The following is a 57,441-nucleotide window of genomic DNA, read 5'->3' on the forward strand; positions in this document are numbered from 1 at the left end:
CATGGGTTTCTCGCTTGAAACGAGCGTTCCGGCGCTCACCGTGTTCATCCAGGGCCTGTTGAGCTTCTTCTCGCCCTGCGTGCTACCGCTCATCCCGCTGTACGTGGGCTACCTCGCCGGCGGCGCGGCAAAGGAGGGCGACGACGGCACCATCGAGTACCCGCGCAAGAAGGTGCTGGTGAACACGCTGTTCTTCGTCGTCGGCGTCAGCTTCGCCTTCTTCCTGCTGGGCTTCGGGTTCACGGCGCTCGGCCAGTTCTTCACGGGCAACCAGCGCGTGTTCTCGGTGGTTGCGGGCATCGTCATGGCGGCGTTCGGCTTGTACATGCTGGGCGCCTTCGGCAAGACGCGCGTCATCGAGACGGAGCACCGCCTGCCGTTCAACTTGGGGCGCTTCGCCATGAACCCGCTGGTGGCGCTCGTGCTGGGCTTCACGTTCAGCTTCGCGTGGACGCCGTGCGTGGGCCCGGTGCTGGCCAGCGTGCTGCTCATGGCGTCGTCCAGCGCGTCGGCTGCGACGGGCTTCGCGCTCGTGGGCGTGTACACGGTCGGGTTCGTGCTGCCGTTCTTGGCGGTGGGCCTGTTCACGGGCGAGGTGCTGCGGTTCTTCCGCACGCACGGCAACGTGGTGAAGTACACGGTGAAAGTGGGCGGCGCGCTGCTCATCGTCATGGGCGTGATGACCGTGACCGGGTGGATGAACGGCGTGACCAGCTACCTGTCGAGCTTCGGCGCCGCGCCGGCGGCCCAGGAGCAGCCGGCCGACCAGGGCGCGGCCGACGCCGAGAACGGCGGCGGCCCCGATGGGGGCGGCCCCTCCGATGGCGCTTCCGGGTCGGACAGGCCGTCCGGGGGCGGTTCGGCCGACGCGGGCGCGGCCTCCAAGGACGGCATGAGGATGGCCCCGAACGCCGACCTCGTGCTGGTCGACCAGGACGGGACGGAGCACCGGCTGTCCGACTACCGCGGCAAGACAGTGTTCCTGAATTTCTTCGCCACCTGGTGCGGGCCGTGCCAGCGCGAGATACCCGACATCGAGGCGCTGTACCGCGACCGCGGCGAGAACGCGAGTGAGGTGGTGGTGCTGGGCGTGGCGAACCCCAAGACGTCCGAGCATCCGCAGAACAGCGACGTGGGCGTGGACGAGGTCGAGGCGTTCATCGACGAGTACGGCATCACGTATCCCGTGCTCATGGACACCACGGGGCAGCTGTTCTCGTCGTTCGGCGTGAGCTCGTTCCCCACCACGTTCATGATCGACAAGGACGGCTACGTGTTCGGCTACGCGGCAGGAATGCTCACCGCCGACGTCATGGACAATATCGTCGACCAGACCATTTCCGGCGTGCGGAAGTAGCGTTCGCGCGCCGCCCGCCGGGTTGGCGCGACGCATTCCCGCGCATTCCCATTCTCGGGCTCTTCCCCTTCCCGGGAGCTGTGCTATACTGCCTGCAACGCTTTAGCGCAGTAAAGTAGAAAAGCGGTCGAGGGGCGCGCAGCCAGGGGAGGCGTGCGTCGGGCCGCAGGGACATGGGAGGAACGACCTATGAAGAAGAAACTCAAGGGCATCGTCGTTGCCGCGGCGACGCTTGCACTGGCTGCCGTCATGCTGGCCGGCTGTTCGGGCGGCGGCGACGCGCAGAAGAGCGACGAGGGCAACGCGGGCGACGCCCCGTTCACGCTCACGGTGGGCTTCGACCAGAGCTACCCGCCCTACGGCTACGTGGGCGATGACGGCCAGTTCACCGGTTTCGATCTGGACCTGGCGAAGGCCGTGTGCGAGAAGATGGGCTGGGAGCTGAAGCTGGAGCCTATCGATTGGGATGCGAAGGACGCGCTGCTGGGCAGCGGCTCCATCAACTGCATCTGGAACGGCTTCACCATGGAGGGTCGCGAGGACGGCTACACGTTCTCCGAGCCGTACATGCTGAACGAGCAGGTGGTGGTTGCGAAGGCCGACAGCGGCATCAAGACGCTCGAAGACCTGAACGGCAAGGTGGTCATGACGCAGGTTGACTCCGCGGCGCTCGACGTGCTGGAGAACGAGGAAGAGGGCGGCCAGGCCGCGCTCGCCGCTACGTTCAAGGAGCTGCAGACCATCGGCGACTACAACAACGCGTTCATGCAGCTCGAATCCGGCATGGTGGACGCCGTGGCGTGCGACCTGTCCATCGCGGCGTTCCAGATGGCTGCCAAGTCCGGCGCCTACGTGCAGATGGACGAGCCGCTGTCCACCGAGCACTACGCCGTGGGCTTCAAGAAGGGCGACTCCGACCTGGCCAAGCAGGTTACCGATGCTCTCAAGGCTCTCGACGAGGATGGCACCGTCAAGCAGCTGTGCGAGAAGTACGCCGACCAGGGCATCACCTACGACAACTGGGTTCTGTAGCGTTTCGGCGGCCCGCCGGCCGCCGAAACTGCTCGACGCTGCGAAGCGCTGACGCACCCCGCCTTGCCCCTTTTTCGCTTGCCCTCACGTGCACAAGCACGCTCGGCCGCGAAACGGGGCAATCCGGGGCACGTCAGCGCTTCTCGCTGACTTTGATGGACCTGTGATGATTGAGAAAGGCCGGACATGGAATTCGCAACCATGTTGGAACTGCTGGGATCGGGGCTGGTGTTCACGATCCAGATATTCCTGACCACGCTCGTGGGAGCGCTGCCCCTCGGCATCGTGGTGGCGTTCTGCCGTATGAGCAGGTTCAAGCCGCTTGCGCTCGTCACCCGCTTCTACATCTCGGTCATGCGCGGCACGCCGCTCATGCTGCAGCTCATGGCGCTCATGTTCGGGCCGTACTACCTTTTCGGCATGCAGATGGGCAACGACTGGAAGTACATCGCTTGCAGCGTGGGCTTCATCGTGAACTATGCGGCCTATTTCGGCGAGATCTACCGCGGCGGCATCCAGTCCATCCCGCGCGGGCAGTACGAGGCGGCCGAGGTGCTGGGCTACTCGAAGTTCCAGACGTTCATGAAGATCGTGCTTCCCCAGGTGGTCAAGCGTATCCTGCCTGCCATGAGCAACGAGATCATCACGCTGGTGAAGGATACGTCGCTCGCGTTCGTGCTCGGCATCATGGAGATGTTCAGCCAGGCGAAGGCCATCGCCGCCTCGCAGGTGAGCATGCTTCCCTACGTGATTGCCGGCGTGATCTACTGGGTGTTCAACTTCGTTGTGGAGATCGTGCTCACGCGCATCGAGAAGAAGCTGAACTACTACCATGACTGATGGTCCCGCCGCTCTGACGAACAGCGGAACGGCCGACGCTGCGGAAGCCCTCGCTGACTTTGGCGGACCTGGAAGGAGCTGGAAGTTGTGACAAGCGAACAGCCGCTCGTGCTCTTGGAGCACGCGAGGAAGAGCTTCGGCGGCACGCCGGTGCTGAAGGATATCTCGCTCTCGGTGCGCCGGGGCGAGGTCGTGGCCGTGATCGGGCCGTCGGGCGGCGGCAAGTCCACGCTTCTGCGCTGCTGCACGCTGCTGGAGACGCTGGACGGCGGGCGCCTGGCCTACGGCGACCTGGTGGTGGCCGAGGAGGACGCGGACGGCCGCGCCGTCTACGCGGGCAAGGCCGCGCTCAAGGAGGCCAAGACGCGCTTCGGCCTGGTGTTCCAGAACTTCAACCTGTTCCCGCACTACACGGTGCTGAAGAACGTGACCGACGCGCCGCTGCACGTGCAGCGGCGCCCGAAAGACGAGGTCATGGAGCATGCGCGCGCCCTGCTGGCGAAGATGGGGCTGGCGGGCACGGAGAACAAGGTGCCCTGCGAGCTGTCGGGCGGCATGCAGCAGCGCGTGGCCATCGCCCGCGCGCTCGCGCTCGACCCCGACGTCCTGTTCTTCGACGAGCCCACGAGCGCGCTCGACCCGGAGCTCACCAAGGACGTGCTGAAGGTCATCCGCGATTTGGCCGCCGAGCGCATGACCATGGTGATCGTGACGCACGAGATGAGCTTCGCGCGCGACGTAGCCGACCACATCGTGTTCATGGACGGCGGCGTGATAGTGGAGGAGGGTCCCGCCGAGCAGGTCATCAACAGCCCTCGGCACCAGCGCACCCGTGCGTTCCTGGCGAAGTACGAAGGGGAGTAGGGGCTCTCTCGCCCCGTGGCGCGACGGCGGCTTCGAGGTTCGAGCGTCGGGAGATGAGGCTCCCCGCTTATTGCCTATGATTGAAAGGGTCATGGGCAGAAACGGGGAGTATTCTCAAGATTTCGGACGGGAATCGGGGAAGCGCGCGTTCAGCGTCTGCATAACACCTGATGATAAACTTGGCGGATCGATCATCTACGCATCAGGATAAAGAAAACTCGGGCTTTTTGTCCACAGCGCGAAACGAGGGCAGAGTAGAGGCGATTGGGCACCGGCGGAGCGGCGCGCTGCCGATTCACGGGCGCGCCCTTCGCCGCATTGCGGGATGCCGCGCTATACTGGTGGCGTAACCTATCCGGAAAGCGGGGAGAGACGATGGCTATCGACAGGGTGAAGGCGTATTTGCGCGAGCGGGGCATGGAGGCACGCGTGCTCGAGTTCGAGACGTCGAGCGCCACCGTCGAGCTGGCCGCGCAGGCCGTGGGGTGCGAGCCGGCGCGCATCGCGAAGACGCTGTCGTTCCATGTGGGCGACCGCGTCGCGCTCGTGGTGGCCGCGGGCGACGCGCGCATCGACAACCCCAAGTACAAGGCGCAGTTCGGGTGCAAGGCGAAGATGCTCGCCGCCGACGAGGCCGAGCCGCTCATCGGCCACGGCGTGGGCGGGGTGTGCCCGTTCGCGGTGAACGAGGGCGTGGACGTGTTCTTGGATGAGTCGCTGCGCCGCTTCGACACGGTGTACCCGGCGGCCGGCAGCGCGGCGAGCGCCGTGCGCCTCTCGCCCGACGAGCTCGAGCGCTGCGCCGAGCCCTGCACGTGGGTCGACGTGTGCAAGCTGCCATGACGGGACAGGACGGTGCCGCGCGTGCCGACGAGCGGCATGCGGAAGGCGCCGCCGGGAGATCTGCGCCCCGTGCGGCCGGCCTGCTTCCTGCGGCCCGCTTCGGCGCGGACGGGGCGCCCGTGACGTTCTACGTGGTGCGCCACGGCCAGACGTTGTTCAATGTCATGGGCAAGGTGCAGGGTTGGTGCGACACGCCGCTCACGGACGAGGGCGTGCGCGCCGCCGAGGCACTCGGCCGCGGTCTGGCCGGCGTCGACTTCACCGCCGCGTTCTCCAGCGACAGCGGGCGGGCCGTGCAGACGCTCGATGCGCTGCTGGGCGCGCGGGCCGCGCAGCGCGGCGAGTCGTACGCACCGCCCGAGACCTTCCCGCCCACCTGCGTCCCGAACGGCCCCTCGTCGGCCATCGAGTACGGCGCGCTGCATCCCCTGCTCTGCGTCGAGACGCCGTTTCCCCTGGCACACGATCCGCGCCTGCGCGAGTGGTGCTACGGCGACCTGGAGGGAGAGCCGGGCGAGCAGCTGCGGGCGGCGCTTGCCGGCGGGTTCGGCGCGGAATTGAGCTTCGAGGAGCATAACCGCCGCCTGCCCGAGGTGGCCGACGTACTCGCGCGCGCCGACACGTCGGGGCGCGCCGAGCGCTTCGACGCCATCGAGCGCCGCCTGTCCGGCTTCTTCGCCGAGGCCGGCGAGGCCGTGCGCTTGGCCGGCGGCGGCAACGCGCTCGTGGTCACGCACTCGTTCGTGGTGCGCACGCTGGTGTACCTGCTGGATCCTGCCCGCGTGAACGACCCGGCGAAGATCCCCAACGCCAGCGTCACGCGCATCGGCTACGACGGCCATGCGTTCTCCCTGGCCGAGATAGGCTCCACGGACTGGCAGCGGTGAGGCAGGGGGACGGGGATGACGTCTCATTCGCTCGCGAATGAGACGTCATCCCCGTCCCCCTGCCTCACCCCGTGCCCCTTACAGCTTGGCCTCCACCATGTCGATCAATTCCTGCTGCGAATGCACGTCCAGCTTCTTGTAGATATGGTAGGTGTGGGTCTTTATGGTGTGCGGCGATATGACCAGCTCTTCCGCAATATAGTGCTGGTTTCGCCCGCGCGCCAGCATCGTGTGGATCCGCGTCTCCTGGTTGGTCAGCTCGTACGCCTCCGCAATCTCGGCGCACGCTGCCTTCCACTTGTCCAAAAACGCGTCCGCCTGCGGCTCGCCGGACTCCTCCTTGCGGCTTTTCACGAGGTCCCACACCAGCAGCATGACCAGGGCGATCACGATGATGATAGAGAAGATGGCGTACCCGGTGTCGAACCCCGCCTTTCCCAGCCCGGCGTACAGCAGCGCCCCGACCGACCACCCGATGAAGATACCCGCGAAATTGCCGATGGTGGGAGGCGCGTACGACGCGTACACGGGCAGCTGGCGGTCGCTTATCTCGTCGGCCAAATCGCCCCAGGTAATGGCATCGTAGCAGGTGAACCCGAAGATGATCAGCGCCAGGAAGAAGACCTTCAGCATCTCCGGCACGTAGGGAAACGGCAGCACCGCCAGGGCGATGAGCGGAAGCAGGAGCATGCGGTACAGGTCGGAGTCGGCCTCCACCTTCTTCGACAGCACGTACACCGCGAACGCCAAAGACGATACGGCGATCGAGGCGGCAATCACCACCACCAGCCCGTTCCCCACGGCAAGGCTGAGCACGGTATAGGAGGTCACGCCGAATACGAGCGTGTACAGGAGGGTGCGCGGCAACGTGGGGACGAACTCCCGGAACCGATCGAGTACCGCCTCGAGGTAGGCTCGGTAGGACGCGGCATCTTCGAGCCGTTTAGGGCCGATGCCCTTGCCCGCCAAGTGCGAGCACGCGACGGAGACGGCAGGGAAGGAGGCTATCATGACGATGCCCACGACGGGGTCCATGAACAGCGGCAGAACATACAAAAGCGAGGCCAGCAGGAATGCGAGCGCAATGCTGCGCATGAGCTTGGCGCGCCGCAGCCATACGAAGAAGGGACCGGTCTTCAGATAGACGAACGAGGACGCAAGCCCCCCGAGGGCGAAGAGCACGCCTGCCTGCAGGAAACCGAGCTCGCTTCCCATCTGCCCCAGAAATGCCGGAACCTCCGCCAAAATCGACAGCAGGGCGACGCCGATTCCGAACCAAAGGCGGTCGACCACGTGCTGCAGGTACCAGCCGGCCAAAGCGAAGACGACCATGCTGAGCGCAGAGGCACCCGCAACGATCACGCAGAGCAGAAGGTAGGCGCTGAAATCCGCCGTGGCGAACGGGTTCAGCACGTTCGCGTGGAATATCGAGAAGATCCAGGCCCAGTAGGCGGCCAGCGCGACGATGCCCAAGATCACGCGTCTCGAGCTGTTGCCGATGAGCAGGTCGCGGGCGTCGCCCTCGGCCGGCGCGGCGCTCTTGGTAGCGGGGAGCAGTTGCCTCTCTTGAGCAGTCAACGGTCTTCTCCTGTGGTCTCGGCTAAACCTCGTCATGCTGCGCAGTGCGGCGAAGGCTGCCCAAGCCTCCTTTCACCCCCGGCGGTTCGGGGAATACGAAGCCGCAGATTTCGCAGGTCTTCGCACCGCTCCTGCTCATGCCCAGGCAAACAGGGCACAACCCCTGGCGGTAAGGGGGATGGCATTTCCCGCAGTTACGGCACGGAAAGCAATGTTCCCTCACAACGGTACCCCATCTCGAATCCTCGAGGTGGGCGCCGGCCGAAACCGACGCCCACCGTTTTAACGTGCGTATGCGGCCTGTCGCTATTCGCGCGTGCTGCGGATGCTCTTATTGTAGATGCGGCGGAACACGAGAAGGCAGATCGCGCATGCCGCAAGGGACAGCGCGCCCATGGTCATAGCCGCCGCTCCGTAGCCGGCGCTGTCGAGGATCATGCCGACGATCGCGGGTACCGCCAGCGTGCCGCCGTTCTGTCCAAGCACCACGACGGCGGTTGCGGCGCCCACCGTCTTCGGCGAGCGCGCGACTTCGGGGGCCATTGCGAAGAAGACGGTCGGGGCCGCCCCGAGGAAGCACCCGAGGACGAAGGCGATGACGTACGTTCCCACCACGCCGATGTCCAGGTTGAACCACAGGAAGAGGCCGATTGCGCACACCAGCATGTCAACGAACAGCAGCAGGCCCTTGTCCTTCGTCCGTGCGAGGACCAGGCCCATGGCCGTGCCGCCGACCAGCATGCCGGCGGCCGCGATGGTCGCGCACAGGTTCGCCGCGCCCTCGGTCCAGCCGTTCTCGACGCTCAGGAACGGGATGGTGAAGGAGTTGAACGCGTCGGTCGAACCGCCGACGAGGAAGAACATGACGGCGCTTAGGAGGGACAGCGGTGCAAGGTAGCCCCACAGGACCCCGTGCTTCTCGGGATCTTCCTTGACGCCGGCAGACTCCTCCAGATCCTTGCGCTCGGATTCGGCGGGGGCCTTCACGCATACGACCACCAGCAGGAATGCCAGCACGGCGCCGATGAGGCCGAACACCCACATGCCGGTCCAGTTGCCGTTCTCCATGATGGGGGTGGCGGAAAGCGTTACGATCATCATGGCGAAGCCGACGTTCGCGCCCCACACGCCGTTGGCGAGGCCGCGCTTCTTCGGCTCGTACCACATGGCGATGATGCCCGGCCCGGCGGTCATGGCCGCTCCGTACCCGCAGCCCTCGAGCGCACGGGTTACGAGAATTCCCAAGTCGCTGGTCCAGAACAGGCCTGCGACGTTGCCCACGATGGAGACGAGCAGGGCGATGCTCACCACCTTGCGCGCGCCGAAGCGGTCCATGAGCGCGCCGCCGAACAGCGCCATGACCACGGCCGCGATGGAGAACATCGTCATCATGAGGCCCTGGGTGGTGTAGGAGATGCCGAGCACCTCCATCATGTTGGGTGCGGCGGGCGGCACCTTGCCGTACTCGAACGCGATGAGCACGCTGGCTATGATGATGGCCCATACGGGAATCCATGCCCGGTTTTTCTTACTCATTGTGTCCCCTTTCTTGATGGTGCCGGCGCCTCGCGGTCGTTTCCCCTCGTGTCGGGCGCCGGCACGAGCATCGTTGGTTTAGTTCTCCGCCTCGCAGGAGAACAGGGTCTGCTTCGGCTTGCGGGCAAGCTCCTTTGCCAAGTCCTCGAGGTCCCCGTACTTCAGAACCTGCGCCTGGCAATGCTTCACGCAGGTGGGCTCATGCCCCTTCGCAACGCGGCCGGCGCACAGGTCGCACTGGTCGGTGGGCGCGGGCAGATAGCTGTACTGCCACGTCTTCGGGGCGTATTCCCACGGGCCCACCTCGTGCACCTTGATGCCCCACTGGTCGCTCGGGTAGCCATGCTCAAGCTGGCAGGCCACCTCGCAGGTGTGGCAGCCCGAGCACCACTCGTAATCGACGAGCAATCCTTTTGCTCCCATTGCCTATTCTCCTTCCCCTGCCGGATACATCTTGCAGATGGTGTTCTTGTAGTTCGCGCCGAAGCCGGAGGTGCCGCAGTCGTAGGGCAGGAGGTTCTCCACGGTGAGGTCCCACAGGTCGTAGAGCCCCTCGTCCAGCTCGCAGGGCGCCTCCGGGCGCCACCAGGCGTGGTCGGTGCTCACGGTGCGCTCGTTCACGATGGGGGTCTCGCAGACCTGGCGCTTGCAGCGTCCGTGCTGGTTCTCCAGCCACACCCAGTCCCCGTCTTTCACGCCGTGCCGCGCAGCCGTGTTCGGGTTGACGTACACGAGCGGCTCGGGATGAAGGGCGCGCAGGCGCGGTATCTGGCGGTGCTCCGAGTGGAACATGCTCCAAACGCGGGCGCCCGTGGTGAGCACGAGCGGGTATTCCTCGGCGAGCTCCGGTGTCGACCGGGGGCTGGGAACGGGCTCCTCGTACGAGGGGAGCGGGTCGAGGCCCAGGGAGTTGTACAGGGTGCTCCACAGCTCGATGCGCCCGGTTGCGGTCTGGAAACCGGGGTTGCCGTCGGTGCGCAGCAGGCCCTTCTCGTGCATGCGGTAGTCGAACGGCGGGTAGCCGGGTGCCAGCTCCTGCATCTCCTCGAAGGAATGCCCCGTCTCCTCCAGGATATCGGAGTACATATCCTCCACGGTTTCCCATGGCCAGGCTTCAGGCGAGATGCGCTTGCCGATGTCCAGGGTGATCTGCATGTCGGACCTCGACTCGCCCAGGGGCTCTATGGCCTTGTTGATGGTCTCGGCGCGCTGCGCCCCATCGCCGATGCGCAGGCCGTTGCGCTCCGCGTACGTGCAGGCGGGCAGAAAGTAGTCGGCCAGCGCCATGGCCGTCGGCGTCATGAACAGGTCGACGCACACGATGGTGTCGATGTTCATATGCGCGGCGAGGGTGCGCTTCGCATCGACGCCGGTGCAGGCCAGCGGGTTGGTGGTCTGCATCCAGGCGACCTTGATGGGATAGGGTTCGCCCGTTTCCAGGCACCTGATGTAGTCGTCGGTCACGCATTCCTGGAAGCCCATCTTGATGAGCGGGTGGGCCTCCTGTCCGATGCGCTTCGCCTCCTGCTCCGGCGTGAGGAACTCGGAGCCCCAGCCGGCGGCGTAGTTGAGGATGCTCGCAGGCTGCTGCATCGTGCCGGGCTTGCCGATGTTGCCGGTAATCTCGAACAGGGAGAGCACGGCCTGCGCCGTGGGGATGGTTTCCTTGATCTGGTCGATGGCCACGCCCCACTGGAGGATGGCCCGCTCGGCCGCTCCGATGCGACGGGCTGCGGCGGCTATCTCCTCTGCCGGGATCTCCGTGATCTCGGCGACCTCGTCAAGCGGGTAGTCCCGCGCGCGTTCCGCCAGCTCCTCGAAGCCGTAGCACCACAGGTCCACGAACTCGCGGTCGTACAGGTTGTTCTCCACAAGGTAGTTCACCATGCCGAGGGCCAGCGCGCCGTCGGTGCCGGGACGGATCTGCAGGAAGAGCTCGGCCCGCGCGGCGAGCCAGGTGAGGCGAGGATCGACGACGATGGCCTTCGTGCCCCGCTTCATGCAGTCCACGACCCAGTGCCCGTACAGGCCGTCGGAATTCGAGACGACGGGATTGTTGCCCCATATGACGATGAGGTCGGGACGCTCCCACTGCGGGTTGTCGTAGCGGTCGGGGAACTGCTGCGCGTAGTCGCCGACCCAAAACGACCCCGAGGTGGAGAAGCAGCCGGCGACGCGGGGCGAATAGCACGACTGCCCCGACATCATGAACACGAAGTTGGGGCTGTTGAACCCCCAGCACAAACGCGTGATGTACTGCCCGATGTCACGGCCGGTGCCGGAGTAGAACGCCACGGATTCCGGGCCGTATTCCTCCTTGGCGGCAAGGATCTTCCCGGCGATCTCGTCGAGCGCCTCGTCCCAGCCTATTTGCTCCCACTGGTTCTTGCCGCGATTCTCGGGGTCGCGCTTCAGGGGATGCAGGATGCGGTCCGGGGAATAGACGACCTCGGGCAGGTCGAGACAGCGGACGCACAGGCGTCCCTGGTTGAAGGGGTTCTCCGGATCTCCCTCCACTTTGACGAGCTTGCCGTCGTCATCGGTGTACAGCAGGACCCCGCACCCCAGGTGGCATCCCGGTGCCGACCAGCCGCACCCCCTGGTCACGTGGAGCCCGTCTTCTTCGTAGCGATAAGGCTTCTTGTGCTCGACGGTGGTGTAGTCTTTTTTCTCTGCCATCACACTCCCTCTCCTTCCGTCTCCCCATGCCTGCGGCTTCGGGCTCGGCGCCCGCCCGAGGCGGGATGCGCCAGGCCGAAGCCTTCGGGCACACCATCCCACAGCGGCGCGTGGCGGAAAATCGGGTGCGGGGCGTAAAGAGGGGTTTCGAGAGGTGATTTATGTATGTCTGCCCTCCTCATACCATCGGTATGAGGAGGGCAGATGTTCTTGAACGTGCAGGTCAGATGCGTCTACTTGGCGAAGGGGCCGTGCCAGGCGAAGCGGCCGAGGTTCGCGGGCAACCCGTCGCGGGTGGGGCCGTGGTGGCGTCCGGGGGCGGGATGGAAACCCTTGCCGCGCGCCTGCCCGCGCTGCGGGTCCTGCGCCTGCCGAGCCTCTTGGCGGCCTTGGCGCGCTTGCGCTCCCTGCCCGTTTTGCTCGCGCCGCCCATCCGATGCTCCGTGGGCTGCGGACGAGCCGTGCTGGCGGAACATCGCGCACCCGAGCGTGGCCGCGCGCCAGCCGCGGCCTCCTCCGCAGGGATCCTGCGGGCGCGCCGTCTCGGGCCATGGCTCGGGCTCGTGGTCGGTTCCGGAATCGCCGCCGCGGTAGAAGCCGCGCTTGCCGTCGCGTCCGAGCGGGTGCTTGCGCTCGTAGCGCTTGCCGCCCTTTCCGGATGCGCCGCCTTCCCGCTGCTTCGCCTTCTTCTTGCCGTCGCTTCCATCGCGGCCGTCCTTGCCTTCGCCCTGCTCCTTGCACTTGCCGTTGCGTGTGCCGGAAGCCTCGGTTCCCTCGTGGTCAAGCGGGTGCTTCCGCTTGCCCATGAGCCATTCGCCGGCGGAGAGCTGCACGCCCATGGGCATGAAGCGCACGGAGACGGCCCCCACCTTGTTGTACCAGCCGGTCACGGCGCACAGCTCGCCGCGCATGAGCGCACGGTACACGCGGATGGCCGTCTCGTCGGCGTCCATGGAGAAGTACTTCCAAGCGGGCGCGTTCTGGATCCCGGCGTTCTTCGCGAAGTTCGTGCGCGTGGCGCCGGGGCAGGCGGTGGTCACGCTCACGCCCGTGCCGCGCAGCTCGCGGGCGAGCGCGGTGGAGAACGACAGCACGAACACCTTGGCGGCGCCGTAGAGCGCGTTGTAGGGGCAGGGGGTCTTCGCCATCATGGAGCTCATGTTGAGGATGCGGCCGTGGCCGCGTTCGAGCATGGGCTGCAGGAACACGCGCGTGAGCTCGGCCAGGCTCGTGACGCTCACCTGGATCATGGCGCGGATGTCCGCGACCGGCAGGTCCGAGAACTGGCCGGCGGGGCTGTACCCCGCGTCGTTCACGAGGATGTCGATATCCTTGCCCGCCTTGCATACGCGCTTGAAGATGGTGCGCGCGGAATCCGGGTCGGACAGGTCGCAGGCTACGGGCAGCACGTCGACGCCGAGGATGCGCAGCTCCTCGGCCTGCTTCTCGAGAGCCTCCTCGTCGCGGGCTACGGTTACGAGATCGTATCCGTCGCTGGCGAACAGCAGGCACAGGGATTCGCCGATGCCGCTCGTCGCGCCGGTTACCAAAGCGGTTTGGGACATAGTGGTGCTCCTTTCGATCGGGGCGGCGGGAGCCGCATGCCGCGGCCTGCCCGGCGTCCGGACGTTTGCCCTCGCATCATAAAAGCGCCCAGCCGGTCCGTTCCGGACGTCGGCTGGGCGTTGCGAAGGCGCGACGCGCGCGCCACCGCCGCGAAATGCTCGGTGCGCGGGTCAGGCTTGCGCGCCGGGCGCCTCTGCCTCGGCTGCGGAAGGGGACGCCTCGTCGAGGTGCCGCATGCCCTTCGCGCCCACGGCGAGCACGGTGATGGCAATCCAGCACGCCACCAGGCCGTAAGCGGCCGGCGCCTCGCCGAAGGCCGTCACAGCTGCCGAGGTGGCGAACACGGCCATGGGCGCCGCCACCACCACGAGCGAGTTCTGCGTGCCGAGCGCGCTGCCGCGGTCCTGCTCGGGGATGCGGTCGAGCATGAAGAACCCGAGGAGCGCCGAGGCGGGCCCGGCGCTCACGCCCAGGAGCACCGCGCCGAGCAGCATGACGGGGAAGTCGGGCAGCGTGCCGAGCACCGCCACGCCGGCCGCCATGCCGGCGAGCGAGAGCAGGTACCACGTGCGGCGCGCGAGGCGCGGGGCGAGGGCGGCGTAGCCGAGCGAGCTGGCCAAGAGGCCCAGCGACATGGCCGACAGCACGTAGCCCAGAAGCTCCGGCCGGCCGAGCTCGGTGAAGTGCACCGGCAGCACGAGCCCCTGGAACGATCCCATCACCATGATGATGCCGAAGGAGAGCAGCGTGGAGGCCGTGAGCACGCCGTCGGTGCGGAAGAGCACGCGCGCGCCGGTGCGCAGGGCGTCGAGCGCGGACGCCACGGCGCTGCGGCCCTCCGACGCACCTCCGTCCCGGCGCAGGCCCTCCACGCCCACCGAGCGCGGCACCGTGCAGGTGACGACGGCGGCTGCGAACGACAGCGCGGCCGTGAACCACAGCGACGTCACGCCGCCCACCGTGCCGATGAGGAACGCCGCGACGGCCGGCCCCACGATGGTGGTGAGCGAGTCGAGCGACTGGGTGAGTCCCATGAAACGCTGCAGGTCGGCCTTGTCGCGGGCCACCACGGCGGGCAGCAGGGCGTCGCGCGCCGTCATGCCGGGGATGTCGCCGATGGCTCCCAGCAGGCCGAGCGCCACGAACCAGCCGAAGTTGAGGCCCCACAGCATATCGACCACGGGGATGAGCGCGACGCTCGCCGCAGAGACGAGGTCGGACAGGATGGAGATGTCGCGACGGTTGAAGCGATCGAGGGCCGCGCCGCCCACGATACCGATGACCATCTGCGGCACGGCGCAGATGAGCGCGAGCGTGCCGGCGGCCAGCGCGTCGCCGGTGGTGGCCAGCAGGATGAGCGGCAGCGCCACCGCGGCGATGGAGTTGCCGAGGAGCGAGAGCGCGTTCGATGCCAAAAAGCGCGGCGCGATGCGGGTCGGGTGCGGGTTCGTGTGCATGGGAGGTTCCTTTCCGTTTCCGTCAGAAAGGAAGTAAAAACTACGACGTTGCGTCGGGGTCAAGCGAGCTGTGGTGGAATTATGAGGGAGGTCCGCGCTTGCGAGCGAACGAAGACTCGCCTACGGGGAACACCTTGAGGCTGTCGTTAGCGAATCGAAAGATCCCGTGCGGCTTCGCCATCTTCGCCCGTGGGATGACGCCCGCTCCCCCGATGACGATCGCCGAGGACGGCCCTTCGTCGAAAGCCCCTCTCCGAGTCACAGTAATCACCGCTGTGAAGCGTTTTGGCGGGTTTCAGTGCTCCCGCGCGTGCACTCGCGGCTTTCGCAAGAGCGTTTCCCCTGGTCGGGAAAGGCAAGGATGGGCAAACGCTCCTTGCGAGCTTCACCGCGGTGATTTCTGTGCATCCGAGACCCCGAAAACGCGAAGAACCGCGTCCGGCCGGAGTCCAATTGTGGGTAGGCGCCCTTTGCCGTTAAAGCGACCCTTTACAGTAAAGGGTCGCTTTTCAGCACGTGGGACCGTTGGCCTTCTTTGCGGGCGAGGATGCGGGATTTCATCTCCTCTTCCAGGCGATCTTCCGCATAGAGTTGAGCGGGGTTCAGACCCTTGCGCATAAGCTCGTCGACGAAGCGTTCCAGCTCGATGTCTTCCGGATTGGTCACGTCTTCCCAGTTGGCGGAATCGAGGCAGTCGATGAACGGGCCGATCATATCCAGCGCTTCCTCGACGAGCTGGTCGAGCTCCTCGCGTGGCGTATCGGCGGGCAGCTTGTCGAACCGATCGCTCATCGCCTTCATCTCCCCGAACAAGCCGAGTTGGTGGATTTTCTCCATCACGCGCTCGAGCTCGGCGGTGTCGGACTCGGTGTAGAGATGCCCCGTGATGAGCAGGGCTTCGCGCTCGCCGCTGGTGATGGCTCCCTCTTTGTAGTCGATGAGCGTCCGCACCGCTTGCGCGAACCGCACCGGTAGGTCGGGGTCGAGCCGCTCGGCCTTCAGCAGCGCGATCGTGCGGCGCTGCTCCTCTAGGCGCTCGATCTGGGCGGCCAGCTCGCGGTCGAGCTCGTCGAGGGCGTCGTCGGCACCCGCGCCGGCCGCGTGGGCGGGGCTCGCGTCCATCTGCTCGAGCACCTCGCCGATGCGGTCGAGCGAGAACCCGAGCGACGCGAGCCGTTTCACGCGCAGCACGCGCGCGAGGTCCTCCGCGCCGTAGTCGCGGTAGCCGTTCTGACCGCGCGGCGGCTCGGGCAGAAGGCCGATGGCGTGGTAGTGGCGCAGCGTGCGCACCGTGCAACCGGCCAGCTTCGCAATCTCGCTCGACTTCACAGGACGCCCCCCCCGGCTATGGGCGCGGCGCGCGCACCATGCAGCGCTCCACCAGGTCGAATCCCGGCGCGCCTCGGCGCTCGACCGTCTCGAAGCCGAAGTGGCCGTAGATCTGCTCGAGGCGGTCGGTGTAGCAATCGAGGTAGCAGCGCAAGCCGCGCCGATCGGCCTCGTCCAGAAACGGCGTGAACAGGCGGCGGAACGCGCCCGTGCCGCGGCGGGCAGGATCGACGCCGGCCGAGATGAAGTAGATGAAATCCTCGTCGGCCCGTGCGCGCTCGAGCGGCCAGCTGGTGGAGGAGGCGAGGTCCATCGCTTCGGCGCGCGGCCCGAGGACCGCACCTTCCTCAGGCGTGAGCGTGGCGGCCATGAGCAGCGCCGACTTCCCCTCCAGCCGCTCCCAGCCGCCTTCGGGAAGCTCGCTGCGCAGGTAGACGTTCGCGGCCCCTGCATGGTCGGGCAGCGCATAGACGCACTGGTACGGCGCGGTGACGGCATAGTCCGACCGGATGGCGGCTTGCGTGACGGCCAGCTTGCGCTCATCGCTCATGCCGGGCACGTCGAGCCAGGTGACGTACCACATCTCCTCGAGGAAGCACGTGCCCACCATCTGGGCGAGGGCGTCAAGCTCGTCGGTTTGCTCGGGGCGCAGGGTGTCGAGTCCGGGCAGGTTCATGATCGATCCTTTGTCGCGATTCGGTTTCGGTTCGCCCTCGATTCTCGCATGACTTCCCGTCCCTGTCGAGCCGCGCTGCACAGCGCCTCCATACCGACACCCATGGCGCGGCCGTGCTGCAATCCGGCAGCACCGCTTCTTTTGTCGGACCGACCGCCCATCCGACGTCGCGCTTTGCGCGCGTTCCCGCCTGCGCAACGGTTGGTTGATTGCGCGGCAACGGCGGTGTTGCAAACGGGGCTGGCTCCCCGGGAGGCGGTGCGCCGTCCGGCAGAATCGTTCCCGTTCTCTCTAGACCATTCGGCTTGAAGGAGGCCCGTCGCTATGACTGCCAAAGATTTTCTCGACACCAACGATTTCACCAAGGACCAGCTGCTCGACATGATAGAGCTTTCCCGCGTGCTCAAGCGCTGCGTGAAGGCCGGCTACTTTCCCGAACTGTTGAGGCACAAGGCGCTCGGCATGATCTTCCAGCAGGTGTCAACCCGCACGCGCCTGTCGTTCGAGGGCGCCATGGCCGACCTCGGCGGCGATGCGCAGTTCTACGCGCCCGGCACCATCCAGCTGGGCGGCCACGAGACCATCGAGGACTCCGCGCGCGTGATGGGGCGCCTCCTCGACGTCATCATGGCGCGTGTCGACCGTCACGAGGACCTCGTCGAGCTGGCGAAGTACTCGCAGGTGCCTGTGATCAACGGCATGTCCGACTACAACCACCCCACACAGGAGATGGGCGACCTCCTCACCATGATCGAGCACTTGCCCGAGGGCAAGCGCATCGAGAACTGCAAGATGGTGTTCGTGGGCGACGCCACCCAGGTGTGCGTGTCCGAGATGTTCATCTGCTCGAAGATGGGCATGGACTTCGTGCAGTACGGCCCCGAGGGGCACCAGATCCGCGAGGACCTGCTTGAGATCGGCCGCAAGAACTGCGAGGAGTCCGGCGGCAGCGTCACCGTCACCGACAACCGCGAGGAGGCCATGAAGGACGCCGACTTCGTGTACACCGACGTGTGGTACGGCCTGTACGACAAGGAGCTGTCGAAGGACGAGCGCATGGCCATCTTCTACCCGACGTACCAGGTGACCGAAGAGCTCATGGCGATGGCCGCCCCGGACGCCAAGTTCATGCACTGCCTGCCCGCCTCGCGCGGCGAGGAGGTCACCGACGAGGTCATCGACGGTGCGCAGTCCATCTGCTGGGACGAGGCCGAGAACCGCAAGCACTCCATCCGCGGCCTGCTGGCGTGGTTCTGCCCGCAGGCGAAGGTCGACGAACCCGAGGCCGATGACGCTCGCGAGCAGCTGAACTACCTGCTGGAGGGCCTTGGGAAGCAAGGGGTTCCGACGGCCTGACGGCCCTCGGAACGAGTCGATGCTGCGGGCAGCCGCGGCGCCCGATCCTCGCGCGATGACGCGGGCTCGCGTACCGAAGCACGCGCCGCCCGCGCCATTCCACGAATCTGAAGCATCGCGGCTGCCCTCGCTGACTGACTACGCAAACCTGTGCGTGAAAGAAGGAAACCTATGGCAAAGAACAAGAAATTCCGCCTTATCGACGCGATCCTGTCGGTCATCACGGTCGTGTTCGTGGCGGAGGCGGCGGCGCCGGCCGCCGCTATCGGCAACTCGCAGTTCTTCTGGTGGATATTCCTCATTGTCGCATTCCTGCTGCCGTACGGCCTGGTGGTGAGCGAGCTCGGCACCACCTACGACGACGAGGGCGGTCTGTACGACTGGGTGCGCCGTGCGTTCGGCGACAAATGGGGCAGCCGCGTGAGCTGGTACTACTGGATCAACTTCCCGCTGTGGATGGCCTCGCTCGCGTTCCTCTTCCCCGAGACCATCGCCATGATCACGGGCATGGAGATAGGGCTGGTGCCGTCGCTCGTCATAGAGCTGGCGTTCATCTGGATCGTCGTGTTCCTCAGCTTCTCGAAGGTGTCGGACTCGGCGTGGATCCTCAACCTGGCGGCCGTGCTCAAGGTGGGCATCGCCGTGGTGGTGGGCGGCTTGGGCATCTGGTACGCCGTGAACTACGGCTTCGCGAACGACATGGCGCCGGCCACGTTCCTGCCGTCGCTCGACTCGAACAGCCTCACGTACCTGTCCATCATCCTGTTCAACTTCATGGGCTTCGAGGTCATAACCACCTACGTGGGCTCCATGGAGAACCCCAGCAAGCAGATTCCGAAGGCCATCATCGCCGGCGGCATTGCCATCGCGGCGCTGTACCTGTTCAGCTCGTTCGGCATCGCGGCGGCCATCCCGGCGCTCGACATCTCGCTCGACTCCGGCATCATGGACGCGGTGGGCATCATGGCCGGCGTGGGCAGCGTGCTGTTCGTCGTGGTGGGCATCGTGTTCCTCATCACGCTGTTCGGCAACATGGTCAGCTGGTCGTTCGGCGTGAACTTCGTGGCCGAGCACGCCGCACGCAAGCAGAACATGCCGCATGTGTTCGCGCACGAGAGCAAGAAGAACCAGATGCCCACCGGCGCGGCCATCGTCAACGGCATCGTGGCCAGCGTGCTCGTGCTGCTGTCGCCCGTGATGGAGCTGGCCGGCTTCGACGGCTTCTTCTGGATCTTCTTCTCCATGAACATCGTGTTCCTGCTGATCAGCTACATTCCCATGTTCCCGGCGTTTTTGAAGCTGCGCTCGGTCGATCCGGCCGCGAACCGCGTGTTCAAGGTGCCGGGCGGGCGCGGCGTGCTGCTGGTGGTAACGTGGCTGCCCGTGGTGCTGCTCGTGCTGTCCATCATCGCCACCATCGTGCCGCTGAACGGCTCCGAGGCCGAGATGTCGAAGATACCCATGCTCATCGGCGTGATAGCGTTCGTCATCCTCGGCGAGATCGTGCGCGTGTGGTCGGCCCGCGGGCGCGACGACCACTACGGCGGCATGGGCACGCACGGCGATCCGTTCGCCTACGACGTGGCGCACGGCTTCGAGGAGGAGCCCCCCTCCGAGGAGGTCGCCATGGAGGAGGACATGCTCATCGGCCGCGAGCCGCGCGATCTGGTGTAGCGCGCCGGCCTTGCGGGGCGCTCCGCCGCGCAGGCGCACGCCACTCGCGCGGGCGCCCTGCCTCGGCGAGGGACGCGGCTCCCAAGGCGCGGCTCTCGCCTGGGTGTGGCGCCCCGCCCCGCACCTGCTATGTTGTAACGACGTTCGAAAGGACCTGACCTATGGAAACCATTTACGAAGAGCAGTCCACCCCGAGGCAGGACGGCTACCGCATGCCCGGCGAGTTCGAGCCGCAGGAGCGCATCTGGATGCTCTGGCCGCACCGTCCCGACAACTGGCGCGACGGCGCAAAGCCCGCGCAGAAGGCGTTCGCCGAGGTGGCGCGCGCCATCGCCCGCTTCGAGCCCGTGATCATCGGTGCGAAGCCCGAGGACTACGAGGCCGCCCGCTTCGAGATGTCCGAGGATGACAACGTCATGGTCATCGAGATGACCTCGGACGACTCGTGGATCCGCGACTGCGGCCCCACGTTCGTGAAAAACGACGACGGCGACGTGCGCGCGGTGCACTGGCACTTCAATGCCTGGGGCGGCCTGTACGACGGCCTTTACTTCCCCTGGGACCAGGACGCGCTGGTGGGCGTGAAGGTGGCCGACCTCGCGCGCGCCGTGCGCTACCGCCCCGACACGTTCGTGCTGGAGGGCGGCTCCATCCACGTGGACGGCGAGGGCACCGTCATCACCACCGAGATGTGCCTGCTGTCGCCGGGCCGCAACCCGGAGCTCTCGAAGGAGGACATCGAGGGCTATCTGCGCGAGTACCTGAACGTGGAGAAGATCATCTGGATCAAGGACGGCATCGACCCCGACGAGACGAACGGCCACATCGACGACGTGGCGTGCTTCGTCCGCCCCGGCGAGGTGGCCTGCATCTGGACCGACGACGAGGACAACCCGTTCTACGAGGCCGCCCATGCCGCCTACGACACGCTGTCGCAGGCCACCGACGCGAAGGGCCGCCAGCTGAAGGTGCACAAGCTCACCATGCCGAAGGTTCCCACCTATATGTCGCAGGAGGAGGTGGACGCCATCGACGTGGTGGAGGGCACGCTGCCGCGCACGACCGACGATTACGCCATCGCCTCGTACATGAACTTCCTCATCGTGAACGGCGCCATCATCTTCCCGCAGTACGGCGACGAGTACGATGAGTTGGCCCGCGAGCAGGTGCAGGCCATGTTCCCCGACCGCGAGATCGTGGGGGTGCCCACCCGCGAGATAGCCTACGGCGGCGGCAACATCCACTGCATCACCCAGCAGGAGCCCGCCCGCAGGTAGGTTCCGCAGCTAGAAGCGCCCGGCCGACCCCGTCTGACTCGTACAGGCGGGGTCGGCGCCTTTACCGCAGCACCACGGCCTGCGCGCCCAGGGCGTAGTAGCGGGCGGCGAACGTGGCCAGGGGATAGGAAACCTGGCCGGCCAGGGAGTCGCTGACCAGCACGGTGCCGGCGTCCAGGTCGTAGCCGCGCACCACCACGCAATGGCTGTTCGTGACAAGGCGGTACGTGCGGCCTTCTTCCTGCGCGGTGCGGTAGCACGCGCCGGGCTCGTCCAGGCCAATGGTGCACCATACGACGACGGGGTTGCCGGCGGCCGCCTGGGCGAGCACGTCGCGGAAGGCCGCACCTGTCAGGTCGGTTGCCTCGAGGCTGGACCCGTGGGCGGCCAGGTAGGCCGACGCCGCGTCCGCGATGGCGGGGGCCATGCAGGAGTGCCCGTTGGGGGAGGAGGGATCGCCCATGAAGGCGTGCACGAAGTCGTCGGCGCTCGTGGGCAGCCACTCCTGGGCCATCTCGGTCTTCTGAAGGACGAAGCCGCAGGCCAGAAGCGCGTTCGTGAGCGCTACCGACTCGCAGCCGGTGGGGAGCTCGGGGTACTGCTGCAGGGCCGGCACGTCAAGGGACGCGCTGCGCGGGAGCTCGGCGGCGGCCTGCAGCTGGGCGGCTTCGGCGGCGGCCCGCGCCTCGAGGTCCACGTCGGCCGCCGCCGAAGGCGAGGTCGTGAGCGGCAGGGCGAGCGCAAGGGCCAGCACGAGAGCCGCAGCGCCGAAGCAGGCGAGGGCCGCCTTGCAACGTGCCAGGACGCTTCCCGCCCGCGCCACGCGGCTCTGCGCGAACAGCGGCCGGGAACGGCGGGCGCCTTCGACGCAGGGGCGGCGCCGGTACGGCGTGGTGCCGGGGAAGGTATTCTGGCGACGGGTCGGTCGGTACGGCATAGGTGCCCCTTCGAGCGGTTTCCTTTGGTGCCGAGGTTAGCGCCCGAACTTGAAAGCAAGCTGAAAGAACGGGCGAACCTGCATGCGCACCATCACGGCTCCTCGGTTACCGAGCCGTTACCAAGAACACGCGCGAGGAAGCCGAACTGTTTCGCCGGCCGCGGAATCTCCTCAATTTCGTGGATCAGGCGCGGGCGCGCCCCGAGGAGCGGCCCGAGCCGCCCTGCATGTGCGCCCTAGGTGCAGCCCGCCCTGCGCACGCGCTTTGGGCAGCCCGCGCTATCTTGCACTCCCCCCGGCGTCGTTTCTCTGCTTGCCGCATAACCTCCAGATTTTCGATAGGCCCGCGCAAGAAGGGAGGTGCGTTTGCTACCCTTGCGTTGTCGCATCGGGACTGCTGCTTCGCATCCTGTGCGAGATTTTTTGAAAACACCCCTTGACCCTCCCCGTGCAGGAGGCTGTTGAATGCGATGAGAAGGAGGTGAGAACCATGTTCTACATCGGAGAGTTCTCGAAGATGGGAAAGACCACCATCAAGACGCTGCACCACTACGACCGCATCGGGCTTCTGCGCCCGGCCGCCGTGGACGGCGCGACGGGCTACCGCCTGTACACCACGTCCCAGCTCGTCGACCTGCACCGCATCCAGGCGCTGCGGCAGGCGGGCCTGTCGGTGGACGAGGTAGCCGCCATCGAGGGCGGTGCCGACCCGCGTCCCATCCTCGCACGACGCCGTGAGCTCGTCGAGCGGGAACTCGCCGCGCGCCAGGAACGCCTCGCGCGTATCGCATTCATGCTCTCAGACGAAGGAAAGGGGTTTTCCATGAACTATCAAGCCACCATCAAGGACCTGCCCAGCTGCATCGTGTTCTCCAAGACCATGACCGTGCCCGACTTCTCCGCGTACTTCGAGGTGATCCCCGCTCTCGGCCGCGCCGTGAAGGAGGCCAACCCGAACCTCAAGTGCGCCACGCCCGAGTACTGCTTCATCACGTACCTCGACGGCGAGTACAAGGAGCGCGACATCACCATCAAGTACAGCGAGGCCGTGGAGGAGTACGGCGTGGAGTCGGACGGCATCGTGTTCGAGGAGGCGCCGGCGGTCACCGTTGCGTCCGTGATGCACCGCGGTTCCTACGCCGACCTGCCGCGCGCCTACGCGTTCGCCATGGACTGGATCGAGCAGAACGGCTACCGCGCGTCCGGCCTCGCCCGCGAGAGCTACATCGACGGCATATGGAACTGCGCCGACGAGTCCCAGTGGCTCACCGAGATCCAGGTTCCCATCGAGAAGAGGTAGCGTGTGGCCGGGGCGCGGAACGGCCGCCGCGCCCCGGCTTGCGCTCTAGTCGTCGAGCAGCTCGAACCCGTAGCAGTCGGTGTCCTGCGTCGTGTGGAAGATGCGGCGCACAGTGAGCGTGTCGTCCGTGCACGTGTAGTACACCCAGTAGCGCTTCACGAGCTTGCGCCGGTAGGCCGGATGCTCGAGGTCCTCGTCGAAGAACGGCTGGCCGAGCTCCGGCATCTCGGCCGCGCGCTCGATGGAGGCGAAGATCGCGTTGGCGGTGTCGCGCGCAGCTTGCGGCGACTTCAACGTGAGCGCGATGTAAGCGAGAATGCCGTCGAGGTCGGCGCTTGCGCGCGGCCTGAACTCAATCTCGCGCATGAAGTTGCTCCGCCGATTCGATGAGCTTGTCGATGCGCGTCTTCACTTCGTCGAAGGGAATGGCGGCCGGCCGATATTTCTCCTCGATCTCCGCTTCGCGTAGCTTGCGCACGGCGCGCTCATGGCGCAAGTGCTCGTCGTAGGCCTCGCTGTCGATGACGACGAGCGAGGCCGCGCCGTTTTTAGTCATGATGATGGGCTCGCGCGTCTCGCGCGCCAGACTCTCGATATCGTTCAACCGTGTTCGCAAGTCGCTGATGGGCCGTATCTGAGGCAGTGCAGCCTGCATGCTCATGGACGTCCTCCTTGTTATAAATAAGTAACTTATTTATAACATAATAAAAGACTGCCAGCAAGCACGCATCGTCTTACCGGTGGACCCCCCCACCCGAACAGCCCGCAACCCGCTCCCCAGTGACGCAGAGCACGCAGCTTGACCCCCTGCGAAAGAGCCCACCACCCTGCCGGTCGGCGCCCCGCCCGTGCAGCACGCCGAGCTTTCGCGAAGTGTGCGAGAAGCGCTGCACGGGCGGGGCGCCGACCGGCAGGGTGCGCACGCCCCCTATTTCATCAGCATCTTCAGCAGCTTCATCTTCGTATCGTCAAAAGGCGGGTTGCGGATGGGCATCTCCAGCCACGTGCCCTTCTTGAGCGTGGACTTGTAGTGGGTGAAGCAGTCGAAGCCCACCTTGCCGTGGTAGGCGCCCATGCCGGAGTTGCCCACGCCGCCGAAGCCCATGTGGTTGTTCGCCAGGTGGATCACCACGTCGTTCACCGTGGCGCCGCCGAAGGGCAGGCGCGTGAGCACGCGGTGCTGCACCTGCTTGTCGTCGGAGAACACGTAGCAGGCGAGCGGTTTCTCGAAGGTGCGCACGATGTCGAAGGCCTGGTCGAGCGAGCGGTACGTGAGCACGGGCAGCACTGGCCCGAATATCTCCTCGCCCATGACGGGGTCGTCGAGCGTCACGCCCCGCAGGCACGTGGGCTCGATGCGCAGCGTCTCGGGGTCGCCGTGGCCGCCGAACGCCACCGTCGCGTTCGGATTGCGCCGCTCGATGAGTCCCATAACGCGCTCGAAGTGGCGCTGCGAGATCATGTGCGGCCACTGCTCGCACGCCAGGATGTCCTGCCCGTAGTACTGATGGAAGCACGCGTCGAGCTGCGACACGAAATTGTCCACGACGTTCTCGTGCACGAGGAAGTAGTCGGGCGCCACGCACGTCTGCCCTGAGTTGATGCCCTTGCCCCAGGCCACGCGCTGGGCTGCGCGCTTCACGTTGGCGGTCTCGTCCACGATGCAGGGGCTCTTTCCGCCCAGTTCCAGCACCACGGGCGTGAGGTGCTTCGCCGCCGCCTCCATGATGGTGCGGCCCACGCCCGGGCTGCCGGTGAAGAAGATCTGGTCCCAGCGCACGTCCAGCAGCCAGTCGTTCATGGCGCCGGAACCGGGGAAGCCGCATACGAATTCGGGCGGGAACACGTTCGCCAGGATATCGATCAGAAGCTCGCTCGTGGCCTTCGACGTGCGCGAGGGCTTGAGCGCCACGCAGTTGCCGGCCGCGATGGCGTCCACCATCGGCACGAGCGCCAGCTGCACGGGGTAGTTCCACGGCGAGAGCACCAGCACGACGCCCAGCGGGCTCGGGTACACCTTCGACGTGGAGTGGAAGTGCACGAGCGGCGTGGGCACCCGGCGCGGGCGCGACCACTTGGACAGGTGCCTCACGCACGTGTTGATCTCGTCGTAGACGAGGCCGAGCTCGGTAGCGTAGCCCTCGAACGCGGCTTTTCCCAGATCGGCGTGCAGCGCCTCCAGGATGCGCGCCTCGTTGGCCTTGAGGTAGGCCTTCAGCTTCACGAGTGCCTCGCGGCGGTAGTCAACCTGCAGCGTGGCGCCCGTCTGGAAGAAGGCGCGCATCCGCTGCGCGGCGGCATCCACGTCGGCGAGGCTTGCGAAGGTGGGGAAGTTGGTCATGCTCGTGCCTTTCTCGTTACCTTCGTAGGGCAAGGGCTCTGTCCTTGCCGCTCGACCTGCGATGGCGCCCCCTATTGACTGCAAGGGCAGAGCCCTTGCCCTACGGGGGAACCTGCCTAGTACGTTGCTTCCAGGATCTCGAGGGCGTCGTCCAGCGTGATCTCGACCTCGTTGTACAGGGCGGCGCCGTCGTAGCGGGCCTGCCTCGCCACGGCGGGAAGCTGGTCGTGCGCCACGCCCAGCTCCGACAGCTTGAGCGGCACGCCGTACTGCTCGTGGCAGTGCTCGTTCATGGCGAACAGCGCATCGCAGAAGGCCAGGTCGCGCTCGGCTGGCATCGCCTGCGGCCCCAGCTCGCCCGCGCGCGCGGGCGCCAGGTGGGACAGCAGCTCGCCGTAAAGCCCGGCGTGCACGCCATGGTAGAGGTTGAAGCGCACGCAGTGGGGAAGGAGCATCATCATGGCCTGGCCGTGCGGGATGTGGCAGAGGCCGCCGAGCGAGTGCCCGAGTGCGTGCACGATGCCCACCATGGCGTTGCTGAACGCCGCCCCCGCCATGAGCGACCCCAGCGCGAGGCTCGTGCGCGCATCGACGTTCGCGCCGTCGCGGCAGGCCGTGGGCAGGTTGGCCGCGATGAGCTCGATGGCCTTCACCGCGAACGCGTCGGACACGGGGTTCTTCTGGATGGACGTGTACGCCTCCACGGCGTGCGTGAGCGCGTCCATGCCGGTGGTGGCCGTGAGCTTCGGCGGCAGCGACGCCGTGAGCGCCGGGTCGAGGATGGCCGCGTGCGGCACCAGCTTGTAGGACGTGAACGAGAGCTTCGCATGCTTCTTCGTGTCGGCCACCACGGCCACGAGCGTTACCTCGCTGCCGGTGCCGGCGGTAGTTGGCACGGCGATGAACGGCGGCAGGTCGGCGTGCAGGATCTCCGAGCCCTGCAACATGGCGAAGTCCACGCCCTCGCAGGCGAGCGAGGCGGCCGCGCCCTTCGTGGTGTCGATGACCGAGCCTCCGCCGATGGCCGCGAACCCGTCGCAGCCGCGCTCGGCGTAGAGGCGCGCCACCTCGTTCACCACGTCCATGGACGAGTCGGGCGGCACCTGGTCGAACACCTCGTAGGCTACGCCGGCCGCGTCCAGCACGTCGGTGAGCTTGGCGGCCACGCCCAGCTTCACCAAGCCCGCGTCGGTCATGACCAGCGGATGCACCACGCCGCGGTCGGCCAGCTCATCGGGCAGCTTGTCCAGCGCGTGCGACCCCGCGATGATCTTGGTGGGGCAGCAGAATTCGAATGCTTTCACGGCTTCTCCTTCGCCTTCTCGGGAAAACTTGCCACAGCCTCCGTTCTTGTCCAGCGCCATGAGCAGGTCATATTCTGCATCTACGCAGGTCGAACGCTTGCGAAGGTGCGGCCGAAAACAGAGGCTGTGGCATGTTCCGGGGCACCGTCTCCCTTTCTCCTACGGCGTTGCCGCCGTCGGTCTGCGATACGCGCGCCGCCAGCCGAAGAACATCTTCAGCAGCGCCGTGAACAGATAGGTGAGGGCCACGCCCGTGTCGTTGGGGCCGCGCGTGGAGAACGCGCGCTGCGCGAGGGCGTCCTTCAGCGTCAGGCCGCCCGAAAAGCAGCCGAACGCATAGGCCGGCGAGCGGAAGTCGATGACGTAGTCCACAGCCACGGCGTCCGCATCGGCGCTGGCCAGCCCGCTTCCCGGCTCGACGTCGCGGGCAACGCGCGCGGGCGGAATGCGCTCGAACGAGCCGCGGCCGGTGCGGCGGCATGTGCAGGCCAGGTCGGTGCCGCGCACAGACAGCATGAACGTATAGCCCGGCGCCAGGTAGGCCACCTCGGCGCGGATCTTCGGCGAAACGTGCCGGAGCAGCGTTATCAGGTGCGGCAGCAGGCGCAGCAGCACGCGTACGTACAGCGCTTGGAGGCGTTGGGCGGCGGTTCGCCGCGGAGGCGTTTGGTCGGACATGGGCGCTCCTTGCACATCCTCGATGACAATGCCTCTCATGATAGCACGCCCCTTCTCGCATCTCCTGCGCGGCCCGCCCCGCGGCCTGCGTCAGCCGATGTACGCCCTGTACACCAAACGGTGTAATTCCATGACGCGAAGATGACAATTGCGTTGAAGGAAACCTGATCAGGAACCACGCGTGATATGGTAGGCCCATCACCTACCTAAGCGAAGCGATCATCGACCATAACGATACCCAAGGAGCGTGAACCACATGACCGATATGCACGGCAACACCCCCGCCGGCGGCTCCGTCCCGCCGACTCCGGGCGACGAGCATGCCCAGCATTCCGCCCAAACGGGGCAGCAGCCTTACTACCAGCAAACCTACCAGCCGCAGCACACGCCCGGCCAGGTGACGGTTGAGAAGAAGTCGCACGGCCTGCGCACGTTCCTGCTCGCGTTCGCGGGCGCGGCTCTCGCCTGCGTGATCGGTTTGGGCGGCTTCGGCATCTGGCAGGCCGCTACCGGTGCCGACAAGGGCGGCGGCTCCGACTCCGGCTCGTCCACGCAGCTGGGCTCGCAGAGCTCCGGCAGCATCAACGCCACCGACGCCGAGTCCGACCAGACGCTGGCCGAGGCCGTGGCCCAGAAAGCGCTGCCCTCCGTGGCCGCCATCGACGTGTACGCGAACCAGTCCAACATGGGCGGAATGTACGGCTTCGGCGGCGGTTCCAACTCCGGTTCCGGCAGCACGCTCACGCAGGCCTCGCTCGGCAGCGGCGTCGTGCTCACCGACGACGGCTACATCATCACGAACTACCACGTCATCGCGGGCGGCGACGCCTACAAGGTCACCATCGAGGGCGAGACCTACGACGCCGAGGTCGTGGGCAGCGATCCCAGCTCCGACATCGCGGTCATCAAGGCCAAGGACGCCAGCGGCCTCAAGGCCATCGAGATCGGCAACTCCGACGACCTTATCATCGGCGAGTGGGTCATGACCATCGGCAGCCCGTTCGGCCTCGAGCAGTCGGTGGCCACCGGCATCGTGTCGGCCACGAGCCGCTCGCAGATCATGGACGCCGGCACCGACCAGTACGGCCAGAGCTCCGGCGAGACCACCATCTACCCGAACATGATCCAGACCGACGCGGCCATCAACCCCGGCAACTCCGGCGGCGCGCTCGTCGACGCCGACGGCAAGCTCATCGGCATCAACACGCTGATCACGTCCTACTCGGGCAACTACTCGGGCGTCGGCTTCGCCATCCCGGTGAACTACGCGGTGAACCTGGCGCAGCAGATCATCGACGGCAAGACCCCGACCCATGCGCAGCTCGGCGTGTCGCTGTCCACGGTTAACGCCCAGAACGCCCAGCGCTACGGCCTGTCGGTTGACGAGGGCGCCTACGTGGCCGCCGTCAGCGCGGGCTCCGGCGCTGCCGAGGCCGGCCTGCAGGAGGGCGACATCATCACGAAGTTCGACGGCCAGAAGGTGGAGTCCGCGAGCGACCTCATGCTGGACGTCCGCTCCAAGAACCCCGGCGACAAGGTGAAGCTGGAGGTCAACCGCAACGGCGAGACGAAGGAGGTCGAGGTCACGCTCGGCTCCGACGAGAGCTCGCAGAGCGCTTCCACCCAGCAGAACAACGCTCAGGAATCCCTGCTCGAGCGCCTGCTCGGCGGCGGCAGCGGGTCCAGCGAGAACGCGGCGTAAGGGTTGCGGGCGGATACCCGCCGCCCGTCTGCTCATTGCGTGAACTGCCTGGAAAAGGCCGTGCGAGCTGCGCGGCCTTTTCCATTTTCGGGTAAGATTGATGCAACGTATGCACATATGACGGTCATCGAAGGGGTTGGTCATGGCTGAGGACAGGGCGAAGGCGGAGGAGAACGTCGAGGAGCTTGAGAAGTGGGCGCGCGTGCGCGAGCGCGGGTATGCGTACCCGCGCGTGCTGCTGAAGCTCTCGGGCGAGGCGCTGGCGGGCGACGTGGGATACGGCATCGACCCGAAGGTCGTCGACGCGCTGGCCGACGAGATCGCCGACATCGTCGAGGACGAGGTGGAGGTGGCCGTGGTCGTGGGCGGCGGCAACATCTTCCGCGGCTTGGCGGGAAGCGCCGAGGGCATGGACCGCGCCCAGGCCGACTACATCGGCATGCTGGCCACCGTCATGAACGCATTGGCCCTGCAGGACGCCTTCGAGCGCCACGGGATCTTCTCCCGGGTGCAGAGCGCCATCACCATGCAGGAGGTTTCCGAGCCCTACATCCGCCGCCGCGCCGTGCGCCACCTGGAGAAGGGCCGCGTGGTCATCCTGGCCGCCGGCACGGGCAACCCCTACTTCACCACCGACACCACGGCCGCCCTGCGCGCCTGCGAGCTCAACGTGGACTGCCTCATGAAGGCCACGAAGGTGGACGGCGTCTACGACAGCGACCCGTCCAAAAACCCGGACGCCAAGCGCTTCGACCGCATCAGCTACATGGACGTGCTGTCGAAGGGCCTCAACGTCATGGACTCCACGGCCACCTCGCTGTGCATGGACAACCACATGCCCATGATCGTGTTCGATCTGACGGTCGAGGGCAACATTTCGCGCGCTTTGAAGGGCGAAAACGTTGGAACCACGGTAGAATAGAGATGCATCCGCGCCCCGGCGCGGCGATCGGTGCGCGCCGCCGCACCGCAGGGAGTTGGGTGAAAGGAGCCGATCATGGTTGATGATATTATGTTGCAGGCCGAGGAGCGCATGGAGCGTGCGCTCGCGTCGCTGGGCGAGGCGTTCGGCTCCGTGCGCACGGGGCGGGCGAACGCCCTGCTGCTCGACCGCATCAAGGTGGACTACTACGGCGTGCCCACGCCGGTGAACCAGATGGCCGGCATCAAGACGCCCGACGCGCATATGCTGGTCATCGAGCCGTGGGACAAAGGCGTGCTGGGCGCCATCGAGCATGCCATCATGGAGAGCGACCTGGGCGTCACGCCGTCGAACGACGGCTCGTGCATCCGCCTGCCGTTCCCCTCGCTCACCGAGGAACGCCGCCGCGAGCTGGTGAAGCAGTGCAAGGGCTATGCCGAGGAGGCCCGCGTCGCGGTGCGCAAGGCGCGCCAGGACGCCAACGCCGCCCTCGATCGCTGCGTGAAAGACGACAACCTCCCCGAGGACGACGAGCGCCGCGCCCAGGCCGAGGTGCAGAAGCTCACCGACAAGTACGTGGCCCAGGTGGACGAGGCCTTCAAGAAGAAGGAAGCCGAAGTGATGGAAATCTAGGGGTTCCGCGGGCCTCCGGCCCGCGGAACTGCTCGACGCTGCGAAGCGTCGATGCGCCCGATCTCGCGGCGAAGCCGATGACTCGCGTACCGAAGTACGCTTCGCCATCGCCTTCCCCACGATCTCGAACACCTCGACGCTTCTCGCTGACTTACTACGCCAACCTGTGGGATTTGAATCAACCTGCGCGGTTGGCGTGCGACTTGAAAGCAGTGCTTCCTTGAACAAACCGCTCGACTACATATTCCCGAACCCTCCCGCCGACCTCGATCCGACGCGGCTCGACCCTGCGGCGGTGCCCGAGCACGTGGCCGTCATCATGGATGGCAACGGCCGCTGGGCCAAGGAGCGCGGCAAGAACCGCCTGTTCGGCCACAAGGCCGGCATCGAGGCGGTGCGCGAGACCATCCGCTGCGCGTCGGACGTGGGCGTGCGCTACCTCACCATCTACTCGTTCTCGTCCGAGAACTGGAAGCGGCCGCAGGACGAGGTCATCGGCCTCATGAACCTGTTCGCCACCACGATGCTTGCCGAGGTGGACGGCCTGCACGAGGAGCACGTGCGCGTGATGACCATCGGGCGCACCGACGAGCTGCCGAAGAAGACGCGCGACGCGTTCGCGAAGGCGTGGGAGAAGACGAAGGACAACGACGGCATGACGCTCGTGGTGGCCGTGAACTACGGCGGCCGCGTGGAGATGCTGGACGCCATGCGATCGCTCATGGACGAGGCCCATGCCGCGGCGCGCGCCGGCCGCGCGCCCGAGGAGCTCACCGAGGAGTCGTTCGCCCGGCACTTGTACACGGCGGACATCCCCGACCCCGACCTGCTCATCCGCACGAGCGGCGAGATGCGCGTGTCGAACTTCCTGCTGTGGCAGATCGCCTATTCCGAGTTCGTGTGCACCGACGTGCTGTGGCCCGACTTCGACCGCTACGAGCTCCTGCGGGCGCTCTTGGAGTTCCAGGGGCGCGACCGCCGGTTCGGGGCGGTGAAGTAGGATGGAGCCGCGGCGGGCCGACGAGGCGGTTCCGGAAGAGGACGACCGCACGCGCAAGGAGCGGCTCAAGGACTTCGCACAGGACAAGACGCCGAAGAAGCTGAAGAACCCCACGAACTTCCAGGTGCGTTTCCGCACCGGGTTCGTCTACATCGTCGTGTCCGTGGTGTGCGTGCTGGCCAGCGAGTGGACCACGCTCGCGCTGCTCGTGGCCATGGCCGGCATCACGGCCGGGGAGTTCTACTACATGCTGCGCCAGGACGCGAAGCTGCCGAACGAGATGCTGGGCATCATCGCCGCCATGCTGTATCCCGTGAGCGTGTTCTTCCTCGGGTTGGACGGGGCGCTGTACGTGAGCCTGGCGCTGCTCTTGGCGCTTATCGTGTGGTACGTGTTCTGGATGCGGGCGCGCGTGCCCGACGTGGGCGTGAGCTTCTTCGGCGCCGCGTACTGCGGCATGCTGCTATCGGGCATCATCGTGGTGCGCGAGGCGCTGCCGGCGCCATGGGGCGGCGTGCTGGTGCTGGGCATCCTCTTGAGCGTATGGGCCAACGACTCGTTCGCCTACTTGGTGGGAAGCAAGTTCGGCAAGCACAAGCTGGCCCCGCGCACCTCCCCGAAGAAGAGCTGGGAGGGCTTCTTCGCCGGGCTCGCGGGCTCCGCGGTTTTCTGGTGCCTGATGACGCTCGTGCCCGGTGTGACCATGTCCATCCCGCAGGCCATCCTGTTCGGCTTGGCGAGCGGTCTCATGGGCGTGCTCGGCGATCTGGCCGAGAGCCGCATCAAGCGCAACTCCGGCTTCAAGGACTCCGGCACCATCATGCCGGGGCACGGCGGCCTGCTCGACCGTTGCGACTCGCTGTTCCTGGTGGCCGTGACTTCGGCCATCTTGCTGGTGGCAGGAGGCTGCATACCGTATTAGGCTCCGCTGCTCTAGGAGGCACGTATGAAACGCATCGTCGTACTGGGGTCGACCGGCTCCATCGGCACGCAGACGCTCGACGTGGCGCGCCGCCATGCCGACAAGCTGGAGGTGGTGGCGCTCGCCGCGGGCACGCGCGCGGAGGAGCTGCTGGCGCAGGCACGGGAGTTCGGCGTGCGCCACCTAGCCGTGGGAGACGGGCGCCTGGCAGGCGAGCCGGTGGCCGACGAGCTGGCCGCGCAGGCGCGCGGCGGCGCGCTGCCGGCGGCGGATGCGCCGTCGTCGCTTGCCGAGGCCGTGGCGCGCCGCAGCGCGGGCGGCGAGGGCTCGCTCGGGTTCGGCGCGCAGGCCGTGGCCGACCTCGTGCGGCTGCCGGAGGCCGACATCGTGGTGAACGCGCTCGTGGGCGCGGCCGGGTTGCGTGCCAGCTACGAGACGCTGCGCGCCGGCAAGGTGCTCGCGCTGGCCAACAAGGAGTCGCTCGTGGTGGGCGGCGACCTCATCATGCCGCTGGCCGCGCAGGTGGACGCGCAGCGCCGCGCGGCCGGCACGGCGCCTGCCGCCGGGCCCGCCGGGGCGCTCATGCCCATCGACTCGGAGCACGGCGCCATCTACCAGTGCCTCCTGGGCGAGGATGCGCGCGAGGTCGCCCGCCTGTGGGTGACGGCATCGGGCGGCCCGTTCCGCGGCCGCACGCGGGCGGAGCTTGAGGGCATCACGCCCGACCAGGCGCTCGCGCACCCCACGTGGAACATGGGCGCGAAGATATCCATCGACTCGTCCACGCTCATGAACAAGGGGCTCGAGGTCATCGAGGCGCACCACCTGTTCGCCATGCCCTACGACCGCATCAGCGTGGTGGTGCAGCCGCAGAGCGCCATCCATTCCATGGTGGAGTACTCCGACGGCAGCGTGAAGGCGCACCTCGGCACCACCGACATGCGCATCCCCATCCAGTTCGCGCTGTCGTATCCCGAGCGCTGGGATGCGCCGGTGGAGCCGCTCGACTTCACGAAGCTGGGCTCGCTCGAGTTCGCCGCGCCCGACACCGGCACGTTCCGCTGCCTGGCGCTCGCGCGCGCGGCCGGCGAGCGCGGCGGCACGCTGCCGTGCGCCATGAACGCTGCGAACGAGGTGGCCGTGGCGGCGTTCCTCGCCGAGGAGGGCACGTACCTGGGCATCGCCGCCTGCGTGGAGGCCGTCATGGACGCCCACGATGTGCAGCCCGTGGAGAGCCTGGAGCAGCTGGAGGCCGTGGACGCCTGGGCCCGCACGAAGGCCCGGGAGTGGATCGCGGCGCAGTAAGGGGCGGCCCCGCTCTTTGCGGTGGCGAAGGGGAAGGGGTTCAGCATGGAAGTCGGAGAAGTGCGCGCGAGCAGGCGGGATCCTTTCCGCCTGGTGATCTGTGCAGCCGCTGCCGTCGCCGTCGCGCTCGGCCTTCTGGCAGCAGCGGGGGGCGTCCCGGCGCCCGAGGCGTCGGGCGAGCCGCTCGTGCAGGTGGTGAGGAGTGCGAAGCAGTTTCCCAACCGGGTGGAAGCGGGCCGCGTATCCTTGGGGTATCCTGACGGTATGTGGGTGATCTTGGAGCCCGAGCCGGACGAGACGAACGTACTGGGGAAGCTGCTCACGGTGACGCAGGCCTTGGTGGGCGACGACGATTTCTCCCACGGGTTCGCGGTAGCCGAGTGCGAGGGCCTGAGCTTCGAGGACGTGCGGGAGCTCGCCGAAACCGCGCAGGAGCAAGCGCCCGCGCGTGCCGAGATGCTGGAAGGGAAGGCCGCCGAGTCGGAATCTTCTGCGCAGATGTACGGAGGGCTGGCGAGCCACTACCGCAACGTCGTGTACGATACCCCGGAGCCTGTCGTGATGAACGGCCGTCGTGGTATCGTCTGGGGGATGGTTGTGCCCTTCGAGGGTGGCAGAGCCGTCACGAGAATCAACTTCATCGAGGTTGATGGGAGTACGGTCGGGATCGTGTACTGTGGTTTCTACCAGCACGAATACGATGCTGATCCCGCGTTCTGGGACGACATCCTCGCCAGCCTCGAGGTGCGCTAGAGAAAAACGCCGGCCCCCGTGTGGCTTGCCGCCGTCCGGTCCGCCGATGCCCGACCTGCCGTCCGGCCTGCTGCAACCTGGCCTGTCGCTGCCCGACCCGCCGTCGTCCGGCCTGCTGCAGCCGGCTTCTCGTGTGCATTTTCCACAGGGCTTGTAGGTTTTTCCCGCACATCGGTTCGGGCGGGTTCCCGTTTCCTATAATGGGCGCAGGCGCGGGAAACCGCGCTGGCTTTCCCAACCTCGCGCTCGAAAGGACTCGAGTTCATGGATATAGTTCTTATGATCGTATACGCCACGATCCTGCTCGGGTTCCTCGTGTTCATCCACGAGGGCGGGCACTATCTGGCTGCGCGCGCGTTCGGCGTGCGAGTGACTGAGTTCATGCTGGGCCTGCCGGGACCGAGCATCGGCTTCACGCGGGGCGGCACGCGGTTCGGCGTGACGGCCGTGCCGCTCGGCGGGTACGCGAAGGTGTGCGGCATGGAGGCGGGCGAGATGAGCCCGCATCTCCAGCAGGTGCTCGCCGCGCTCTACCGCCGCGGCACCGCCAACATGGAGGATATCGCGCGCGACTGCGGCATCTCCGACGACGAGGCGTACGACGCGCTCGAGGAGCTGGTAGAATGGGGCAGCATCAAGGGCCCCACGAAGAAGGACCAGTACAACACGTACCGCACCGTCGAAACGAGGCCTACGAGGAAACAGCTCAAGGCCGCGGCGGCAGGGGAGGCGGCCCCGGTGTCCTATGCGCTCGGAGAGGCGCGCCCGGTGGACGACGCGCACGCGCTGTATCAGAGCGAGTACCGCCAGCAGTACCGCGCGCTGCCGTTCTGGAAGCGCTCCGTCATCCTCGTGGCCGGCGTGTTCGTGAACCTGCTGTTCGCCATGTTGCTTTTCGTGCTCATGTACTCGGTGATCGGCTTCGAGGCCCAGAGCCCGAACACCGGCGTGTTCTACCATGCAGTGCTCACGCCGCTGCAGTCCGTGCAGGCCGGCTTCGCCTATATCGGCCAGGTGGTGGCGCTGGTGGCCAGCCTGTTCAACCCGGCGACGGCCGCGGACACCATGTCGAACACCACCTCCATCATCGGCATCGCCGTGATGTCGAAGGACGCGGTGGACATGGGCCTCATGGGCATCTTGAGCTTCACGGCCATGATCTCGGTGTCGCTCGGCATCATGAACCTGCTGCCCATCCCGCCGCTCGATGGCGGGCGCTTCGTGGTGGAGGTATTCCAGAAGGTGTCGCGGCGCGTGGTCTCAACGCGGGCGCTCAACTACATCTCCGCGGCCGGCATGCTGCTGTTCCTGGGATTCTTCCTGATCATGGCGAACCAGGACATCCAGCGGTTCGTGTTCGGGAATTGGTGAGCGGCGGTCTGGGGGCCGCCGGAACCCGCTGATCGCCCAGCTTGCTTTTGGCACCTGGTCTTCGCTTGCGAAGCCGGGTGCCTGCGTGGCCGTAGCAGGCCGCATGCGTGGCTTCATCTTGTCCCTGCGGCGATTGGGCCCGGCTTCGCCGAGTCTTCCAGCATCCTTCGAGTCTTCCGGCATTCCCTCGGTTCTTCCGGCATCCCCTCGAGTCTTCCAGCGCAGCGATGGGCCGGCCTTCGGGTCCCGGTTTGTCCCGCCGCGCCGGAGACGACATCCATGCGTCCTTGGGATGGAGCCGCAAAAAGCACAGTAATCACCGGTTTTGGACGGGTTGTTCCTCTTCCGGGGTTACGCCGCCCTCGTCATCCTCTCGCGAGCAGGAAAAACGTCCGAAGTCCCTGACGAAGCGCGTTCCCGCAGGCAGTTTCCTCCTCGAACCGGTAGAAAACCGGTGATTACTGTGCAACAGGGCCTCGGTCAAGGCTCTCGCTTCGCGCAGTCCTTGCGAGGCCCAGTCCGATGCGGCGCACCCCGAATCCGCTTCGGGACACCTGTCGGTCGCCTGCCGGCCGCTTCCGGCCGGTTTTTGCGGCAGACTTCGTGAAGGGGGCTCGGGAGGGTCGCTTTCGGCGGTACAATATCCCGACATGCGGTTTGAGGCGCTAAGGGAACGGAGGGGCGGATGCCCGGCACAGCGAAGCCGAACGAGGCGACCCGACGGGTCATGGTGGGCGGCGTGCCGCTCGGCGGCGGCGCGCCCGTCGTCGTGCAGTCCATGCTGAACGCTCCGGCCGACGACGTTGCGGCGAACCTCGCGCAGATCGAGGCGCTGGCCGCGGTCGGCTGCGAGGTCGTGCGCATGGCCGTCCCGCACAAAGCCGACCTCGATGCGTTCGAGGCCGTGTGCGCCGCCTCGTCGCTGCCCGTAGTGGCCGACATCCACTTCTCGGCCGATATCGCGGTGGAGGCTGCGCGCCGCGGTGCCGCGAAGCTGCGCATCAACCCCGGCAACATCGGGGGCCTCGCCAAGACGGACGCCGTGCTCGATGCGGCGGGGGAGGCCGGCATCCCCATCCGCATCGGGGTGAACGCCGGCTCGCTCGACGCCGAGCTGGCCGCGCGCGACGACCTCACGCTCGCGCAGAAGCTCGCGCGCTCGGCTGCCGACTACGTGCGCTACTGCGAGGGGCGCGGCTTTACCGACCTGGTGGTCAGCGCGAAGGCCCACGACGTCATGGCCACGGTGGCCACGTACCGCCAGCTCGCCCGCGAGCTTCCAACGTGCCCGCTGCACATCGGCGTGACGGAGGCCGGCACCCTGTTCCAAGGCGTCATCAAGAGCGCTTGCGGCCTGGGTATCCTGTTGGAAGAGGGCATTGGCGATACGCTGCGCATCTCGCTCACCGACGACCCCGTAGAGGAGGTTCGCGCCTGCTGGACGCTGCTCGCGGCGCTCGACTTGCGCCGCCGTTCGCCGGAGCTCATCAGCTGCCCCACGTGCGGGCGCTGCCAGGTGGACCTCATCGGGCTGGCGCGGCAGGTGGAGCAGCGCATCGCGAATCTGGGCAAGCCGCTCAAGGTGGCGGTCATGGGCTGCGTGGTAAACGGCCCGGGCGAGGCTGCCGACGCCGATATCGGCGTGGCGTGCGGAGCGGGGATGGGCGTGGTGTTTTCAAAGGGAGACGTCGTCCGCAAGGTGGAAGAGAAGGCCATCGTGGACGCTTTGATGGAGGAGATAGGAAAGCTATGACGAACGCGAATATCATGCGCATGAGCGAGCTGTACGTGCCCACGCTCAAGGAGGACCCGACCGATGCGGAGATCGCCAGCCACAAGCTGCTGCTGCGTGCCGGCATGATCCGCAAGACGGCCTCGGGCGTGTACACGTTCCTGCCGCTGGGCAAGCGGGTGCTGGCGAAGGTGGAGCGCATCGTGCGCGAGGAGATGGACGCCATCGGCTCCCAGGAGATCATGATGCCGGCGCTGCAGCCCGGAGAGCTGTGGCACGAGAGCGGGCGCTGGGACGACTACGGCCCCGAGCTCATGCGCCTGGTCGACCGCCACGACCGCGAGTTCTGCCTCGGGCCCACCCACGAGGAGCTCATCACGGCCCTCGTGCGCAACGAGCTGCGCTCGTACAAGGAGCTGCCGCTCACGCTGTACCAGATCCAGGTGAAGTTCCGCGACGAGATCCGCCCGCGCTTCGGGCTTCTGCGCAGCCGCGAGTTCATCATGAAGGACGCCTACAGCTTCCACGCGAGCCAGGAGTCGCTGCAGAAGACCTACGACGACATGAGCGCCGCCTACGGGCGCATCTGTGACCGCATGGACATGGACTATCGCCCCGTCGAGGCGGATTCCGGCCAGATCGGCGGCAGCGTGACCTGCGAGTTCATGGCGCTTGCCGATGCTGGCGAGGCCGAGCTCGTGCACTGCGCGTGCGGCTGGGCGGCCAACGCCGAGGCGGGCGACTGCCTGGCGCGCCCGACCGTCTACGACGTGCCGGCCATGGAGAAGGTGGCTACCCCGGGCGTGCACACCATCGCCGAGCTGGCGGCGTTCCTGGACATCCCCGAGTCCTCCACCGTGAAGGCGCTGTCGGGCAAGAACGACGCGGGCGACCTGGTGGTGCTGTTCATTCCCGGCGACCACGAGCTGAACGAGCTGAAGGCCGAGCGCGTGTCCGGCGGCTTCACGCTGCTCACCGACGAGGACATGGAGGCCTTCGGCCTGCACAAGGGCTCCATGGGCCCGGTCGGCCTGCCCGAGGCCGCGCGCGTCATCGCGGCGCGCAGCCTGCAGGCCGTGCCGAAGTGGGTCGTGGGCGCGAACGAGGACGGCTACCACTACGTGGGAGCCCAGCTGGGCGTGGACTTCAAGGTGGACGAGTGGGCCGACCTCTGCATCGTGCAGCCCGGCGACAGCTGCCCGAAGTGCGGCCTTCCGCTCGAGGGAGCGCGCGGCATCGAGGTGTCGCAGGTGTTCCAGCTGGGAGACAAGTACTCGAAGGCCATGGGCGCCACGTTCATGGCGGAGGACGGCTCCGAGCAGCCGTTCCTCATGGGCTGCTACGGCGTGGGCGTGTCGCGCACCATGGCGGCCATCGTGGAGCAGCACAACGACGAGAACGGCATCGCATGGCCCTTCTCGGTGGCGCCGGCGCACGTGTGCGTTCTGCCGCTCACCGTGGGCGACGACGAGGTGCAGCCGGCAGCCGAGAAGCTGGCCGGCGATTTGGCGAAGCTTGGCCTGGAAGTGGTTATCGACGACCGCAAGGAGCGCGCCGGCGTGAAGTTCGCCGACGCCGATCTCGTGGGCTGGCCGCTGCAGGTCGTGGTGGGCAAGCGCGGCCTGGCCGAGGGCAAAGTAGAGATCAAGCACCGCAAGACGGGCGCGCGCCGCGACATCTCGCTCATGGCGCTGACCGACGCGGTGGCGTTCGCGCAGCGCAACACGAAGGTGTGGGGCTCCGAGGTCGACCTGTTCGGCGGGCTGTTCGCCTGATGGGCTCCTTCTCGGATGCAAGTGGGGTGCTGTTCGACCTGGACGGCACCCTGCTCGATACCCAGCGCTTGATCTTGGTTTCCTTCCGCCATGCCGTGGAGACGGTGCTGGGGAGGAGCATCCCCGACGAGCTGCTCATGGCCAAGGTGGGCCAGCCGCTCACGGTGCAGATGTGGGACTTCACGGACGACCAGGAGGTGCACGATGAGCTGCTCGCCGTCTACCGCGACTACAATGCCCGCGTGCACGACGATCTCATTCGCATCTTCCCCGGCGTGCCCGAGCTGATCGCCGATTTGCGCGGCAGGGGCCTGTCCCTCGGCGTGGTAACCTCCAAGCGCCACGAGGCCGCTCTGCGCGGTCTGGCCACGTTCGGCCTGGATGGCGCGTTCGACCTGCTCATAGGCTCCGACGACTGCGCCACCCACAAGCCCGACCCCGGTCCGGTCCTCCAAGGCTGCGGCTTGCTCGGCCTGCGCCCCGGGGAGTGCGTGTACGTGGGAGACAGCCCCTTCGACCTCCAGGCCGGCCACGGTGCCGGCTGCCCCACGGCCGCGGCCCTTTGGGGTATGTTCCCCGAAGAGGTGCTGCTGGCCGAAGAGCCGGAGGTCGTGTGCCGCGACGTAGGGGAGCTTCGCAGGTGCCTGCTCTAGGGTGCCACGTCCGCTCCAGCTAGCCTGGCACCTGAAACGCCATCCGCCCGGGCGCGGGCGGGCTGGGCTGCGGGGCTAGATCCTCTCGTGCCCGCCCAAGGAATGGAGGGCTCCTCCGGGGGCCAGAAGGGCGTCGAGGGGGCGCTCGAAGGCGCGCGCGAACTTCACGACCTTCGAGAAATCGGCGTCTATCAAGCCGTCCTCGATGTCGGTGATGTGGCTTCGGCTGGACCCGACCATGTCCGCCAGCTCCTTTTTCGTCAGATGCTCGCTCTCGCGCAGGACGCGCACGTTCTCTCCGAACGTGCGCGCGAGATGCTGGACAAGGGGGTCCTTGCCCAGCATCTTGGCCTGTCGTGACTTCTCCGGCATGGTCGAAATCGTAGGCGAGCTCTCGAAGGTAAAAGTATTCAGATGAATACACTTCGCTGCACCGAACGACAAAGCCGCCCATAGCGGGCAGACCGCGGGCAGTCCGCCCTCCGCCTGCGCGGCATTCGGCCGATCGCGCCCCTCATCCCCCTATTCTGTTGCTTAGCAGTGAATTTCCCCTGGCATCTACGCCGCGACCTCAACCTTCCTCTATAATCGGTTATTCGATCTTTGACTAACTGCAAATCGAAGGGGGTGTGAGTTCATGCCGAGACTTCAAATCATGGATACCACGATCCGCGACGGCCAGCAGAGCCTCTGGGCCACGCGCATGCAGATCGGGGACATGCTGCCGATCCTGCCTAAGATGGACCGGGTCGGGTACTGGGCCATCGAGGCGTGGGGCGGTGCGACGTTCGACACGTGCCTGCGCTTTCTCGACGAGAACCCGTGGGAGCGTCTGCGATCTATCAAGGCGAACACGCCGAACACGCCGCTCGCCATGCTGTCCCGCGGCCAGAACCTCGTGGGGTACAAGCACTACTCGCGCGAGATCTGCAACCGTTTCATCAAGGCTTCCAAGCGCAACGGCATTCACGTGTTCCGCGTGTTCGACGCCCTCAACGACATCCGCAACGTCGTGGACAACGCCGAGGCCATCAAGGAATGCGGCGGCCACTTCGAGGGAGCTATCTCCTACACCATGTCGCCGGTCCACACGCTGGACAGCTACTTGGAGTACGGCCAGAAGATGAAGGATCTGGGCGCCGACTCCATCGCCATCAAGGATATGGCCGGCATGCTCACGCCCTACCGCACCGAGCGCATGGTGAAGGCGTTCAACGCCGAGATCGGCCTGCCGCTGCACATCCACTGCCACTACGTGGGCGGCATGGCGCCCGCCAACATCATCAAGGCTGCCGAGGCCGGTGCCGCCATCGCGGACACGGCCCACGCGCCGCTCGCCTTCGGCAACTCGCACCCCGCGGTGGAGATGATCGTGGCCGCCCTCCAGGAGAGCCGCTACGACACCGGGCTCGACCTCGACCTGCTGTTCGAGATCGCCGAGTACTGGGAGGAGGTGCGCAAGCGCGGCCACTACAAGCGCGGCGTGTCCTCGCTCACGCACATGAAGGTGTACTCGCACCAGGTGCCCGGCGGCATGATGTCCAACCTCGTGTCGCAGCTGGAGATCCAGAACGCCGGCGACCGTCTGCCCGAGGTCATGCAGGAGATCCCGAAGGTGCGCGCGGAGGTGGGCTACCCGCCGCTCGTCACGCCCCTGTCGCAGATCGTGGGCACGCAGGCCGTGTTCAACGTGCTCACCGGCAAGCGCTGGAGCGTGGTGTCCAAGGAGATGAAGGACTATATCTGCGGCTACTACGGCAAGGCGCCGGGTCGCATGGACAAGGACATCGTGGCAAAGGTGGTGGGCAACTCCGAGATGCTGCCGCCCGATATTGCCCCCGGTTCTCTCGTGACCACCACGTATTCCCAGGTGGAAGACGAGATCGGCGACCTCGCGAAGAGCGAGGAGGACGTGCTCATGTACGCCCTGTTCCCGAACGAGGCCCGCACGTACCTGAGCAAGCACCGCACATCGGAGAAGGTCGACTTCCTCATGGAGCAGGAGTCGAGCCACACCAAGGAGGACGATTACGTGGACATCAATCAGATTCGCGAGCTGGTTCGCGTCGCCGAGGAAAGCGGCGTCGGCGAGATCGTAGTCGAGGAGGAGGGCACCCGCATCGCCGTGCGCATGCCGGGCACGCTGTCCTCCGACGCCATGGCGGCCGCAGCCGCTGCGGCCCCGGTGGCCGCCGTCGCCCCCGCTCCCGCGGCCGAGGCCTCCGCTTCCGCCGACGACGGCGTCGAGCGCCCCTCGAACTGGTACTGCGTGACGGCTCCCATGGTGGGCACGTTCTACACGTCCCCCGCGCCCGGCGAGCCGCCGTTCGTGCAGGTGGGCGATGAGGTGGCTGCCAACCAGACGCTCTGCATCGTGGAGGCTATGAAGCTCATGAACGAGATCACGGCCGAGGAGATGGGCACGGTGCGCGAGGTGTGCCTCGAGGATGCCATGCCCGTCGAGTTCGGCACGCCGCTGTTCTACGTCGAGCCCCACGGCGCCCCGGCCCCGGCTCCGGAGACGGCGTAATGTTTAGCAAGATACTGGTAGCGAACCGCGGCGAGGTGGCGTTGCGCGTCATGCGCGCAGCCAAGGAGCTGGGCGTGAAGACGGTGGCGGTGTACTCCACGGAGGACGCGGACACCTATCCCGTGCAGTACGCCGACGAGGCCGTGTGCATCGGCCCAGCCCAGGCGAACAAGAGCTACCTCGTCATGCCCAGCATCATAGCCGCAGCCAAGAACGCCGGCGCCGAGGCCATCCACCCTGGCTACGGCTTCTTGGCCGAGAACGCCGACTTCGCCCGCGCCTGCGTGGACAACGACCTGGTGTTCATCGGCCCCGCGGCCGACTGCATCGAGCGCATGGGCGACAAGAGCATGGCGCGCGAGACCATGAAGTCCTGCGGCGTGCCCACGGTGCCCGGCTCCGACGGCTGCATCGACACGGCCGCCGAGGCCAAGGCGTTCGCGGACAGCGTGGGCTATCCCGTGCTCATCAAGGCCACGGCGGGCGGCGGCGGCAAGGGCATGCGCGAGGTGCACGATCCAGCCGATCTTGAGGCCCAGTACCAGGCCGCGCGCACCGAGGCCGGCGCCGCCTTCGGCAACGACGGCGTGTACCTGGAAAAGCTCGTGCTGCGCCCGCGCCACGTGGAGGTGCAGGTGCTGGCCGACGACTTCGGCAACAACCTGGCACTCTGCGAGCGCGACTGCTCCGTGCAGCGTCGCCACCAGAAGCTCATTGAGGAGGCTCCCTCGCCGGCGCTCACCGAGGACCTGCGCCGCGCCATGGGCGTGGCGGCCATCAAGGCCGTGCGCGCCGTGAACTACAAGAACGCCGGCACGATAGAGTTTTTGCTCGACGAGCGCGGCAACTTCTACTTCATGGAGATGAACACGCGCGTGCAGGTGGAGCACCCCGTGACCGAGCAGATCACCGGTACCGACATCATCAAGGAGCAGCTGCGCATCGCCTCCGGCGAGCCCATCAGCTGCGCCTCCCGTGCGCCGTTCGCCCCGTTCGGCCATGCGATGGAATTCCGCATCAACGCGGAGGACCCCGCGCACGGCTTCCGACCCTGCCCGGGCACCATCACCAAGTTCGAGCTCCCGGCGGGTCCCGGCGTGCGCGTGGAGAGCTATGTGCGCACCGGCTCGCGCATCTCGCCCTACTACGACTCGCTCGTGGCGAAGCTCGTGGTGTACGGCCAGGACCGCGAGGAGGCGCTGCAGCGCGGCCGCCGCGCCCTTGACGAGTTCGTCATCGAGGGCATCGAGACCACCATCTCGTTCCACCGCCGCGTGCTGGACAACGCCGTGTTCTGCGCGGGCGAGGCGACGACCGACTTCATTGAGACCCAGATGGGAGACGTGTTATGAACGAGCTGAACCTTGACGGCATGGCGCTTGCGCCGGGTGTCGTCGAGACGATCGTGTCCATTGCAGCCAACGAGGTGGAGGGCGTGGCCTCCGTGGGCTCCGCCGCCGCGGGCGGACTGCGCTCCGTGTTCGGCGCCAAGCCGTCCACCCAGGGCATCGACATCGCCGTGGACGAGGACGACAAGCTGGTCATATCGGTGCGCGTGGACGTGTACTACGGCTATGTGCTGCCCGAATTGGCCGCCAACCTGCGCCAGGCCGTGGCCGATGCCGTGGCGAGCCAGGTGGGGGCGCAGGTTTCCTCGGTCGACGTGTACATCGACGGCATCCAGTTTGCCGGTTAGCCGGAGGTTTGCTGAGCTCCTATGGCTGCTAAACGACATGAACGAACGCGTGCGCGCCGCTCGGCGCTCGCGCTGCTCTACACGAGCGAGATCACGGACGAGGGCGCTACCAAGATCGCCGAGGAAGGCCGCTACCTGGCCGAGGACGGCCCGCTGCCCGACTACGCCACAGCGCTCGTGCGGGGCGTGGAGGCGCACCGCATGGCCATCGACAAGCATTTGGCGGCCACGTCGGAGAACTGGGCGCTTGCGCGCATGCCCATCGTCGACCGCTCAATCCTGCGCCTGGCCACCTACGAGATGATGTACGTGGACGACGTGCCCACCTCGGTCACGATCAACGAGGCCGTTGAGCTGGCGAAGGACTTCGGCGGAGAGGACGAGTCGCCGCGTTTCGTCAACGGCGTGCTGGGCCGCATCGCGAAGATCCTGGACGAGGAGAAGGCCGAGGAGAAGGCGGCGTCGGCGTCCGCCGCGGCGCGGGAGGGCGAGCTGCCCGAAGGAGCCCCTTCCCATGGCGCATGAGTCATATGAAAGCTTTGACCAGGTGAAGGCCCGCCTCGACGAGATCGTCGATGCCGTTGGCTCAAGCGAGATGCCCCTCGACGAGGCGCTCTCCCTGTATGAGGAGGCTGTGGGATTGGGCCTGCGGGCGAGCGAGCTGCTCGAGGAGAACATCGAGGCCCGCGATGCCGAAGACGAGGCCGAAGACGGCGCGGGCAAGGCCGTCTGCGAGGCCGCCGCGGGAACCGAGGTTGAAATCGAAGCCGCAGCTTCGGACGCGGAGGCGTCCGCGGCGGCTGCGGCTCAAGCGTAACGGGGGGCGTGACTATGGACCATCGCATTCTCGACGTGATCTCGTCGCCGGCCGACCTCAAGCTGCTGACCAACGAAGAGCTCTCCATCCTCGCCCGCGAGATACGCGAGGAGATCGTGTCCGTGACGTCGGAGACGGGCGGTCACGTGGGCTCGTCGCTCGGTGCCGTGGAGATCATCCTGGCCGTGCACAGCATGCTGGACTGCCCGCGCGACCGGTTCATCTTCGACGTGGGCCACCAGGCCTATGCGCACAAGCTGGTCACGGGCCGTCTCGACGAGTTCAAGTCGCTGCGCACCTACGGCGGCCTCTCCGGCTTCCCGAAGCCCGGCGAGAGCCCCTACGACGTGCATCCCTCGGGCCATGCCTCCGACTCGCTTTCGGTGGCGCTCGGCCTGGCGAAGGCACGCGACCTCTCGGGCGGCGACAACAAGGTGGTAGCCCTGATAGGCGATGCGGCGCTCTCGGGCGGCATGGCGTTCGAGGCGCTCAACCACATCGGACAGGCGCAGACCCCGATGGTGGTCGTCCTCAACGACAACGAGATGTCCATCTCGCGCAACGTGGGCGCGCTCATGAAGCACCTCGGCTACATGCGCGCCTCCTCGCAGTACCGCCAGACGCGCGACTCCGTCCAGGAGAGATTGGAAAGCAGCGGACCCTTCGGGGAGGCGCTCGCGAACTTCGGGCGCAACATGAAGGAATCCATGAAGCAGTTCGTGCTCCCGCGTACCATGATCTTCGAGCAGCTGGGCATCCTGTGCACGGCGCCCATCGACGGCCACGACATCGGCGCGCTCAAGGAGACGCTCGCCATGGTGCTGGAGACGGACGCACCCGTGCTCATGCACGTGGTGACGAAGAAGGGAGCCGGCTACGGGCCGGCCGTGCGCAACCCCGAGAAGTTCCACGGCATCGCGCCGTACGACGTGGCTACCGGTGCCGTGAAGAAGAAGCCGTCCGCCGCCCCCTCGTACACGAGCGTGTTCGGCGCGGCGCTTGCGGCCGAGGCGCGCAAGGACGAGCGTATCGTGGCCATCACGGCCGCCATGAAGGACGGCACGGGCCTGGCGGGCTTCGCCGAGGAGTTCCCGAGCCGCTTCGTGGACTCGGGCATAGCCGAGGAGCACGCCGTGGGCTTGGCCTCGGGCCTGGCCATCGGCGGCAAGAAGCCGGTCGTGGCCATCTACTCGACGTTCCTGCAGCGCGCCGTGGACCAGCTGGTCATCAACAACGCGCTGCCGAACCTGGACGTGGTGTTCGCCATCGACCGCGCCGGCGTGGTGGGGGAGGACGGCCCCACGCATCACGGCATGTTCGACCTCGCATACACGCGCATGGTGCCGCATATGCGCGTGCTCGCCCCGTCGAACGAGGCGGAGCTCGTGCATGCGCTGCACACGGCGCTGGCGCTGGGCGGCCCGTTCGCCATCCGCTACCCGCGCGGGGCGGCCGAGGGCGTGCCGCTGCCCGAGGAGCCCCAGGTGCTGGAAGTGGGGAAGTCGCAGGTGGTGCGCGAGGGGGCCGACGTGGCCATCCTCGCGTTCGGCCGTATGGTGGGCCGTGCGCTGGGCGCCGCGGAGTTGCTGGCGGCGCGCGGCATCGATGCGCGCGTCGTGGACATGCGCTGGGCGAAGCCGCTCGACGCCGATGCCATCGCGCGTGCGGCGCAGACGCGCCTCGTGGTCACGGTGGAGGGCGGCATCGTGTCGGGTGGTGCGGGCGAGGGCGTGCTGGGCGAGCTTGCGCGCCAGGGCCTGGCCGTGCCTGCGCTCACGCTGGGCATTCCCGATATGTTCGTGCCGCAGGGCAAGGCCGACTTGCTGCTTCGCGACCTGGGCCTCGATCCCGAGGGGATAGCGGCCTCCATCGAGGAGCGCATGAAATAGGGGCGACTTTACCTAAACTTGATCTTTCCGTTGCCTTGACTTGACAAAGCACCGCTATCATACGATTCCGTGTGCTTTGTCACCGAAGCCGTGAAAGGGACCCCAAGTTGAATACTCTTGCCGATCGGCACCCTTCGTTCGAGGAGGAGTCCGAGTGAGCTACGATTTCGGCTCGTTCGCTGCAGCGTTCGTCAGCGACCCCATACTCGCTCTCATCGTCATCCTGACGCTGGGCGCCACGGTGGTGAACGGGGCGACCGACGCCCCCAACGCCATCGCCACCGTCGTGGGCACGAAGGCCATGAAGCCCACGCCCGCCATCGTTATGGCGGCGATATGCAACTTCGTCGGCCTTGCCGGCATCACCATGGTCTCGTCGGCCGTGGCCGCCACCATCTTCAAGATGGTGGATTTCGGCGGCGACAACCATGCCGCCCTCGTCGCGTTGGCGGCGGCCATGGTGGCCATCATCGTATGGGGCGTGGCGGCCTGGTACTTCGGCATACCCACGTCCCAGAGCCACTCGCTCATCGCCGGCATCACCGGTGCGGCCATCGCCCTGCAGGGGGGCTTGGGCGGCGTGAACGGCGGCGAATGGATGAAGGTGGTATACGGTCTGGTCATCTCCACGGTGCTCGGGTTCGGTACAGGATGGCTGTTCACGCGCCTCATAAAGAAGGCGTGTCGGCGCGCCGAGCGCTCCAAGGCGAACTCGTTCTTCAAGTGGGCGCAGATCGTGTCGGGCGCCGGCGTGGCCGTGCTGCACGGCGCGCAGGACGGCCAGAAGTTCCTGTCGCTGTGCATGCTGGGCATCATGCTGGCCATGAGCGGCCAGTCGGGCGGCGACGTGTCGTTCCCGTTCTGGCTCATCATCATGGTGTCGGCCGTCATGGCGCTGGGCACCGCCGTGGGCGGCAAGAAGATCATCAAGTCCGTGGGCATGAACATGGTTAAGATGGAGCAGTACCAGGGCTTCGCCGCCTGCCTGTCCGCCTGCTTCTGCATCGGCCTGGCCACGTTCACGGGCCTGCCGGTGTCCACCACGCATACCAAGACCACCGCCATCATGGGCGTGGGCGCCGAGAAGAGCCTGCGCAACGTGAAATGGGGCCTTGCCGGCCGCATGGTGGGCACTTGGGTGCTCACGTTTCCCGGCTGCGGCCTGCTGGCGTTCGCGTTCACGCACCTGTTCCTGATGTTCTTCTAGGGGGATCGGGTGGTGCGTCCAACGAGGTCGTAGACGGGTTGGCGTTGTAGGTCAGCGCGAAGGGCCCCCGTGCCCGGAATTGCCGTGAGCCGGCGAAGCGCGCTTTTGCACGCGAGGAAGGCTTGGAGCGGCAAGGCTGGGCACGGGGGCCTTCGCGGCGTCGAGCGATTCCGCTGGCCGTTAGGCCAGCGGAACGAACTAATCCTCTTCCACGACTTCCGCGCCGGGGGCGTTCCTCTTCACGCTCTCGATGCCCTTCTTGCAGGATTCCTTGGACTGGTAGTGCTGCGACGTGGCGATGACTTCGCCGTTGTCGGCTTTCAGCACGAAATGGCATCCCGTCTCGGACGTCTTGATGACGAACTTGCCCATGGGACCGCTCCTTCTCTTCGACGATAACGGAATCATATACCCCGGTCAGATAGAAGGGGCGTCACAGCAGGCGGTTTCACCAATGGTTGAACGGCATCCTATGCGCCGATGCGCTTCTCCATGATGAAGTCGTCCATGATGAAGCCTTGCCCGATGTCGGTCTCCACGGACTCGATGGTCTCGAACCCCTTGCCCCGGTACGCGCGCACGCCCAGGTCGTTGTGCTTGTTCACCGTCAGGTACATGGCCGCGAGTCCGCGTGCGCGGCACAGGTCCTCGTAGAAGCGGATGGTCTGGCTGGCGAACCCGTGCCCACGCTCTTCGGCGCACAGGTAGATCTTCGAGATGAAGAAGCGGTTCGTCTCGGGCTCGACGCGCCCTCCCGTGTAGCCTACGGTGCGGCCGTCCTCGGCGGTGCGCAGGAACCAGTACTCGTAAGCGTGCTCGGCCACGTCGCGCTCGATAGCTTCGAGGCTCTGGAACTGTTCCACCATGTAGTCGGTTTGGGCCTCGCCGATGAGGGCGGGCCAGTACTCGTGCCAGATCTCGCTGGCGAGCGTCGCCAGGGCGGCGCGGTCCTCGGGCGTTTCGACGGGGACGAACTCGATGGTCATGCGGTGGTCCTTTCTCTCGCGTGTCCCTTCCACTATACCGCAACGGTGCGCGCTGCCATCGTTCCCGCAGTCCGATTCCTTCGGGCTCGCGGCCCGGTGCTGCGAGGCGTGTTTCCTTTCGGTAACGGCGATGCTTCCCGTCTGTTAAAAGGCGTTTTTGAGCGCGTTAACAGTTGCAGGTCTCGCTTGGGACGGTCGCGGGGCGGTGGGATCATCGAATGCGTAAACAGGAAGCACTCGTATTCGAGGGAGGTAGAGGCACATGTTCGACACAGGATCGACGGGTTTCATGCTGGTATGCGCGATGCTCGTCTTGCTGATGACGCCGGGGCTGGCGTTCTTCTACGGAGGTTTGAGCCGTCGCAAGAACGTCGTGAACACGATGCTCATGTCGTTTGCGGTGCTCGGCATCGTGGGCGTCACCTGGACGGTGTGCGGATGGTCGTTCGCGTACGGCGGGGACGGGTCGCTTCCGTTCTTCGGAGGCTTCGACCAGCTCGGCCTCGCTGGGCTGGTGGCCGACATCGTGGGCGAAGCCCCCGAAGCGCTGAGCCACGACGCGTACCCCGCGATAGCCGACGTGGTGTTCCAGATGGCGTTTTGCATGATTACCACGGCCATCGTCACGGGTGCGGTGGCCGGGCGCGTGAAGTTCGGCGCGGTGTGCGCGTTCGCGGCGGTGTGGACCGTCGTGGTGTACCCGCCGCTCGCCCACATGGTGTGGGGCGGCGAGGGGAGTCTCGTGGGAGGCATGATCGGCGCGCTCGACTTCGCGGGCGGCGATGTGGTGCACATCTCGTCCGGCCTCACGGGCCTGGTTCTCTGCGTTATCGCGGGCAAGCGGAAGGGGTACGCCGTGATGAGCTACCGCCCTCACAACGTGCCGTTCGTGGCGCTTGGCGCGACGCTCCTGTGGTTCGGATGGTTCGGCTTCAATGCGGGCTCCGAGTTCTCCCCCGACGGCGTTGCTGCGCTCGCGCTCGTGAACACCGTGGCGGCGTCTAGTTCAGCGCTCGTTTCGTGGCTGGCCGTCGAGCGCGCGCGTGACGGCAAGCCCACGCTCGTGGGCGCGGCGACGGGCTTGGTGGCTGGTCTCGTAGTGATCACGCCGGCAGCGGGCTTCGTGGAGCCATGGGCAGCGGCGGCGATGGGCGTCATCGTATCGCCCGTGTGCTACGCCGCCGTCTCGTTCCTCAAGCGCAGGCTCGGCTACGACGACGCGCTCGACGCATTCGGCATCCATGCGGTCGGTGGCGTGACCGGCGGCATCCTGACCGGGCTGTTCTGCGTGCCCGAGCTGTCGTGGACCGACTTCGGCGGCCTGCTCTATACCGGCGATCCCACGCTGCTGGGCGCGCAGGTGCTCGGCATTCTCGTGACGGTGGGGTTCGTGGGCGTGCTCGACGTGGCGCTCGGTTTCATCGTGAAGGCGTGCTTCAAGGGAAGCCTGCGTGTGGGCGAGGCCGAGGAGGCGCAGGGCCTCGACGTGACCGCTCACGGCGAGAGCGCGTATCCGGCCTATGTGGGACTCGACTAAGGTTCCGCCGTTCTGCCGAACGGCGGAACGGGCCGGCGACTCTCGCTGGCTTCGACGAACCAGTGATAGCAAAGGAGCTGTTAAATGAAGAAGATCACCGCCATCGTGCGGCCCGAGAAGCTCGAGCCGCTCAAGGAGGCGCTGTTCGCCGCGCAGGTGGGCGGCATGACCGTCAGCCAGGTGCAAGGGTGCGGCAGCCAGCATGGTTGGAAGGAGTACTACCGCGGGACCGAGGTGATGCTCAACATGATACCGAAGGTGAAGTTCGAGCTCGTGGTCGAGGATGCAGAGGTGGCGCCTCTCGTCGACCTCGTCCGCGCCACGGCATGCACCGGCGAGGTAGGCGACGGCAAGATCTTCATCTTCCCGGTGGAGGAGGTGGTGCGCATCCGCACCGGGGAGACGGGCGCCGCCGCTGTGTAGCGAGCGCAGAAGGTGCCGGCATGTCCGGACGGCATCGATCCAGCCTGGATCGGTGCCGTCCCGTGTGGAGGTTCGGCGGCGGGGTTTGCAGGTTGTTGTTAATGGGATATAATCCTATTTAAATTACGATAGTGATAAGCAGACCCAAGGAGTTCGCAATGGCCACGGCAACGAAGAAGGGGGCGTCCACGGCGCCCTCGCGCAACACCATTCAGCGGGCGCTCGTGCTGGAGGCGGTGCGGTCGCTGCATAACCACCCCACGTCGGCCGACGTGTACGAGGCGGTGCGTCGCACGTACCCGAACATCTCGCGGGCCACGGTGTACCGCAACCTGGGCGTGCTGGCTAGCCGAGGCGACGTGCTGCGCGTCGAGGTGCCCAACGGCGCCGACCGCTACGACTTCTTCAACGAGCCGCATTACCACGCGAAGTGCCGCGTGTGCGGCGGCATCGTGGACGTCGATATGCCCTACGAGCCGGACATCGCCTCCCGTATAGCCGATGCACATGGCTTCGCCATCGAGGGTCACGAGATCATCTTCGACGGCGTATGCGCCGCTTGCCAGAAAGCCTAGTGACGAGGCCCGCCGCGCGGCGGGGCGAAACGGCCCCGCCGCCGTGCCTCGCGCCCTCCGCCGCCTGCCTCATAGAGCAGAATGGACTGCGGGAATGCGCCCCGGAAGGCACGGGGCGCAAAGGCGCACGCGGACACCGTCCGTCGTCCGAGACGGGCACGGGCCGAGGTAGATAGCGAGGAGAGGGCCGGCATGGCTAACCCTTACGAGATATTCGACGCGCTGGCGGAATGCGTGTACGTGAGCGATCTCGATACCCACGAGATGCTGTACCTCAACGGATCTGCGGAGCGCCTCGTGGGCGACTGGCGGGGCCGGACGTGCTACGACGTGGTGCTGGGCAAAGACGCCCCCTGCGAGTTCTGCAACAACCACGAGCTTTCCGCGGACGCGTTCGTCACGTGGGCGCACTACAACGAGAAGTTCGGGCGCCACTACCTGCTCAAGGACAAGGTCGTGGACTGGGAGGGCCGCCCGGCCCGTTTCGAGGTGGCGTTCGACATGACCGCCGAGCAGGAGCAGCGCCGGGCGCTGGAGACGAAGCTGGGCCTGGAGACGCTGCTCGTGCGCTGCGCCATGAAGCTGCAGAACATAGACGGGTTCGCGGGCGACATGACGTCCGTGCTCCAGATGATAGGCGAGTTCATGGAGGCCGACCGCGTGTACCTCTTCCAGGTGTCGCCCGACGGCACCTCGTTCAGCAACTCGCACGAGTGGTGCGCCGAGGGCGTGGTGCCCCAGATCGACGAGCTGCAGAACATGGACCTGCATTTCGTGACGCAGTGGATGCCGCTGTTCCTGAAGCGCGAGACCATCGTCGTCAAGAACTTGGAGGATTTGCGCGAGACTTCGCCGAACGAGTACGAGATGCTCGCCCCGCAGGGCATAACCACCCTGGTGGACGCGCCGCTGCTCGTGGAGGGCGAGCTCATCGGCTCCATCGGCGTGGACAACCCGGCCGCTATCCACCTGGACCACTGCGGGGAGTTCTTCAGCAGCCTTTCCTACTTCCTGTCCATGGAGCTGGAGCGCTACCGCACGAAGGAGCGATTCCGCCAGCTCAGCTTCACGGACACGCTCACCGGCCTGGGGAACCGCAACCGCTTCATCGCCGACGTGGAGGAGCTCGACGCCGCGGGCCCGCGCAACGGGTTCGGCGTGGTGTACGTGGACATGAACGGCCTGAAGGACATCAACGACCGCGACGGCCACGCAAGGGGCGACCGCGCGCTGATCGCGGCGGGCAGCGCGCTCGCAGACGCGCTCCCGGGGGCATACGTGTACCGCATGGGCGGCGACGAGTTCCTCGCCATCGTGAAGGACGTCTCCGCAGACGGCTTCGACGCGCTGGTGGAAACGGTGCGCGCCCGGCTGTCCGACGCCTCGTGCCCCATGGCCATGGGGCTGCACTACGCCGCGGAGCCTTGCCTTGTCGACGAGGCCGTCAGGTGGGCCGACGGTGCCATGTACGAGGACAAGCGGGCCTACTACAGCTCGCACGCCGCCTCCGCGCGCTACCGCGGCTGATGCGAGGCCAAAGGTGGCGGAATGGCGAGAAATAATCGTGGGGCCTTGTGAATAGTGGTTCTGGGGACGTTGCCTGTGTGATATACTGATGCGGCTTATCGGGAATCCTCCCGGAAGCGCACGTAACTGTAGGCCCCCGAGACATGTTTTTGTTGCACAGCTGAGCGAGCAAGCTTTTGCAGAGCGAACATGGTGTAAGCAATCAATCATGACGAAGGGTCCCCGACTTAAGTTTGAAAGGGGTCCGTTTTGACCGACATCAAGAACACGTCCGTCATCGACTTCAGCGACATCTCCGACGAGCAGATGAACGAGATGATCGACGGCACGCTGACCGAGTTCGACGAGGGCGACCTGGTCGACGGCACGGTCGTCAAGATCGAGCACGACGAGGTGCTCGTGGACATCGGCTTCAAGAGCGAGGGCGTCATCCCCTCCCGCGAGCTGTCCATCCGCAAGGACGCCGACCCGTCCGACATCGTGGAGCTGGGCGAGAAGATCGAAGCCCTCGTGCTCCAGAAGGAGGACAAGGACGGCCGCCTGATCCTTTCCAAGAAGCGTGCCGAGTACGAGCGTGCATGGATCCGCGTCGAAGAGAAGTTCAAGGCCGGCGAAGTGGTCACGGGCGAGGTCATCGAAGTCGTCAAGGGCGGCCTGATCCTCGACATCGGCCTGCGCGGCTTCCTGCCGGCGTCGCTGGTCGACCTCCGTCGCGTCAAGGACCTCGACATGTACCTCAACACCGAGATCGAGGCCCGCGTCATCGAGATGGACCGCAACCGCAACAACGTCGTCCTGTCCCGCCGCGTGCTGCTCGAGGAGGGCCGCAAGAACGAGCGCGCCGAGATCCTCGCGAAGCTCTCGAAGGGCATGCGCCTCAAGGGCACCGTCTCCTCGATCGTCGACTTCGGCGCGTTCGTCGACCTCGGCGGCATCGACGGCCTGGTGCACATCTCCGAGCTGTCCTGGAACCATGTCAACCATCCGTCCGAGGTCGTCAAGGTGGGCGACGAGGTCGAGGTGGAGGTCCTGGACGTCGATCTGCAGCGCGAGCGCATCTCGCTCGGCCTCAAGCAGACGACGGAGGATCCGTGGATCAAGCTCGTCGAGAGCTACCCGGTGGGCACCATCGTCGACGGCAAGGTGACGAAGATCGTGCCGTTCGGCGCGTTCATCGAGCTGGGCCAGTCCATCGAGGGCCTCGTGCACATCTCCGAGATGTCGCAGCGCCACATCGACACCCCCGCGCAGGTCGTGAAGGCTGGCGACGAGGTGAAGGTCAAGGTCATGGAGATCAACCCCGAGCGTCGCCGTATCTCCCTGTCCATGAAGGCCGCCGCCGAGGAGCTCGGCTTCGAGATCGAGGTGGACGAGTCCATCCAGGCCGAGGAGAAGCCGGCCAAGAAGAAGGCCGAGAAGAAGGAAGAGGCCGCCCCGGCTGCCGCTCCCGCCGAGGAGCCGGCTGCGGAGTAGCTTCCCCGCCGATTGTAAGAGGGCCCCTCGAAAGAGGGGCCCTCTTTGCTTTATGAGGAGTCGTTGGCGCAGCCGGCCCGTTCGGCCCTTAAGCCGGATGCTTAACGCTCGATCGACCCGAGGAGGTCGCGGGATGCCGCGTCCAACGCGGAGCGGTAAGCTCCCTCGATTTCAGCGAGAGCCAGGTCGATGGGGGTTTGCACGGCGGGTGCGGCAGCATCTTCGGCATGCTGCGGCAGGTAGCTGGACACGGCGTCGTGCACGAGGTCGATATAGACGCGCGCGCCCTCCTCGGTCAGGTGGGTGCCGTCGCCGTCGAAGAGCTCGTCGCGTCCGGCGCTCGCGCCGAACCAGTCGATGAGATGGACGTTCCCGTAGCGCTCGGCGGCGCCTGCCAGCACGTCGTTCGTGGAGGATACCCAGTCTTGCGGGCTGCGGGTGTTCACGAGCCAGAGCTGCTTGTCGGTTCCCACGTCGGCGACGATATCGTCCAGCTGCCCATCGGTAGCCGGGCCGTTCGTGCCCAGCGCCAGCACGACGATGCCGCCTACAAGGCCCTGGTCGCGATACGAGTCGTACACTTCCCTTCCCACGTAGATCTGGCGGTTCACGGCGGCGTCGATGGCGCCGTGGGGGAAGCGCTCTTGGAAATAGGGCACGGAGCGCACCGATACCGAGTCGCCTATCATGAGCACATCGAGCTTCGGTTGCTCTTCGGCGACGGGCGCGGAGCCTTCGGGCTCCTGCGGCGACCCCTCCGCCAACGGTTGCCCCGACGGATCTGCCTGGGCCTGGCCCGAGGGGCTCGTCTGGCCCTGCTCGGCCTGCTTCAGCAGGTTGCCGCCCTCCAAGGCCGAGGTGGGCGGCACGAGCGCCAGCCCGCCTGCGGCCACGATCACGAGCGCGCCGGCGCCCACGGCAGGCACGGCGTGCGTGCGCAGCCAGTCCGGCAGCGACGCCTCGCCCGAGCGTACCTTCCTCACCAGACGGCCGAAGGCCCCGTGGCGGAAGGGGTTCTCCACGAAGCGGTACGACAGCGCGGCGCAGCCGAACACGGCCGCCAGCTGCAGCAGGTAGAGCCACCAAGGCGTGTCGCCGATGCCGCCCGGGTCCATGAGCAGCAGCAACGGGTAGTGCCACAGGTAGATGCCGTAGCTGCGCTTGCCTATCCACACGAGCGGCCTCGCGCCCGCAACGCGCCCGATGATGCTGGCCGGATGCACCATGACCGCGATGACCACGGCGGTGAGCATCGAGCACAGCACGAGCCCGCCCCGGTACAGGAAGGGCGAGAACCCGTTCGAGAACACCACCAGCAGCAGCAAGCCCGCGAGCGCCGCGGCCCCCACGCCGTCGAGCACGGAGCGCTCGCGCTTCGTCAGGCGCACGCCGCTTTTGGCGCCCAATAGGTGCGACGGCCACACGAACGCCAGCCATGCGCCGATGAGCAGCGAAAACGCCCGTGTGTCGGTGCCGTAGTACACGCGGCTCGGGTCGGCGGCGGGGTCGAACAGCAGCGCCATCTCTAGTGCGGAGAGCGCGGCCAGCACGAGCACGACGTTGCGCACCGTGCCCTTCCTCGCTCCCAGCTTCAGCGCGGCAAGCAGAGCCACGGGCCACACGAGGTAGAACTGCTCCTCGATAGCCAGCGACCAGAAGTGCGCAAGCGGCGACGGCGCGCCGAGCGCCTCGAAGTAGGACACGTCGTGGAATATCTGCCACCAGTTGTTGAAGAAGAGCAGAGACGGCAGGACGTCGGGGCGCATCTTTGTGAGCAGGGCGTGGTTGAACAGGGTGCAGAGCACGGCCGTGCAAACGACGACGAGAACGATGGCGGGCACGAGCCGACGGACGCGGCGCAGCCAGAAGCGCGGAAGGTCGATCGTGCCCGATTCGTCGTGCTCGATGAGCAGCAAGCTGGTTATAAGGTAGCCTGACAGCACGAAGAAGACGGTGACGCCCAGCAGCCCGCCGGGTGCCCAGGGCATGCGCATATGGTAGGCGATAACGGCGAGCACGGCGAAAGCTCGCAGGCCGTCGAGCGCCGGTATATAACGGGATTTCGAGCCCGACACGTGCGATCCCCCTTGTTGCGTTTGCGGTCGATGCGCGGGATGCGCAGGATCCAGTATAGCGCTCCGTCAAGCGCCGAGAACGCATTGTACCGCGCTGCGGTCGTTCTGCGTAGGCTCTTCACGTATCGTTGAGGCGGTGCGCTGCGCGGGCTCCGTTTCCTTTATACTGGCGACGAAAGAAGATGCGAAAGGATGGCAGATGGCAACGGGCGAGAGCGGCGTTCGGCGTGTGGCGCTGGGTATGAGCGGCGGTGTCGACAGCGCGGTATCCGCCGCGCTGCTCATGCGCGCAGGCTTCGAGGTGGTGGGCGTTACCTGCCGCTTCACCGATGATGCGGCAAGCGACCGCGCCGCAGCCGATGCGGCGGCGGTGTGCGCCCGGCTGGGCTTGAGTCATACGGAGCGGGACTGCACCGCGCTGTTCGAT

General features: G+C 66.5%; 52 protein-coding genes (1 of these 52 cut by a window edge). 34 read left to right on the forward strand and 18 right to left on the reverse strand.

Features of this window, described 5'->3' with window-relative positions; all coding sequences use genetic code 11:
• Position 1: 1 nt before the first annotated feature.
• From LB310_RS06560 to LB310_RS06585, 6 genes are all read left to right on the forward strand, one after another.
• Complete coding sequence (locus LB310_RS06560) at positions 2-1,357, forward strand: cytochrome c biogenesis protein CcdA (protein WP_096227239.1); 1,356 nt, start codon at positions 2-4, stop codon at positions 1,355-1,357.
• Between the two features lie 189 nt (positions 1,358-1,546).
• Positions 1,547-2,389, forward strand: a complete 843-nt coding sequence (locus LB310_RS06565) for a transporter substrate-binding domain-containing protein (RefSeq protein ID WP_096227238.1) — start codon at positions 1,547-1,549, stop codon at positions 2,387-2,389.
• 186 nt (positions 2,390-2,575) lie between these two features.
• Positions 2,576-3,229, forward strand: coding sequence for an amino acid ABC transporter permease (locus LB310_RS06570; protein WP_096227237.1), 654 nt, complete (start codon positions 2,576-2,578; stop codon positions 3,227-3,229).
• 87 nt (positions 3,230-3,316) lie between these two features.
• A complete protein-coding gene (locus LB310_RS06575) occupies positions 3,317-4,093 on the forward strand; it encodes an amino acid ABC transporter ATP-binding protein (protein WP_096227236.1) in 777 nt (258 codons plus the stop codon).
• Positions 4,094-4,468: 375 nt separating this feature from the next.
• Entirely contained in the window at positions 4,469-4,936 is a 468-nt protein-coding gene (locus tag LB310_RS06580) for a YbaK/EbsC family protein (RefSeq protein ID WP_087191384.1), read from the forward strand.
• On the forward strand, positions 4,933-5,823 hold the full coding sequence (locus tag LB310_RS06585) for a histidine phosphatase family protein (RefSeq protein WP_123673776.1): 891 nt from the start codon (positions 4,933-4,935) through the stop codon (positions 5,821-5,823). Before LB310_RS06580 ends, LB310_RS06585 begins: the two co-directional genes overlap by 4 nt.
• Positions 5,824-5,901: 78 nt before the next feature.
• Here LB310_RS06585 and LB310_RS06590 read toward each other — a convergent pair whose 3' ends face one another.
• The 8 genes from LB310_RS06590 to LB310_RS06625 form a co-directional block, all read right to left on the reverse strand.
• Positions 5,902-7,401, reverse strand: a complete 1,500-nt coding sequence (locus LB310_RS06590; protein WP_157780545.1) for a helix-turn-helix transcriptional regulator — start codon at positions 7,399-7,401, stop codon at positions 5,902-5,904.
• Between the two features lie 306 nt (positions 7,402-7,707).
• Positions 7,708-8,937, reverse strand: a complete 1,230-nt coding sequence (locus LB310_RS06595; RefSeq protein ID WP_087191388.1) for an MFS transporter — start codon at positions 8,935-8,937, stop codon at positions 7,708-7,710.
• Positions 8,938-9,015: 78 nt separating this feature from the next.
• Positions 9,016-9,360 (reverse strand): oxidoreductase, encoded by a 345-nt coding sequence (locus tag LB310_RS06600; RefSeq protein WP_096227233.1) that lies wholly within the window; start codon positions 9,358-9,360, stop codon positions 9,016-9,018.
• A gap of 3 nt (positions 9,361-9,363) precedes the next feature.
• Positions 9,364-11,616 carry a molybdopterin-dependent oxidoreductase gene (locus tag LB310_RS06605; protein WP_096227232.1) on the reverse strand — a complete coding sequence of 751 codons (2,253 nt, stop codon included), beginning with the start codon at positions 11,614-11,616 and terminating at the stop codon, positions 9,364-9,366.
• A gap of 233 nt (positions 11,617-11,849) precedes the next feature.
• Positions 11,850-13,181, reverse strand: coding sequence for an SDR family oxidoreductase (locus LB310_RS06610; RefSeq protein WP_241557696.1), 1,332 nt, complete (start codon positions 13,179-13,181; stop codon positions 11,850-11,852).
• Between the two features lie 171 nt (positions 13,182-13,352).
• The gene (locus tag LB310_RS06615; protein ID WP_123673774.1) at positions 13,353-14,639 is read right to left on the reverse strand and encodes an MFS transporter; all 1,287 of its coding nucleotides are present in this window, start codon (positions 14,637-14,639) and stop codon (positions 13,353-13,355) included.
• Positions 14,640-15,128: 489 nt separating this feature from the next.
• Positions 15,129-15,968: a MerR family transcriptional regulator gene (locus LB310_RS06620; protein ID WP_096227230.1), complete on the reverse strand. Its 840-nt coding sequence runs from the start codon at positions 15,966-15,968 to the stop codon at positions 15,129-15,131.
• A 16-nt stretch (positions 15,969-15,984) separates the two neighbouring features.
• The gene (locus tag LB310_RS06625) at positions 15,985-16,644 is read right to left on the reverse strand and encodes a GNAT family N-acetyltransferase (protein WP_096227229.1); all 660 of its coding nucleotides are present in this window, start codon (positions 16,642-16,644) and stop codon (positions 15,985-15,987) included.
• A 324-nt stretch (positions 16,645-16,968) separates the two neighbouring features.
• Here LB310_RS06625 and ptcA point away from each other — a divergent pair, with 324 nt between their 5' ends.
• The 3 genes from ptcA to aguA all read left to right on the forward strand — a co-directional run bounded on the left by ptcA (position 16,969) and on the right by aguA (position 20,951).
• Positions 16,969-18,000, forward strand: a complete 1,032-nt coding sequence (gene ptcA, locus LB310_RS06630) for a putrescine carbamoyltransferase (protein ID WP_096227228.1) — start codon at positions 16,969-16,971, stop codon at positions 17,998-18,000.
• A 171-nt stretch (positions 18,001-18,171) separates the two neighbouring features.
• Positions 18,172-19,674, forward strand: a complete 1,503-nt coding sequence (locus tag LB310_RS06635; protein ID WP_096227227.1) for an APC family permease — start codon at positions 18,172-18,174, stop codon at positions 19,672-19,674.
• A 161-nt stretch (positions 19,675-19,835) separates the two neighbouring features.
• Positions 19,836-20,951 (forward strand): agmatine deiminase, encoded by a 1,116-nt coding sequence (aguA, locus tag LB310_RS06640; RefSeq protein ID WP_123673772.1) that lies wholly within the window; start codon positions 19,836-19,838, stop codon positions 20,949-20,951.
• 61 nt (positions 20,952-21,012) lie between these two features.
• Here the strand turns inward: aguA and LB310_RS06645 are convergent, their stop codons facing one another.
• Complete coding sequence (locus LB310_RS06645) at positions 21,013-21,888, reverse strand: C39 family peptidase (RefSeq protein ID WP_096227225.1); 876 nt, start codon at positions 21,886-21,888, stop codon at positions 21,013-21,015.
• A gap of 490 nt (positions 21,889-22,378) precedes the next feature.
• Between LB310_RS06645 and LB310_RS06650 the strand changes: the two genes are divergently transcribed.
• Positions 22,379-23,188: a MerR family transcriptional regulator gene (locus LB310_RS06650; RefSeq protein WP_096227224.1), complete on the forward strand. Its 810-nt coding sequence runs from the start codon at positions 22,379-22,381 to the stop codon at positions 23,186-23,188.
• Positions 23,189-23,233: 45 nt separating this feature from the next.
• Here LB310_RS06650 and LB310_RS06655 read toward each other — a convergent pair whose 3' ends face one another.
• The 5 genes from LB310_RS06655 to LB310_RS06675 all read right to left on the reverse strand — a co-directional run bounded on the left by LB310_RS06655 (position 23,234) and on the right by LB310_RS06675 (position 27,511).
• Positions 23,234-23,554: a type II toxin-antitoxin system RelE/ParE family toxin gene (locus tag LB310_RS06655; RefSeq protein WP_087191399.1), complete on the reverse strand. Its 321-nt coding sequence runs from the start codon at positions 23,552-23,554 to the stop codon at positions 23,234-23,236.
• On the reverse strand, positions 23,541-23,849 hold the full coding sequence (locus LB310_RS06660; protein WP_123673770.1) for a type II toxin-antitoxin system Phd/YefM family antitoxin: 309 nt from the start codon (positions 23,847-23,849) through the stop codon (positions 23,541-23,543). Before LB310_RS06660 ends, LB310_RS06655 begins: the two co-directional genes overlap by 14 nt.
• Positions 23,850-24,116: 267 nt before the next feature.
• Entirely contained in the window at positions 24,117-25,529 is a 1,413-nt protein-coding gene (locus LB310_RS06665) for an aldehyde dehydrogenase (RefSeq protein ID WP_123673768.1), read from the reverse strand.
• A gap of 116 nt (positions 25,530-25,645) precedes the next feature.
• On the reverse strand, positions 25,646-26,833 hold the full coding sequence (locus LB310_RS06670; protein ID WP_123673766.1) for an iron-containing alcohol dehydrogenase: 1,188 nt from the start codon (positions 26,831-26,833) through the stop codon (positions 25,646-25,648).
• A gap of 159 nt (positions 26,834-26,992) precedes the next feature.
• Positions 26,993-27,511 carry a D-alanyl-D-alanine carboxypeptidase gene (locus LB310_RS06675; RefSeq protein WP_087191430.1) on the reverse strand — a complete coding sequence of 173 codons (519 nt, stop codon included), beginning with the start codon at positions 27,509-27,511 and terminating at the stop codon, positions 26,993-26,995.
• Positions 27,512-27,767: 256 nt separating this feature from the next.
• Here LB310_RS06675 and LB310_RS06680 point away from each other — a divergent pair, with 256 nt between their 5' ends.
• The 11 genes from LB310_RS06680 (at position 27,768) to LB310_RS06730 (ending at position 40,279) form a co-directional block, all read left to right on the forward strand.
• Positions 27,768-29,213 carry a trypsin-like peptidase domain-containing protein gene (locus LB310_RS06680; RefSeq protein ID WP_123673764.1) on the forward strand — a complete coding sequence of 482 codons (1,446 nt, stop codon included), beginning with the start codon at positions 27,768-27,770 and terminating at the stop codon, positions 29,211-29,213.
• A gap of 142 nt (positions 29,214-29,355) precedes the next feature.
• Positions 29,356-30,135 (forward strand): UMP kinase, encoded by a 780-nt coding sequence (gene pyrH, locus LB310_RS06685; RefSeq protein ID WP_154270384.1) that lies wholly within the window; start codon positions 29,356-29,358, stop codon positions 30,133-30,135.
• A gap of 75 nt (positions 30,136-30,210) precedes the next feature.
• On the forward strand, positions 30,211-30,768 hold the full coding sequence (frr, locus tag LB310_RS06690; RefSeq protein WP_123673762.1) for a ribosome recycling factor: 558 nt from the start codon (positions 30,211-30,213) through the stop codon (positions 30,766-30,768).
• Positions 30,769-30,988: 220 nt separating this feature from the next.
• Entirely contained in the window at positions 30,989-31,768 is a 780-nt protein-coding gene (locus LB310_RS06695; protein ID WP_096227219.1) for an isoprenyl transferase, read from the forward strand.
• A gap of 1 nt (position 31,769) precedes the next feature.
• The gene (locus LB310_RS06700; protein WP_087191405.1) at positions 31,770-32,690 is read left to right on the forward strand and encodes a phosphatidate cytidylyltransferase; all 921 of its coding nucleotides are present in this window, start codon (positions 31,770-31,772) and stop codon (positions 32,688-32,690) included.
• A 24-nt stretch (positions 32,691-32,714) separates the two neighbouring features.
• Positions 32,715-33,995, forward strand: coding sequence for a 1-deoxy-D-xylulose-5-phosphate reductoisomerase (gene dxr, locus LB310_RS06705; protein WP_123673760.1), 1,281 nt, complete (start codon positions 32,715-32,717; stop codon positions 33,993-33,995).
• A gap of 45 nt (positions 33,996-34,040) precedes the next feature.
• Positions 34,041-34,748 carry a hypothetical protein gene (locus tag LB310_RS06710; RefSeq protein WP_123673758.1) on the forward strand — a complete coding sequence of 236 codons (708 nt, stop codon included), beginning with the start codon at positions 34,041-34,043 and terminating at the stop codon, positions 34,746-34,748.
• A 264-nt stretch (positions 34,749-35,012) separates the two neighbouring features.
• On the forward strand, positions 35,013-36,119 hold the full coding sequence (locus LB310_RS06715) for a site-2 protease family protein (protein WP_123673756.1): 1,107 nt from the start codon (positions 35,013-35,015) through the stop codon (positions 36,117-36,119).
• A gap of 685 nt (positions 36,120-36,804) precedes the next feature.
• Positions 36,805-37,872 carry a flavodoxin-dependent (E)-4-hydroxy-3-methylbut-2-enyl-diphosphate synthase gene (gene ispG, locus LB310_RS06720; RefSeq protein WP_278806624.1) on the forward strand — a complete coding sequence of 356 codons (1,068 nt, stop codon included), beginning with the start codon at positions 36,805-36,807 and terminating at the stop codon, positions 37,870-37,872.
• Complete coding sequence (locus LB310_RS06725) at positions 37,869-39,626, forward strand: proline--tRNA ligase (RefSeq protein WP_278806625.1); 1,758 nt, start codon at positions 37,869-37,871, stop codon at positions 39,624-39,626. Before ispG ends, LB310_RS06725 begins: the two co-directional genes overlap by 4 nt.
• Complete coding sequence (locus LB310_RS06730) at positions 39,626-40,279, forward strand: HAD family hydrolase (protein WP_227153894.1); 654 nt, start codon at positions 39,626-39,628, stop codon at positions 40,277-40,279. The genes LB310_RS06725 and LB310_RS06730 overlap by 1 nt, the downstream gene beginning before the upstream one ends.
• A gap of 75 nt (positions 40,280-40,354) precedes the next feature.
• Here LB310_RS06730 and LB310_RS06735 read toward each other — a convergent pair whose 3' ends face one another.
• Entirely contained in the window at positions 40,355-40,651 is a 297-nt protein-coding gene (locus LB310_RS06735) for a helix-turn-helix transcriptional regulator (protein ID WP_087191412.1), read from the reverse strand.
• A 265-nt stretch (positions 40,652-40,916) separates the two neighbouring features.
• On the opposite strand from LB310_RS06735, the gene accB reads away from it, so the two are divergent.
• From accB to LB310_RS06770, 7 genes are all read left to right on the forward strand, one after another.
• On the forward strand, positions 40,917-42,809 hold the full coding sequence (accB, locus tag LB310_RS06740; RefSeq protein ID WP_227153895.1) for an acetyl-CoA carboxylase biotin carboxyl carrier protein: 1,893 nt from the start codon (positions 40,917-40,919) through the stop codon (positions 42,807-42,809).
• A complete protein-coding gene (gene accC, locus LB310_RS06745) occupies positions 42,809-44,161 on the forward strand; it encodes an acetyl-CoA carboxylase biotin carboxylase subunit (RefSeq protein WP_301154754.1) in 1,353 nt (450 codons plus the stop codon). The genes accB and accC overlap by 1 nt, the downstream gene beginning before the upstream one ends.
• Positions 44,158-44,505, forward strand: a complete 348-nt coding sequence (locus LB310_RS06750) for an Asp23/Gls24 family envelope stress response protein (protein WP_087191415.1) — start codon at positions 44,158-44,160, stop codon at positions 44,503-44,505. Before accC ends, LB310_RS06750 begins: the two co-directional genes overlap by 4 nt.
• Positions 44,506-44,526: 21 nt before the next feature.
• Positions 44,527-45,030, forward strand: a complete 504-nt coding sequence (nusB, locus tag LB310_RS06755) for a transcription antitermination factor NusB (protein ID WP_087191416.1) — start codon at positions 44,527-44,529, stop codon at positions 45,028-45,030.
• Positions 45,020-45,322, forward strand: a complete 303-nt coding sequence (locus LB310_RS06760) for an exodeoxyribonuclease VII small subunit (RefSeq protein ID WP_096227210.1) — start codon at positions 45,020-45,022, stop codon at positions 45,320-45,322. Before nusB ends, LB310_RS06760 begins: the two co-directional genes overlap by 11 nt.
• A gap of 14 nt (positions 45,323-45,336) precedes the next feature.
• Positions 45,337-47,211, forward strand: a complete 1,875-nt coding sequence (dxs, locus tag LB310_RS06765) for a 1-deoxy-D-xylulose-5-phosphate synthase (protein WP_278806630.1) — start codon at positions 45,337-45,339, stop codon at positions 47,209-47,211.
• Between the two features lie 154 nt (positions 47,212-47,365).
• Positions 47,366-48,418 carry an inorganic phosphate transporter gene (locus tag LB310_RS06770; protein WP_278806631.1) on the forward strand — a complete coding sequence of 351 codons (1,053 nt, stop codon included), beginning with the start codon at positions 47,366-47,368 and terminating at the stop codon, positions 48,416-48,418.
• A 198-nt stretch (positions 48,419-48,616) separates the two neighbouring features.
• Here the strand turns inward: LB310_RS06770 and LB310_RS06775 are convergent, their stop codons facing one another.
• Together LB310_RS06775 and LB310_RS06780 are read right to left on the reverse strand one after the other, a co-directional pair.
• The gene (locus LB310_RS06775) at positions 48,617-48,790 is read right to left on the reverse strand and encodes a YegP family protein (protein WP_087191420.1); all 174 of its coding nucleotides are present in this window, start codon (positions 48,788-48,790) and stop codon (positions 48,617-48,619) included.
• Between the two features lie 98 nt (positions 48,791-48,888).
• Positions 48,889-49,404 carry a GNAT family N-acetyltransferase gene (locus LB310_RS06780; protein ID WP_278806632.1) on the reverse strand — a complete coding sequence of 172 codons (516 nt, stop codon included), beginning with the start codon at positions 49,402-49,404 and terminating at the stop codon, positions 48,889-48,891.
• A gap of 262 nt (positions 49,405-49,666) precedes the next feature.
• Here LB310_RS06780 and LB310_RS06785 point away from each other — a divergent pair, with 262 nt between their 5' ends.
• From LB310_RS06785 to rpsA, 5 genes are all read left to right on the forward strand, one after another.
• Positions 49,667-50,941, forward strand: coding sequence for an ammonium transporter (locus LB310_RS06785; RefSeq protein WP_278806633.1), 1,275 nt, complete (start codon positions 49,667-49,669; stop codon positions 50,939-50,941).
• Between the two features lie 84 nt (positions 50,942-51,025).
• Complete coding sequence (locus LB310_RS06790) at positions 51,026-51,364, forward strand: P-II family nitrogen regulator (RefSeq protein WP_278806634.1); 339 nt, start codon at positions 51,026-51,028, stop codon at positions 51,362-51,364.
• Positions 51,365-51,522: 158 nt separating this feature from the next.
• Entirely contained in the window at positions 51,523-51,939 is a 417-nt protein-coding gene (locus tag LB310_RS06795; RefSeq protein WP_087191424.1) for a Fur family transcriptional regulator, read from the forward strand.
• A 192-nt stretch (positions 51,940-52,131) separates the two neighbouring features.
• Complete coding sequence (locus LB310_RS06800; protein ID WP_087191425.1) at positions 52,132-53,466, forward strand: sensor domain-containing diguanylate cyclase; 1,335 nt, start codon at positions 52,132-52,134, stop codon at positions 53,464-53,466.
• 249 nt (positions 53,467-53,715) lie between these two features.
• Complete coding sequence (gene rpsA, locus LB310_RS06805; RefSeq protein ID WP_087191426.1) at positions 53,716-54,939, forward strand: 30S ribosomal protein S1; 1,224 nt, start codon at positions 53,716-53,718, stop codon at positions 54,937-54,939.
• Between the two features lie 101 nt (positions 54,940-55,040).
• On the opposite strand, the gene LB310_RS06810 is transcribed toward rpsA, so the two are convergent.
• Positions 55,041-57,014, reverse strand: a complete 1,974-nt coding sequence (locus tag LB310_RS06810; protein ID WP_278806635.1) for an acyltransferase family protein — start codon at positions 57,012-57,014, stop codon at positions 55,041-55,043.
• 199 nt (positions 57,015-57,213) lie between these two features.
• Between LB310_RS06810 and mnmA the strand changes: the two genes are divergently transcribed.
• On the forward strand, positions 57,214-57,441 hold the 5' portion of the coding sequence (gene mnmA / locus LB310_RS06815; RefSeq protein ID WP_278806636.1) for a tRNA 2-thiouridine(34) synthase MnmA. 843 nt of this gene lie beyond the right edge of the window; 228 of the gene's 1,071 nt are visible here — the first part of the coding sequence; it begins with the start codon at positions 57,214-57,216; its stop codon lies off the right edge, out of view.

This window comes from Gordonibacter sp. RACS_AR49, from assembly GCF_030418435.1.
In the GTDB taxonomy this organism is placed as follows: domain Bacteria; phylum Actinomycetota; class Coriobacteriia; order Coriobacteriales; family Eggerthellaceae; genus Gordonibacter; species Gordonibacter urolithinfaciens.

Coding starts and splice junctions, on each gene's coding strand:
- accC (WP_301154754.1), top strand. CDS start 42,809: ATGTTTAGCAAGATACTGGTAGCGAACCGCGGCGAGGTGGCGTTGCGC.
- LB310_RS06585 (WP_123673776.1), top strand. CDS start 4,933: ATGACGGGACAGGACGGTGCCGCGCGTGCCGACGAGCGGCATGCGGAA.
- aguA (WP_123673772.1), top strand. CDS start 19,836: ATGGAAACCATTTACGAAGAGCAGTCCACCCCGAGGCAGGACGGCTAC.
- LB310_RS06635 (WP_096227227.1), top strand. CDS start 18,172: ATGGCAAAGAACAAGAAATTCCGCCTTATCGACGCGATCCTGTCGGTC.
- LB310_RS06730 (WP_227153894.1), top strand. CDS start 39,626: ATGGGCTCCTTCTCGGATGCAAGTGGGGTGCTGTTCGACCTGGACGGC.
- LB310_RS06700 (WP_087191405.1), top strand. CDS start 31,770: ATGGAGCCGCGGCGGGCCGACGAGGCGGTTCCGGAAGAGGACGACCGC.
- pyrH (WP_154270384.1), top strand. CDS start 29,356: ATGGCTGAGGACAGGGCGAAGGCGGAGGAGAACGTCGAGGAGCTTGAG.
- LB310_RS06750 (WP_087191415.1), top strand. CDS start 44,158: ATGAACGAGCTGAACCTTGACGGCATGGCGCTTGCGCCGGGTGTCGTC.
- dxs (WP_278806630.1), top strand. CDS start 45,337: ATGGACCATCGCATTCTCGACGTGATCTCGTCGCCGGCCGACCTCAAG.
- ptcA (WP_096227228.1), top strand. CDS start 16,969: ATGACTGCCAAAGATTTTCTCGACACCAACGATTTCACCAAGGACCAG.
- LB310_RS06715 (WP_123673756.1), top strand. CDS start 35,013: ATGGATATAGTTCTTATGATCGTATACGCCACGATCCTGCTCGGGTTC.
- LB310_RS06600 (WP_096227233.1), bottom strand. CDS start 9,360: ATGGGAGCAAAAGGATTGCTCGTCGATTACGAGTGGTGCTCGGGCTGC.
- accB (WP_227153895.1), top strand. CDS start 40,917: ATGCCGAGACTTCAAATCATGGATACCACGATCCGCGACGGCCAGCAG.
- LB310_RS06775 (WP_087191420.1), bottom strand. CDS start 48,790: ATGGGCAAGTTCGTCATCAAGACGTCCGAGACGGGATGCCATTTCGTG.
- LB310_RS06800 (WP_087191425.1), top strand. CDS start 52,132: ATGGCTAACCCTTACGAGATATTCGACGCGCTGGCGGAATGCGTGTAC.
- LB310_RS06560 (WP_096227239.1), top strand. CDS start 2: ATGGGTTTCTCGCTTGAAACGAGCGTTCCGGCGCTCACCGTGTTCATC.
- LB310_RS06760 (WP_096227210.1), top strand. CDS start 45,020: ATGGCGCATGAGTCATATGAAAGCTTTGACCAGGTGAAGGCCCGCCTC.
- LB310_RS06785 (WP_278806633.1), top strand. CDS start 49,667: ATGTTCGACACAGGATCGACGGGTTTCATGCTGGTATGCGCGATGCTC.
- LB310_RS06680 (WP_123673764.1), top strand. CDS start 27,768: ATGACCGATATGCACGGCAACACCCCCGCCGGCGGCTCCGTCCCGCCG.
- LB310_RS06725 (WP_278806625.1), top strand. CDS start 37,869: ATGACGAACGCGAATATCATGCGCATGAGCGAGCTGTACGTGCCCACG.
- frr (WP_123673762.1), top strand. CDS start 30,211: ATGGTTGATGATATTATGTTGCAGGCCGAGGAGCGCATGGAGCGTGCG.
- LB310_RS06660 (WP_123673770.1), bottom strand. CDS start 23,849: ATGAGCATGCAGGCTGCACTGCCTCAGATACGGCCCATCAGCGACTTG.
- nusB (WP_087191416.1), top strand. CDS start 44,527: ATGGCTGCTAAACGACATGAACGAACGCGTGCGCGCCGCTCGGCGCTC.
- LB310_RS06595 (WP_087191388.1), bottom strand. CDS start 8,937: ATGAGTAAGAAAAACCGGGCATGGATTCCCGTATGGGCCATCATCATA.
- LB310_RS06645 (WP_096227225.1), bottom strand. CDS start 21,888: ATGCCGTACCGACCGACCCGTCGCCAGAATACCTTCCCCGGCACCACG.
- LB310_RS06565 (WP_096227238.1), top strand. CDS start 1,547: ATGAAGAAGAAACTCAAGGGCATCGTCGTTGCCGCGGCGACGCTTGCA.
- LB310_RS06710 (WP_123673758.1), top strand. CDS start 34,041: ATGGAAGTCGGAGAAGTGCGCGCGAGCAGGCGGGATCCTTTCCGCCTG.
- LB310_RS06625 (WP_096227229.1), bottom strand. CDS start 16,644: ATGAACCTGCCCGGACTCGACACCCTGCGCCCCGAGCAAACCGACGAG.
- ispG (WP_278806624.1), top strand. CDS start 36,805: ATGCCCGGCACAGCGAAGCCGAACGAGGCGACCCGACGGGTCATGGTG.
- LB310_RS06735 (WP_087191412.1), bottom strand. CDS start 40,651: ATGCCGGAGAAGTCACGACAGGCCAAGATGCTGGGCAAGGACCCCCTT.
- LB310_RS06790 (WP_278806634.1), top strand. CDS start 51,026: ATGAAGAAGATCACCGCCATCGTGCGGCCCGAGAAGCTCGAGCCGCTC.
- LB310_RS06610 (WP_241557696.1), bottom strand. CDS start 13,181: ATGTCCCAAACCGCTTTGGTAACCGGCGCGACGAGCGGCATCGGCGAA.
- LB310_RS06675 (WP_087191430.1), bottom strand. CDS start 27,511: ATGTCCGACCAAACGCCTCCGCGGCGAACCGCCGCCCAACGCCTCCAA.
- LB310_RS06665 (WP_123673768.1), bottom strand. CDS start 25,529: ATGACCAACTTCCCCACCTTCGCAAGCCTCGCCGACGTGGATGCCGCC.
- LB310_RS06655 (WP_087191399.1), bottom strand. CDS start 23,554: ATGCGCGAGATTGAGTTCAGGCCGCGCGCAAGCGCCGACCTCGACGGC.
- LB310_RS06795 (WP_087191424.1), top strand. CDS start 51,523: ATGGCCACGGCAACGAAGAAGGGGGCGTCCACGGCGCCCTCGCGCAAC.
- LB310_RS06570 (WP_096227237.1), top strand. CDS start 2,576: ATGGAATTCGCAACCATGTTGGAACTGCTGGGATCGGGGCTGGTGTTC.
- LB310_RS06605 (WP_096227232.1), bottom strand. CDS start 11,616: ATGGCAGAGAAAAAAGACTACACCACCGTCGAGCACAAGAAGCCTTAT.
- LB310_RS06615 (WP_123673774.1), bottom strand. CDS start 14,639: ATGCACACGAACCCGCACCCGACCCGCATCGCGCCGCGCTTTTTGGCA.
- LB310_RS06580 (WP_087191384.1), top strand. CDS start 4,469: ATGGCTATCGACAGGGTGAAGGCGTATTTGCGCGAGCGGGGCATGGAG.
- dxr (WP_123673760.1), top strand. CDS start 32,715: ATGAAACGCATCGTCGTACTGGGGTCGACCGGCTCCATCGGCACGCAG.
- LB310_RS06650 (WP_096227224.1), top strand. CDS start 22,379: ATGTTCTACATCGGAGAGTTCTCGAAGATGGGAAAGACCACCATCAAG.
- LB310_RS06780 (WP_278806632.1), bottom strand. CDS start 49,404: ATGACCATCGAGTTCGTCCCCGTCGAAACGCCCGAGGACCGCGCCGCC.